This is a genomic window from Flagellimonas olearia (genome assembly GCF_009184425.1).
Taxonomy (GTDB): Bacteria; Bacteroidota; Bacteroidia; order Flavobacteriales; family Flavobacteriaceae; genus Flagellimonas; species Flagellimonas olearia.
Window position 1 is genome coordinate 173,014 of record NZ_WELG01000002.1, and the last position, 57,267, is coordinate 230,280.

Sequence of the window (57,267 nt, forward strand, 5' to 3'; positions counted from 1 at the left end):
AATAACCTAGGTCACCTCCTCTAGGTGCAGAAGGTCCATCTGAATGTTCCCTTGCCAAAGATGTGAAGATAGCGCCTTCTTTTTTGGCCTCTGCCAAAATTTCCTTGGCTTTGGCCTCCGCTTCTTCCTTGGTCCTTGTAATGCTTGGGTTGGCACGCTCGGCCCCTTCCCATGTAAATAGAATATGACTTGCCTTTACCGTTCCATTGGCCTTTCTGTCCATAACCTTGGAAACCTTAAAGAAATTCCCATCCTTGTAAGGACCATAGACCTCACCAACATTCATGGCCATAAGGGTATCTGCGGCAATAGCTGGCAGTTCGTTCTTCCTTTTATAAATCGTATCATATTTGGTATCGGAATTCCTATCCAAGAAAGCAGCCATATCCGTGGTGCTCCTAAACCCGGGAATAGTATCCGTGGTGTCGTTATCTTCGTTGTATTCAACCGTATCGCCAAGTAGTGAAGTAATGGCTTCTTTTACGGCATTTTCATCTTCAGCGGATGGTTTTTCCTCAAAATAGATGAAGCGCACATCCCGAGCCCTTTCTTGTTCGAACTCTTTTTGATGATTGCTGATGTATGCCTGAATCTCACTTTTGGAAACTTCAATGGTGCTGTCGGCAATGGAGGTATAAGGTACCCGAACATACTGGATATCCACCTTTTCGTTGGCCAATTTGTAATCGAATTCCCCTTCGGTAAGGGTGGCACCAACGCCCCCTTTGATCAGGTTAAAGTACAAACGCTCCTTGGCAGCTTCAATAATGGCTTGCTCATCTTGCAACCAAGCTTCGTAGCGTAGGGGATCGTTCACTTTCCAATCGGCAATGGCACTTTTAAAGACCTCCTCGTTGAAGATACCGTTCTCATCCAAGAAATCCGGAATCTGGGCATAGCCCGAAGTTTTTACAAACTCAATGATCTGGTCACTTTCCACATCAATCCCCAAATCCTCGAACTGTTGGTTCAGGATGGTTTTTCTCACTTCCCGGTCGTATACCGTGTTTACCAACTGGGTGGAGGAGAAATTGGGGCCAAACTGTCTAGAGGCGGTTTCCACCTGTCTTCTAAAATCATCAATGGAAATACTTTCTCCATTTACCTCAGCCACTGCGGAACCTACTTTGCCCCCTCCTGCAAAATTGTTGCTGGAAAAGACCCCAGATATTACAAAGGCGAACAACGCCAAACCAATGATCAAGATCAGTACGGTCGTCCGTTTTCTAATATTCTCTAATATTGCCATTTTACTGCTTGTTTTCTTTATTTACGGTGGGCGAAAATACCACTTTCTTTTCAAATAGGAAAGCTTAAAAAAGCGTGGAATTTATTAATCCTCAGTATGAACGCGCACCATGACCAAATCAATTTTGGTGTTGGACACCTCTAAAATGTGAAAAGTGAAATTTTCAATTTTCACCTCGGAGTCCTGTTCGGGAATCTCACCCGTCTCGTTCATGATCAATCCACCCAAGGTTTCGTACTCTTCTCCTTCCGGAAGTTCCAACTTATAATTCTCGTTGATGTAGTCCACTTCCAATCGCGCGGAAAACTTATAGACATTCTCACTGAGCTGCTCTTCGTGAAGGTCCGTACTATCATGTTCGTCCTCAATTTCACCGAACAATTCCTCTATAATATCCTCCACAGTCAAGATTCCGGCCGTACCGCCATATTCATCCAACACCACGGCCATACTCTTCCTTTTTTTGATGAGCACGTTCAAGATATCTTGGATGAGCATGGTCTCAGGGACAAACTCCACGGGCAACAGAATGCTCTTAATGGTCTTGGGCTTTTTAAAGAGTTCGTACGAATGCACATACCCTATGATCTCATCTATGTTTTCCTTGTAGACCAAAATCTTGGAATAGCCTGTTTCGGAGAACAATTTTGCAAGGTTCTTTGGGGTTTCACCCAACTCAACGGCCGTGATTTCCGTTCTTGGCACCATGACTTCCCTGGCCTTGACCGTTGAAAATTCCAATGCATTCTGAAATATCTGGATCTCCGAATCCACCTCGTCCTCTTCCTCCACGGTCTCCATTTGCTCGGTAATGTAGTCCCCCAATTCCAATTTCGTGAAGGACAACTGCACCTCATCACCATCGGTCTTAAAAAACACTTTTAGGATAATGTCCGAAATCTTGATCACAAAGCTCGAAATAAACGAGAACAGCACATAAAAGACATAGGCCGGTACCGCAAGGAACTTCAACAAGGTGTTGGAATAAATCTGAAAGAGCACCTTGGGCAAAAACTCTGCGGTGAGCAAAATGATCAAGGTGGAAATCACGGTCTGTGACAGCAGGCTGAAATCCGTCAACAAGGCATTTAAAAAGTCAGAGGACGTGGGCAACAGGCTTTGGAACCAGTTCATGAGCACATCACCCATAAAAAGTCCGTATACCACCAAGGCAATATTGTTTCCAATAAGCATGGTGGCAATAAACTTTGAAGGTTTTTGGGTAAGCAAGGTCAATACTTTGGCCAAAAAGCCTTCTTGCTTTTTCTCAATTTCAATATGGATTTTGTTTGCGGAAATGAAAGCAATCTCCATTCCCGAAAAGAATGCTGAAAATAACAGCGACAGGGCTATTATGGTAAAAGAGAAGTCCAAAGCTATTGCTGATTGTCCTTTTGTCGTTGTTCAAAACGTTTGCGATATCTCCTCCTGAACAAAAACATGGCTATGGAGACTACCGCAAAGAAGATAAAGATATAGGTTTCCTGTTGGGCTACGCTCCAAAGGGTAATGATCTTATAGATGGATACCACGGCCACGGCCAAGTAGAGGTATTCGGTGTATCGTAAAATTCTTATCATGTCTACTCTTCTATTTCTTTTTCCTTGATGGTCATGAGACCATATGTTTTGTGGGCCTTGAAGAAACTAAAATCCCGATTGAAATCCATCCCTTCGCCATCCATTACGGTACCATCCTCGGGGTTGGTATAGGTAAAGGCTTCCTCGGTAAAGATCCAATTATTTTTTCTATCAAAAAACAATTGTGGCGTTTCCAGCTTCTTCCCATCATGGGTTTCAATGACCACATTGCCCTGTAAATCGTACAAATTGGTCTGCAAATACACAATTCCGTAATCTGCTGTGACCACACTTTTTTGGTTTTTATCATCAAAAAACTCCACCTGAAGTCCCTCTGGAAAGGTCTGGAACTTAAAGTTTTGATTGTCAAAATCCTCGGACAATGGACTGGTCAGCACCGCAACGACTTTGGATCTGGCCGAATCCTGTGAGCTCATGGCTTCCACGGTCTCGGTATAGGTAAAGGTAAAGTTTTGTGCCACCCTTTGTGGGAAGACCGGCTTAATGGCCTCTTCCCCTACGCGTTCGTAGTTATCCTCACAGGACATAAAAAGGATTGCCACGGTAAAAACCGTGGCAAAACACTTTAAAATATTTTTGGATGTCTGTTTCACATTACAGATTAGGTACGGTAACACTACCTCCTACCCAGCAGCTGAACGTAATGGTCTTACCTGCCATTCCAGAACTAAAGATCATCTCTTTGGTTGGGGCTTTGGCATTGTAGCTGGCTGCGGTCTGACTAGCATGACCACTCAAAGAGGGATCTACCCTTCCAGCCTTTCTTGCCATATCAGCGGCCTTCCAATAGATGGCTCTTTTCTCGAATGCAGTGGTTCCACAATCGTTGGCACTACCTGCATATAGGTTGGCGATCAACAAATACGCTTTTCCATTGGCTGCATTGGCATCAATAGCTTTTAGGGCATAGCTCCTAGCTTGTGATTTACTGCTTCTGCGAACAATAGTGGCAATCTTGTATAGGATATTGGATTTTTTATATGAATCCGTTTCCAATTCCACCGCCTTGTTAAAGTCTGCGATAGCTCCTTTGTTGTCTCCCGACTTTTGCTTCAACACCCCACCATACATATAGGCATCGGCTGAAGGGTCAAGGGCCAACTGGGCCTCGAACAATTTTCGGAACATGGGGTCATCTGTACACTCTTTGGAGAACATTCTTCCCACGGCACGTTTCACCCATGTTACGTCTCCTTTCTTTTCCTCATAACTCTTTTCGTATAGAGGGATAAGGTTGTCACAGTCAGCCAAGGCTCCCAATTTGGAATCGATACTAGCTCCTACCTTTCCATAAGACTCTGAGTTTGTACTGGCCACTCTTAGCATTCTCTTCTCTTTGGAAGTAATGGTGTTTGCAGAATCCTTGGGAAGCAATTTGGTAACAACGTCTGTCAACTTTTTGTTTTCCTCTTCTACCTTTTCGGTTACATCATCATAGGTATCAAAAACATCCTGAAGGTCTTTTTTACCAGAATCATGCAAGTTCACCAAAGCTGAGAAATATAGATATAGGGCTTTGGGGTTCTTGAAATTGTCACGATCTTCCTTAAAGGCTTTGTCCAACATTTCGAACAATTGATCATCGGATGCCATTTTGTTATCGTACAGTAAAAGGGCCTTATCAATTTCAGTTACGGCTGTAGGATAGTTTTTTGGGAAATATTTTCCACTGTTATCATACAGGGACAACAATTCCTGGATGTACCCATCCTTATCGGCCCCGGTAGAGTTGTCAATTTTGTGTGCCAAGATTTTCTCACCATAGGAGAAATTGGCTTTGTTGATGTCTGGGCAGCTTTCGTAAACCATTTTCCATGGTTCGTAAGCGGCATCATAGTTTTTTACTTTAGCGTGTTCTGCGTAAATGGAAAGATTGGTCATGCACTCGGGATTTTGTGCTTGAGCCATACTTAATCCCGTCGTCATAATGACCGCTATCATCGTTAAGTAGTGTTTCTTCTTCATCTTACTAATTTTAAAGTGGTTAAAGTACAAATTTTCATTAAAAAATCCTGTTAAAGGGACTTATATGGGTGGTTATTTATGAATTCTCTAAAAAAATGGTATCAATTTATTTTTCTCTTAACAAACCATCGGTCATTTAAGGATAACCCAACATTGACCTTAAAATAACTTTCCTCGATAAGGTTCGCATCCGTGGTTCCTCTTCTTCCCAGCTCAAAACCGAGGTTAAGATTGGAGAAGGAATTGCCCAGCGGTAATCCAAGTCCAAAAGTTATGCCAAAGTTGTTTATCTCCTTATTGTTCACTACCAAGCCGCTTACATCGTATCGCAAACCTGCCCTATAGGTAACTCTTTTAAAATAGCTGGTGATGGAACGGTAGTCCGGAACAAAATACCCTCCGAAAGAATAGGTAGCGGCATCATTATAGGTTACATTTTCCAAGCCCAGGAAGGTGTTTTCAAAATCCCCGAACTGTTGAAAACTGTACTCTCCTCCCAAAAACCATTTTTTATCCTCGCCAAAACCCAGACCTACCGTGGCACGGGTCGGTATTTTCAATTCGGTGTTCCTAAGGTTGTCCGCATCCAAATTAACATCCAACACTTCTATCTCCTCCCCTGTGACCAACGAGAAAGACCCCAACTTGGCCGAGTTCTTGGAAACGAGGTTCCCTTGGGTGCTCACCAAGACCGAAGTATATAAGGTATATTTATCCTTTATGGTGGGGGTATAGTTCAGGGCATATTTAAAATCGTACCCATTGATGCGGGACTCACGATCCTCCAAGGTTCCAAATTGCACATCTTCCACGCTTTGGATCCTCCTGTACTCGAGTGTACCAAAATTGTAGCTCGCCGTGACCCCAAGACTCAAGTTTTTTATCAACTCAAACCCAACTGAGGCATATATTCGGTTAAGGCCTCCATCTCCGGAAAAAACATTGGTAACGGAAGCACCCCCTGTGGTAGTTCTTTCATCCCTTAGGCTATATCCCACGGAAGAAAGTGGCATCAATCCAAAACCCATACCCACATTTTTGGCCAATGGAAAACCAATGGACAAATAATCCAGGTTGGTCACAGAAGTGTTCTGTTGTTCGGACCAGTCCTTCAACCGGTACTCGGTATGGGAAATCCCGGCTGTATATGCTGTAAGTTTCAGCTTTGAATATGCTGCCGGATTGGTTAGGTTTATGTGGATACTGTCCCCATACATGCTAACTCCTCCCATCATTTGGTTATCTACCGTCCCATTGTTCCTTAGGTCACCTATTCCAAAGTATGAGTACGGTGATATTGTACCGTTTTGCGCAAAAATGCCATGGGCAACCACGCAAAAAAAAGCAATCAAAAATTTCCTAACCATCTAGCTTTTGTTGTATTCCAGCAAGTAATTTAGTCCCTCCAAGAGAAATTTAGGGTTCGCAAATATGGTGTTTTTTAGCCTTTTGGCAAAAAAATGGGAGTCACCGCCTGTTAAAATAACTGTTAAATGTTCAAAGCGGGCACCATACTGGTCTATTATGCCATCTACCTCCCGCGACACCCCGTTGATCACCCCACTGTGCATGGAAGTCTGGGTAGAATTGCCTATAAAGTCCAAAACTTCCTCCGGTTCCAGCAAGGGCAGTCCTGCCGTTTGCTCGTGCATGGCGCGGTAGCGCATCCGGACACCCGGCGAAATGGCCCCTCCCACATATTCCCCCGCATTGTTCACCATATCATAGGTAATGCAGGTTCCGGCATCGATCACCAAAGTATTGCCCCGAGGGTTGCGATAAAAGGCCGCAGTGGCCAAGGCCAACCTGTCCACGCCAAGGGTATGGGGCGTGGCGTAGCTGTTCTTAAAAGGCACCTTTGAGCTATTGGAGAGCACATGCACCTTGCAAAAAAGGGACAAAACATCATGTTCTTTTTTGTCCATTTTCCCTACCGAACTGATCAATGCTTGCCCAATTCTGGGGTATTGTTCAAAAAGCTCCTTGATCTGGGAAAGGAACAAGCCAGACTCCGAACTTTGGTCATGGAGCATCCTACCGTTTTCAAAAACAGCATATTTCACAAGGGTATTCCCTACATCGACGACCAAATTCATGACACAAAGATCGAGAATTGAAAAAAAACCACCGCCTTTTTCCAGATTTTGTTTGTAAATCCTAATTTTGAAATTATATTTGCACCCGCTTAACGGCATGGTACCTTAGCTCAGTTGGTAGAGCAACGGACTGAAAATCCGTGTGTCCCTGGTTCGATTCCTGGAGGTACCACTTAAGAAACTCGTAACATACTATAAACAGTAGCGTTGCGAGTTTTTTGTTTTTAGCAGGGTGCTCCAGAGGGTGCTTATAATGAACTTTGAAGAAAAAATGTCACTTTCCGACCTATTAAAAATACAAAGTTTTGCAGTAGGAAACAATTCAATTAGACCAACTACCAATTAAATTCTTCTTGTATTCTATGCTATATTCCCAAACAATTGAATTGATTTAAGTTGATCATTGTAAAGTGGTAGGGGACGTTCAAAAAATCGACCTTTTACAGAGCTGTGTTCTGATGGTTTATCTGAACACAATCACTCTTTTAAAAATTTGGTAAAAACCTACGTTTCACACATACGCAAGGAATTCTGAAAATCTCCTGAACCTACCACTATATCTAGCTATAACGTTTGTTTAGTAAAAACAAGGTTATCAATAAAAAACACCCATAATTTGGTTAAAACTGCGATTTTTTGGCAAATCGGGGGTTATCGATGCTTTTTTGTACTTTTTTTGGCTATTCTCAGTTTTCTCTTAAGACTACAAAAAACACATACGTGTGCGTAGCACATAATTTCCATCAAATAAAGTCCAATATTAATCAAGAAAAATAGTTAAAAAAGAGGGGGTAAAGGGAGCATCGTTGCAGAGACCCAAAAACGAAAATTATGTGCATATCAAAAGGCTTATGGAAGAAATTCAAAAATTATTAAAGGAGTTTGTTGAGAGATACCCTTTCAATTGGTTTAAAATCAATGAATTTATTAAGGATTTCGTCAAAAATGAAAGCAAAGACCCATTTGAATTCAAATCAAAGTATTTAAAACCGCACTTGTACCTAACTACTGATGGTAAAATCAATTACATCCCACGAGAAAATGCTAATTCAAATCAAAAAGAGAAAAGTAGCGAGATCTTTGATTTACAATTATTTGATTGCGAACAATTAGCAGTAGATTTTGACAAGGAGAATTTTGAAATTGATGAGTGGGCTCAAAAACGTCTGGATTACGACATAAATATTGTGAGGGAATTTTTATTTCGTTGCACTGTTTTTAAAGGGCATTATTTTTTAGAACGGTTCCATGAGGAAATTGACGAGTTGGAAAAAAACATGGCCTTAATTTCGGAACAATTTATATTGAATTGGCTTCATAAGGAAATAATGAATGAATTAAAAGAAAATCTTAGATACCTAAAAGAAACCATTAGAGAAGATTTCGAAAAAGTCTACTCCATAAATACAACTAAAGCTAAATCTACCTCAAAATCTGAGTTGAGAAATTGGTGCCAGATTGCCAAATTAATGGCCAATGGAACCATTATTATCGATAAAAATGGCCGATATTATTTCAAAGGCAACTTGATAAAAGTCGAAAAAGTAATGAGCGAACTTGTCGCTGAAGAACTTAACCACGAAATCAAACCACAAACCATTAAACCTTATTTGAGCCGCACAAAAACTGAAAGTGATGATGACAAGAATATTTTTAGAGAATTTCGGATCAATGAACTTATCATAATTGCGACTGAGGCACAGAACAAAGGGGTTTTAAGCGATTTTTATAAGACCAGACTGGAAAATTTAAAACAAAGCATTATTTGAGTACGCCAAAAGTACGGTACTTCCAAAGGTTTCAAAACCATTGAAATTATTTTTACATCATTAATAATAGCAAGTAAAATGTAAAATTAGATTTCAATGACATTACAGACAGTTCAGTTAATCGGGATTGATATGGAACGGTTCCAATCACTCATCGGGAAAGCAGTTGCCAAAGTACTGCAAGAACACAAAGAACTCCTAAATGACTCACGGAATGAGTCTGGAGATAAATATTTAAGCAGAAAAGAAGCTGCGGAATTTCTTCGAATATCCGAAACCACACTTTGGAATTTGGATAAAACCCAAGTTTTACCCGCAAAGCGTTTAAATGGTAAAGTTCTTTACCTCAAAAGCGATTTGCTCAATTTCTCAAAAACTAACGCTTAGCATTCTCTAAGCAAACTTTCAACAATTTTTAATCTAAAGCCGAGACGGTATCAACATACCGCCAGGAATCGTCTTGGCTTACTTTATCTAAAATATTATGAGATACAAAAACACATATATAACTATTGAAAAATCCCTTTTTGAGGACTTAGAAAAGTCTATAAACAAACACAATTTGCATTATTCCAAAGATGACCCCAACAAAATAATGATGGACAAAGCGGTTTTCTTTATTGACTACATCCGCTACCAACGAAGTTTCAGAAAAGATGAAATCACTAATGGCGGATATATCAGAATACCTTCAAAGTTTTTAAACATTTATCTGCAAAAGGAGCTTAGAAAGTACAAGGATTTTCTTATTGGACATAACTATATCAAAACGATTCCCTATAGCAAGGACGAGTCCAAGTCTTATGGTTACTTGGTTTCATTTTCGGGAACAAAGAAATCAAATGAAGAATCCTTAGAAGAATATTCAGCTTATGAATTTTTGAGTCAAACCTATGAAACGTTTCTATCGAAGTCTTTGGAAAAACATGCTAAAATTGAACATAAAAAATCGGTTGCAGATAAAAGCACCAAACATTTAACAAAATGGTTGAATGCGGAAAGTATCCAAATCAATAGGGAACGTGCCATTACTTTTATAGACCACTCAAAAGATTTGTCAATGGAACAGAAAACTTCATATTCATACAGTGTAAACAAAATATGGTTTGGATGTTGGTATTACCTTAGAAGCACTAATGACAATAGGCTCCACAGTAATCTTACTAATCTTCCTTCGGAATTACGGAAATTTGTATCCCACAAAACACAGAATTTGGTATCCCTTGATATTAAGTCCTCCCAACCATTCCTTTTAGCAGGAGTCTTTAATCTAATCCTCTTGGAAGAAACTGAGAAAGTGGCGTATCTGAAATCAGGGTTGAGAAGTCAAGATGTAAAGAATCAATTCTCCTCTGTAATGAATTCTATATCTCTTGAACCCTCTGTAATAGCTGGGCTACAGCACTACATAAATTTGGTTTGCAATCAAGACATCTACAACTATATTGCATCAAACCTTAACTCGAATTTTATAGAAAAATTAAAAGATGAAAAAGGTTATGTCGATAAGGTATATAGTCCGACCACTAATCGGAAGGAAGAGAAGCATTTTAAAGACCTTAGAGGCTATTGCAAGGTTTTGACCTTGGAATATATGTACTCATCCGCAGAAAACACAGAGAAACGCTTAAATGAAATAAATCAAGTCCTTCCCGATGCTGTCAACAAGTTTATTTATGAATTCAAATACTGTAAGGAATTGGAAATCCCAAAACGTCAAGGCAAAAAAAGAAGAACTAAAAGACAGCGAGAAAAAATCCAAAAAACTAAAAAACTATTTGCCAAGTTTCTACAGCAACTGGAAGCATTCATAATGTTAGACATAATCACAAAAGAGTTGTCAAAACAAAACCTCAAAATGTTTATGGCAACTATACATGATAGCATTATAGTAACCAGCGGCAATGAAAAAGAAGTGGAGTTGTTTATGAAAAAAAAGGTGTTCGAAATTTTGGGGCTGGAGCCAGAAATAAAATGGGAATACTGGTAGCCCTAGTTTTATCGGGATGGTTTCTCAATTAATAATCGAAAAGTTCACTTACCTCCACCCCCAAGGCATCAGCAATTCTTCCTAACGTAACAAGGCTGGTATTTATCTCACCCCTTTCCACTCTTCCTATCTGATTTTTTGGAATCTCCGCAATAATTGAAAGTTGGAACTGTGATTTTTCAGCTTTTTCACGTAGAAACCTTACCCTTTCACCAACTTTTTTGATGAGTTTTCTATCCCCAGATGTATATTCTTTAAACACATCCCAAAATCCAAATACTACAATAAACAATCGGACACATCGTTGTGTTTATATGTATAAATCAAAATCAAAAAAGATGAAATTATTGGCAAAAAATGTACTTGTCTTTATGTTGTTGATGTGTTTGGTAGGTTGTAGTTCGGATAATGAGGACAACTCCTCAGACAATGATGGCACATCCAGAGAACTCCTGATAGGAACATGGACCATTGACGAAACTGATATTATATTCAATGAGGACGGAACAGGGGAGTCACAAGTTTATGTTTATGATGACAGTGATGAAGACTTGCAATGGCACCGCCTGTCATGGCGTTTGGATTCAGATGTTCTCACCATCAATTTCTCTGTTACTGGCACATCTATTTTTCAGATCATAGAGATCGATAATAAAAGTATGGTGCTACAAGATTCAAATGGAATAAGAAGAAACTACACGAAAAAACAAGGATAAAATGGTCAATTTTTTATGCACAATAGCATTGCAAGCAAGTGTACTGGGAGATTTAAAAGCTGAACGAGGCGGCGAATCCATGTGGTCAACACCGTTGGGAATCGTTATAGGGATTGTCTTCCTGTATTTTTTGATAAAGGGCATGAACAAAAGTGATGATTAACCAAAACATATATCACGAAGAATCTCTATTGTAGTGACCAAATCGGCTTGTACGTGGCAAAAACCCCCTAAGTAATCGATTAGTATAGGTATTTTTTTGCTGATAACCATATATTTACGCTCCCCCAATAAATCAGACCGACTATGAAAATAAGGAACAGCAGTTACAGACTGTCCGACAAACGATTTTGGGAAAAAATACAGAAACAATACGGCAACGGTGGTGGCACATACGAACTATACTGCATGTTACCAAAAACGAATATAGTGCCAGTACAGAGAATGCTAAAAGCAGATAAGAGCGGTACACTATACATTGGAAGGGCAACGAGTTTCTTGGATCGGGTAATAGAGCTTAAGAAGTCCATATCCCCCAATCATACCTCTTCAAACCATGAGTGCGGTGTTAGGTACAAAGATTCTGAAATCTTACAGGAGAAGTACCCTTATGAGCATCTGTACATCGAACTCCATGGGACGGACAAGAGCGTGGAGCTTGAACGGGAAAAACTGAAGTCTTACGTCAGGGAATTTGGTGAGCTCCCCCCCTTAAATAGAATGGCTTAATGGATTGATTTATTTATTCAATCACTTATCATCAATAGAATAGGTTAGGTAGATTAGTAGGATGGATTGGAAGGATTATGAAAAAATAACAAAGGACATCTATGAAACCCTTGGCAAGGAATCGGGGGTGAAAATAGAATGTTATGGAAATAGCTGTAAAGTCATAGGGAATTCGGGAGTAGAGCATCAGATTGATGTATTGGCAAGCCATTCAGATGGAATTCATACTTATAAAACAGCCATTGAATGTAAGTACTGGAAAAATACGATTAGTAAGGATACAGTGATGAAAATACATTCAATTATCAATGAAACCAATATTGACAAAGGCATAGTTATTTCAAAAAAAGGGTTTACTCCTGATGCCATTGCTTATGCCAAAAGCAAAAACATCGGACTAGCATTGTTAAGAGAGGTCGAAAAAGAAGATTATGGCAGAGATTTACCAATATTTGAAATCATTTCTTCAAAAGTTCGCAGCCCTAAAATTATACAGTTCCAAATGATTAGTAAAGAGGGAGCAAATAGAGGTGATGAAAATGTAGAAATAAGTAAGATTGAACTTATAGATTCAAAAGGAAGAAGAAGCCCCTTAAAGGAATGGATAGACCATTTCTATGCCCAGCTTCACAAAGAAAATGCAATCGAACCCCTAACCATCGAATATAAATTTGAAGATATTTCACTGAACAACATTGAAACAAGTGAGTCCACTCCGATTCAAAGTATAGTCATTACTGGGGTCATTGAGGAAAAAGACCTTCGCTGGACACAAACCGATAAGACATGGCTTATAATGAAATCAGTTTTTGAGGATAAAATCATCACGGTCTCAGAAAAAGGGGTAATCAAAGAAAGTAAATTTAGGTTCCTGAATTAACCGAATCGGATTCATAGGCTTCCAACATCATTTCTGCCTTGTACAACTCATCCTTTAGCTCCCCATTTTCCCTTTCCAACTGTTCTGCCCTTGATTTGTCCTCTATGACCTTGACATCGTATGGTGGTACGGGGGATTTGCTAAAAGCCGCCAAATCAATAATGACACTGAATATCCCCACGGCTGCACTGACTATAATTGCCCAAATAGCAAGCCTTATGGATTTAGCAGCTTTTTCATTTGCCTCCCTTGAAGCTTCACGGGCATCTTGGGCAGTTTGCCTTGACTCCTGTAACTCCAAATAGTCGACATATTGTTTTGATGCCTCCCCATTGAGGAACCACTTCAAACTATCTAATTGCCTGTACAGTGATTCTCCACTTTCGGTCAAGTTGCCTTTAGGTTTAGTGATACCGTGTTTGAAATAATAGTAGTATTGAAAACTTGTTTTCCATCCTGTATAAAGCTTTGCTTCAATGTTGGTTGCCGAGAAATTTTCCACGAACCAATAATAAAAGGTAGATTCCGCATATATGGTCATCTTACCTGAATCCTTTTGTATTTTATCAATCAAATTGTTGTAGGTAATACCGATATTCTCATGGGCCATCCCAATTTCCATTGCCTTGATATATCTATTCATATTAATTATTTTACTTGTGGAATCACCGCAAATTTATCAAAGGGAAGTACCCGTTTTCTCAACAATTGTTTATTATCAAAATGTCTGGAAATAGCCATGTTCTTTTTAACATGTTCCTCAATTGTTCCACGATGAAAGATTTTAATAGACAAACAATCTCTATGCTCAAATATTGATTTCAACAAAGTCCGATCTGACAGACCACAGGAATGGCCAACTATATAAACCTCAAATGGTCCCGATTCCATAAAGCCAAGCATTTCATGATAATCAGTCGTGCGATTGTAATAAAATGACTTGATAAATTCCAAAGGCACATTAGAACGCTCTTCCTCTATCTTGGCATAATAAGGATGGGTATCGTCCCCATATCCGAAAATAATTGGATTACTTATACTTCCAGCAACACCATGTATATTAATTGATTGATGCAATTTGTTCAATCCATTCCCTATAAATAATTTGTCAATTGAATTCGTATAGTTAAAATTTAAAAACAATAATTTTTCTGGATCGCCTAATTGCTTGTAACCCACTTCATGGTTTAAACAGGTGTCTTCATTGATTTGTTTCTTATAACTCTTTTGAAGAAAATCATAGTATTTCAGACTTAAATTTTGTGATAAGGGTGCTTGGTTTATCCCAAAAATATATTCGCCCAGCCTGTCCGACATTTCCTGAAAAGAACTATTCAAAGCCTCTTTAATAACTTCAAAATCCCTATAACTCGGTGGATTTTTCTTTATCTCATCCATTAAAGGTATAAGAGTATCAAAATATAATGATTCAATGTCAACCCAATTTTCAAGCTGCAAATGATCCAAAATAAAAACTAGAAAACCTCTATAAGTCATTCGTAAATGCCCGATACTCTTACACCTATCAATCAGCTTTTCAAAAGTTTCACATTCATTAAGCATTTGAAGGTTGACATTTGCTATTCTATCAACCTGAACCATTTTATCAGAATACTTTGAATCCCTTGCTTTTTCAAGGCAAGCCAAAATGTACCATCTTAAAAAATCTGTATATGTGGTTTTTAATCCTAATGCCAAATCCAAACCATTTCCGACAATAACCATCCTGTTATATTGGTATTCACTCATTTTAAATGATTTTATTTCAGCAATATATCTCCATATCACAATTTTGTGAAATTTTTCCCACTTCGGTTCTTAACAGAATTATCAACATTACAGGCATAAAACCTAAGACAATCAATAACTTATCTCTAAATTACCTTGCTTTTTTCAGTATATTGTAAGAAAAATACTAGATATGGATGCGCAGCAAATGTTTTTAAAATTAGAGGAAAGAGCACTAAGCGGGGAATTGATTAGAACTTCTAGTGGTGGGAACCACATTCTAAAATATTCCAACAATGCCGAAAATATACATAACGGAAAATGTAAGAGATGGATAGTTCACTTTGTTAAAGATGGTGAGCTAGTCGCCATGTGTGATTACACGAAAGGAATTGAACCAAAATTTGAGTCTTGGGATGTATTTGATAAAGAAAACGGAATAATGGAACACAAATTTACGTGGGTCAATTAATGTTCAATATGAAACATCTTAAAAACATACCACGCAACAGAAAACCCACCAAACAAGAGTATTTGGCCATAATAGACCATGCCCGAATAGATGCAAAATATGGGATGCTACTGTACCTTTTATGTCGGTGCCTTCAGACCAAAAAACCAATGTGGAGAACCTGGATGAACCTATTGAACCAAACCATTGACCGTATCAACTCACTTGAAGAGATTGAGACCCCACCAGAGGGCGAACTCAACCTTATTGATATCTTCCTTACCAAATATGATAAAACAACAGCTAAAAACACTGTAACCTGAACTATTAATAAATTTTTAAACTATAGATATGGGGACATGGGATGAATACAGTAAGCTTTTAAAGGCTTATGAAAAAGAAGATTTGGAATTTAAGGTTTTCCAAAAGAATGAGGACTATACTTTCGATTTTAACGGATTGGATTTAGTTGGGGTAAAGACAATAGAGCATTACTTTAAGGATGGGGAATTAATTCATTTGGTCACTAAAATTGAATCTCCCAATTATAGTTACATCCATATTGAAAGTGGTGACAATAAAAATAATTCTGAAACAATTGTGGACATTAGCATTCACAAAACCACTTCTGGGGCTGAAGCTATAGAATTATATGACAATATCAAACTTTCAGTTGCATCAAATCAACTTACGTATTCAGAAGAAAAGACAACCGAAACCAATAAGGCAATAACTACTAAAGATGGAAAGAACCTTAACGCTAAGGAAATCAAGGAGCAATACTTCAATTCCAATGGAAAATTTGCCTATCTGGTCATAAAACATCAAGGAGAGGACATGGATGACATGTACATAAACGAGTACAATGGTGGAAGATTGAATTTTGTAGATTGAATTTTGTAACCATTAGGAATACATTAGAGGGCCAAATCAAAACATTTGATTTTTTTTTCCAAAATTGGTATATCCCCTATATTGGTTTTTACAGCATGAATAATTTCTTTCCTGTTGTTCCCAGAGATTTTATCCCCCAATATTATTTCTTTAAAAGCCTCCTTTGGAAGTATTACCTTCCTATCCTCAATAGAAGCTGGTTGTTCCCAAAACTTTACTGTTCGATATTCCCTTTCAAATTTCCACTTAAGTTCCTTACAATAGAGCTTATAATAAGTAATTTGATGGTACGGCATAAATGGTCTTGGTAAAATTGCAGGCAATTTATCAAAATACTCTACTGCTGCTCCGCCACCCAGATATTCAAACATGATTCTCGAATTATAACCTATACAAAAACCTTCTCCATCCTTTGCATATTTTTTCCACATCTCATCTAAGCAACATTCAGCCGTCAGGCTTAAGACCCCTTGTCTTTTATCCATTTCCTTGTTATAATGCTGCTCATATTCCTTTTGATAATTTTTGTCTTTTAGAAATCCTTTTCTTGCCCATTTTCTGGCTTCATTTCGGTGCTGGTACCTTGTTCTGGACGGATGTTCTCTACGAGAAACAGTTTCATATAACTCAATAGTTTGTTTAGCATCCAAAAGATCATATCTTATAGGGTTTCTGCAATCCTTTTCATCTTCGAATGATTCAGGCGAAGCCAAAAAAACTTCACGATTTTTTATAAACTTATCATGATGTTCAAATTCCCAATGTCGATACTTATAAACCACTTTAGGGATTTCAATATCATCTAATGTTCCTTGATATTCTTTGGTCCAGCTCATTTATTTCAGATTTCAATTTAAAACAGGATAGCAGTTTCATTTGTTATCTTCATTTCTGCCATTAGTTTTCACCTTTTGAATTCATCCCTATATTTCACAAATTCAATTGGAAATACATGACTTGATATGTGTTTCCTTTTTTCTTCTAAATTAATCCCCAGAGATAAATAAATCATACTAGCTCTTATCAGTTTAACTAGCTTTAATGTTTTTTTCTCAAACTCCTCTCGATGTACCACCAGTGTTAACCCATCATCATAAAGCCCACTTTCACCATGTTCAATTATTTTAAAGGATTTATGCTCAATAAAGTTTCTGATTTGGGCCAATTCTTTGGCTTCAGGCTCGATGGGATAAGAGAATTCAGGGTTTTTTTCATAAAGATCCCTACTTAACCAGTATAAACCACGAAATGCCCAATTCTGGGTTTTAATTATTTTATCATTCAATTGGAGCTTATTTGATTTTTTATCATGCACATTCCATATTCCCCTAAAACTTACACGGTCAGATTTGAAACCTAAATTCAGATAATCATTGATTAAATAACCTATTTTATCTAAGATTGAATAACACATTCTAAAGGCTGTTTTAATTTTTTCAGTATTAAATGAATAGATAGCACTATCTAGTATGTCAAGTTGTAGGTTGTCCTTATCTGAATAATGTAATTCTTTATGATTTACACTTTCAAACAAAAAATGCCTGGCGGTAACAAATTCTTGTTTTATTTGGTTAAAAATTGTCTGATAAATTGGAGGCTTGTCAAATTTTAAAGTCATGGTCGGCAGAAGTAAACAATCGCTCCCAGCGATATTATCTGTGATAACGTCATTAAGTGGATTAAGAAAAAGTCGGTTTTGAAGGCTCCAAATCCTATATTCCCGTTCAAGTTCTGTATCTCCTATTGAAAAATCAGTTAAGTTTTGAATTTTCTTCAAGTCTTTTTTGTGGAATCTTGACTCCAGTAAATCAACAATGCCCTGAAAACCAATTTTTGCCTCATCATAAATATCTGAAACAATTGCTTTATTCAAGTATTTGTATGCAAATTGAAAAAACAAAAACTTATGACCATCGTCGTATAAAATTTTAGCATAATGAAATAGTCCAAAACCGATATTTCCCTTTGCCATAGAAAAGGACGAATCAATCTCTAATGCTGATTGCCAATATAACTGGGCTTCTGAAAACCTACCAATATGACTAAAAAGATTGCCAAGATTTGTCAAAACCTCACACTTTTTAAAATTATCTTGGGCATTCTTGGAAAAAACAAGTGACTGCCTTAAGTTAATTATCTGCTGGTCTAGTTCTACTAAATCAAAATTCCAAAAATCGTCCGAATTCAAGTTTTGAGTCAAGCCTTGAAGATATGACCAACCATTTGCTAAATTGTAATGAAAAGTCATTTTATCATCATCTGAAAAATTTCTAAGATTTTGTTTTTCAGAGAATTTTAATCCAATCTTAATATCCCCTACTCTTCCATATTCCCTGCCAGTCTCAAAAATCAATCCAAGCAAATACACGGCCTGATTTGGCTCAAAGCAGTTTAAATCTTCAAGGGTTAATATTTCTTCATAAGTTAGGCTCACAATACATAATATGGTTTGATATAGATTAATGTAACTTAATTACTTTATTCGGCATTTGCTATTCCTTTCGTATCAAGCATTCTTATTAGGTTTTCTTTGGTTTGAAGTCGGCTATTATTTGCCAATAATTGTAAAATTACTTCAACAACATTGATCTGAAAATGACTAAGAATTATTGGTTCAATGTATATTCTGGTTGATTTATGAATCATTTTGTGACGAACTTGATACATATTTGATAAACTGTCCATTAGTTTTTGATGTGTTTCACCTCCTTTTGGTTTTAATAATTCACACATTCTGCGTTTACATTTTTTCTCCATTTTATGATTCTCTTCCGCTAATAAAAAGATACTTTCAATCACTATAATCAATAAAGAAATTCTTAGATGTAAATCAGTTTCACGAATTGCTCTAGCCACCATTTTTACAGTTTCAACAATAAGGAAATCAATTTCACACCTCTGATTACCATTTAAAATTTTTCCAAATAAAAACAGCATGTTATTTTCAATACTTGAAACCATCTCCTTTGAAATGTGAAAAGTTTCCCTATTTGCAGAAACTGTAATTGACAAATCATATTCTTTACCCGATTCAATTGATAGAAATTCTGACTCCCAAGGCATTCTTCTTTCTAAATCAATAAGGCAGTTTTCATCTGGATGTACTATTGTCGGTGACAATAAAACAACAATATCAGAAGTAAGGGAAGCAAGTTCATAAGAAATCTCTTCCCCTTTTTCTGATTCAGCAAAAGCCTCTGTTTCAACAAATACCCTGCCTTGGTATTTTCTATATGTCAAATCAAATACTTCCTCATTTTCAATAAATAGTTCCCTATTGCATTCCCAATACTTATCAAAGTACTCCTTAGTGAAATAGGTGATTTTTATATTTCCTATACTAAAAGGTTCCTCTATTGTTAAATTTAATATAGGGTAATAGTACCTGACTTTCTTGATTTCCTTTTCCAATTTTTCATACAAATAGTGCAGTAAATCCTGCCTTGCTCTATTATTTTGAAAAACATCAATTATCCAAATAAGTGTTTGAGTTCTGAGGAACTTTATTGAAACTTTCGATTTTAAATTATTAAACTGGGATAATTCATAAATAAATTTATAGAAAGGCGGGTAATCTTTAATCTCAAATCCATAGGTCTTTCTATCTAAAGAAATTTGAAGAACTTCATCATTAATTTCTGATGCTTTTTGCCTTTGAATTACTGGCCCTTCAGCCAGTTTGTCTGACCAGTCAACAAATTGCAAGTGCTCTAATGAACCTTTTAGTTTTTGCTCTTTTTCAACTGATGGAAAATCACCTGTAATTATTAGTTTTTCTACAAACTTGTAAGCATTGATTTTAATTTCACTTTCTGTCACAGTGTTTATAGCTTAAAAAATTATTTACTCATAATTCAAAAAGTTTGATTAGATCTTCTTCGGTTTTGCAATCTTTTCGATAAAGCAGGAGTTTATCCAACAGGATAATGGGAATATGCTGAAACTCAAAAAGTCTGTCCCTATTTACTCTAAGCTCTATTCTATTATGAATGTACTTATCCCTTATGTTATAATGTTCTATAAATAATGAGATACCTCTTTCTAAATCAATTTCTGAAATAATTCTGGGCAATACTTTTTGTTTCATTATGGACAATCCTTTTCCTTTACCCTTCTTTTTAGGCAGAAAAACACTTTCGAAAACAGAAACAATTTTTACTATTCGTTCGTGAATATTTGTCTCAGAGGTATAACTACCTATGCGTAATATGGTATTGTTTATAATTCCGTCAAAATCCGTTTGCATCGAATTTTTCAAATAGTGTGATAACTTTGGAAACCCTCTTGCATAGATTCTTTGCAAAATTTCCGATGTAATTTCTACTGGTTGAACTCCCTCGTTAGATCGTATTCCTGATCCTAAATCAAAATGAGGATTAGATGTCTGATAAAATAGACTATATTTAGGCAAAGTGATGGATTTATACTCCAGTTCACAGATTGTGGTATATGGGTTAACAGACTCGTCTATTAAAAAGGATTTGAATAGACTCAACGCTAAATCAGCTTTATATTTTGCTTCTTTTTCTGCTCTTTCCAGAATGCCTGTTGCGCACGCAATTAGGACTATCCGATTTTCCAGCCGAGAGATAACATAATTAAAATCTTCCTCCGTAAATTCCGATGTTCCTCTTTCAAATTTTTCATGTTCATTTTGTTTAAAATATTCATCAAAGCAAACTAAATGGCAATTTCCAATTTCAAAATTTTTCTCTATTTCAATTGCAACTAAAGGAAAATAGAATATGTATTCTTCGATTTTATCATCAAGATGTCTTCTGAAATAAGTTAATGGCTGCTCATTAAATGCGTCATCTCCATTTTTCTGGACAACCCACTCAAATATTGCCTCCTCAATGAAATCCAAAGAAGCATATTTATTGAACTCAGGTATTTCAAAAACCTTTTCTGCCGCACTAATCACATGTTCGTAATCCATTTCATTAAAACCTATTTGCTGAGACTTATTTATAGGTTTGAAACGATCGGTTTTCTTTCCAACCAAATCTATATGAGAGTATCTTAGATTTTTAACTTCTCCTAATTTAATAATAGGATGTGCGCCTTGTAAAATCTTAGGTTCGGATTTTATTTCACGGTCATACTTCTTGAAATAATTCAAGAGATTTCGAATAGCATCATTTATTTGTTCGTCAAAATTAATCACCTGATTTCTTCTTAAAAAAGGGGGGAGAGGCAGTTATTTTGCTGAATTAAAACCTCTCTTAGAGATCAACATCCATTGCAACTGGAACTACATCCTAAATATAGGCAATTCATTTTCTATTAAACTATCACCCAATATGCAACTTGAATTAAAAAATACTAGGAGCTTCAAAAGAGCTAAAATGTTCTAGCAAGTTCCATTCTTTGAGCAAAGTTTGTAAGTTTATGGAATAACAGGGTTTTTTATGCCATTGAACAATAGTGAGAAAAGATTTTAAAAAGCCTGCGTTCAAAAATATTCAATTCAACTAATAAATTACATTTCGCTATGAAACACAGATATATCAAAGTTTATGAAATGAAAGAAAATTTCAACAACGTGGAAGGCTTGGGAAACTATAGAAGTCTGAGTTTAGAGGAAGATTCAGATTCGGATGGTGTAAAAATAATAGAGCATAACACTTTTACCATTGGTGATAAGGTTTATGTTAGTTGTTTGATCGAATTGGAATAGCTTGGTTAAAAAAATATATCATTGCCTAAAATTAAGAGATTGGATTCTTAAATAGGAAATTAAGTTTTAAGAAAAAACGAAAGTATATATTAGTTTATAGTTCTTTAAATGCTCTTATTGCCATTTTCTTGAACTGTCCAATAATTGCTCGGTCTAAATCATCAAAACCAAATTCTTTTTGATTTTCCAACTTATATAAATCACAGTCTCTAACGGTACCGACCCTCTTTAATTCTTCAATTGCAATAGAACAAATATTTTGCTTTGTCACTAATATCAAAATCCCAGAATCATATTTATATTCTTCCCCGAGTTTTGAATAGGAGAATTGCCCACTTTTTCTATATTTAACCTCGACGTAGTATGTTTTTTCTTCTCGGTTGGTAACTACAAAATCAGGCATTGAAGTAATCTCCTTAGCAGTTTTATCTTTGTAATCGTATAATGAATCTAGGAACATTGGAACAGAGTGCTCCATACCGTACTTATGCACGTCGAAGTCCATTGTAATGAACAACCTTTCAATGATCACCTCGGCTATTTTACCTTTTATCAGTTGATAATTGAAGTTAAGATCTTTACGCCATTGCTCTGAGTTTAAATCGTCATCTTCTTCATCCATTAGATGCCAGCAGTCATAGCAGACACTATCTTCATACTTAGTGTACTCCCCGCACTCAATACACTTTGCCATTTCTTCTTTTAATTTTTAAGATAAATACAAAACTTTATAAACTCTTGACAAGTCTTGTACTCTAAGCACTTTTCTCAAGGCCAAGTTTTCAAATCAATTAATACTATTGAATATAGATTACTTCTTGCTCACTCCGATCTAAAAAAACTGCAATAATGTCTTTTTTCGGTATCTCCAGTTTCGTTATGGTCATCTGAGAGTCATAATTCATTTTATTGCGTTCTTCAAATTTTTCAGCCACCTTCATATCAAGAGTCCAAGACAATCTATATTTACCACTTTTAGCTTCTTCAATACTCATTGCTCTATAAACAGTCACTAATTCAGGAAGTGAATCGAGTAATTTTTTCTCATCCTTATCCATTATGTTCTCTTTAAAGCTTCTCTCAGCTAAGAACATATATTCAAGTTCTTCGTATGGTATGCTTACATAGTCTTGTGTAGTATAGGACTCCTTTAATTGTTTCCAGTACTCCTCATCCGTCAATCTATCCATATAACGGAGCAGCATTAACATTCTTTCATCATTCGGACACCAATTTAATATCTGGTATAATTCCAGTTCTTTTGTAAAGTGAAAATTTGAGAGTTGACCAATAATACCTGTTCCTTTAATTGCAGCCAATTTTTTATCATTGTTTTTCACGATTGAATTTAATTGGTCTATCAAATCTGAAGTATATTCTGCGAATGGATAACTATTTTTATTTTCATTATCCCAAAAATCTTTAATTTTTGGATATTCGATGCAACACTCGTTTAGAGCATCGAACTCACCCTTCGGAAACCTATAGGTATATATTTGTTTTCCCATAACCAAAAAACGGCTTTAAACGAATCGATATTGTATTAATATTATATTCCACTTAAGTTAGCTGGCGAGCATGTCCATTCATTAATTCTTTGAGTCCTATATTCAATCAAAAAATCCACTCTTCATAGCTGCCAAAGCCTCTTGTTTCTTCTCAACTCTGATATATTTATAGAATTCTCGCTCGGTCTTATGGCCAGAGAAAATCATTATATTTTGTACTGATTTTCCAGCAACATAATGATTAGTGCAAAAACTCCTTCTTGCCGTATGTGTCTTTACAAGTAAAAACTTAGGCACTTTACCCTGGACTAATTTTCCTCCCTTTGTACATGAAACCTTTACTAGTTCTTTAAAGTCTACGGCACTACAGGCAGTCTTAATATTTTTTCTAAGAATGGGCTCACTCATTTTAGGCGGGAATTTGTTGTCATATCTTTTCATGACCTCCATAATCTCCTTAATAACAGGGATATAAACTATATTGTCAGTTTTTTTCTGCTTTATCTTAATTAATTTGTGACCGTTATCATCTTCAATATTTTCATCGTTGAGGCCATTATAATCACTGACCCTTTGACCTGTATAACAACCTATAAGGAAGATATCTCTTGCCTGTTCCACAAGTGGCCTCTTTGAAAAATCCTTCTTGGCAAGTACTTTAATTTCTTCATTGGTTAAATAAATATCCGTTGTTATTTCCTTTGGAGATTTGAATTCCCGATTCTTAAAGATGATATTGTTACTTACCCCATTTACCAAAGCATCATTTAAAAAGGTTTTTAAATTTTTAATGTGTTTACCTATGGTGTTTAAGCTAAAACCTTCGTCTTCCAACATATCCACAAAGCTTCTGTAGAAATTAAGATCTATTTCATCAAAGGTCAAAGTAGTCTTATATTGTTTCTCATAAAGTTTCAATAGCTTCAATGTTTGGTTGTATGATCTATAGGTAGTAGCACCTATGCGCTTCTTTTTGGATTCAAGTAAATTTTCAGAATAGTGAACCAATCTTTCATTTTCATTTACGGCTTCCTCTTTTTCAGTCCCATTTATTCTATGCCCTATCAATTCAGACAAATTATTTACATTTATTGAATTGTCATTTTTAACCATACTTGACAATTCCTCCTCTGCAAATGTCTGAATATCATTAAGGAAAGCATTTATCTTATACGCATTTGTCATCATTCCCTTTCCCGTCTTAATACGCTGTTTAGTAGAGTCCCAATTTTGTAATGAGCTTTTAAAGCCTATACTCTTTTTGAACCTTTTCCCTTTGGATGCAAAATGCAACATGATAAGACTTTCTTTTTTTGGGCTTTCCTTTAAGCTTTTTACTGAATCCTTTAATCCGAATCTAAATACTCCGTGTGTACTGGTCAATGTTGTTTTCATACTCATAATTGTTTATTCTTAGCTATATAGAGCCAATAACATGCCAAAGCAGGGTGCTTGAGAGGGTGCTTGACATTTGAATTATTTCGAAAAATTTTAAAATTTATTTAATGACAGAAAGTCAAATTTTCCTTGTCAGTACGCATTATGAGCGATTGTCATTAAATATGTTTCAGAATGAAACAACAACTTAGTACTGGAGGTACCACAAAGTGGCAACTACAAAAAGCCCATCCAAATTGGATGGGCTTTTGTATTTTCAGTAAAGTTCCACGGACCATAAGCCCCACCTCTTCCATTGGATAACCTATTTCTTGACCCGGTCAAAATATTCTTCTTGCAGCTTCAAGGTGTTTACATCGTTTTTGACTTCCTTGATGGCCGATACCAATGAAGAAATGGCATTCTCGGTAATCACCTTGCCCAACTCCACGGTGGCCACACTGGCATCGCCCGCATAGTGGTTGGGATAAGCGGCATACCACCAAATGGCCGTGTAGATATTGCTTGAAAGGTTCAATCTACCTTGATTGGCCCCGGACTCTTGGGTGCTCCGTTCCTGCTTCATCAAATCTGGCCTTAGGTACAATATGGCCGATGCTTCATTTTCCCCTCCGTGTTGGTCCGTGACCGGGTCGGATTTTCTAATGGACGCCATTTTATCGGCCACCTCCTTTGGAACATTGGGCTCAAAGAAATACACCGCATAGTCCCTTCTCTTTTCCAGTTGGTTCTGAATAAAATATCGGATCATTTGCGGATTCCCGCCATGCCCGTTGATAATGATTATCCGCTTAAAACCGTTTCTGGCAATTTCCTTTGTGGTCTCCTCCAACAATTCCATGGCCAATTGGCTTGGCAGGGAAAAGGTCCCGTACTGCTGTTTGGCCTCATTGACCTGTCCGTAAAAATAATCCGGGAACACAACGGCATATTCTTGTTTGGTGGCCCTGGCCGACCACTCCCGCACACGGATCAGATCCGAACCAATGGGAACGCCCGGCCCGTGCTTTTCCAAAATTCCAATGGGCAATATGCACGTATAGTTCGACTTTACAAGTGCATTTTCCCAGTCCGAAGCGGTCAATTCGTCCCACCGGGAAGGGAGCTCTTGAGCCCTTACCACGGAACAAACCAAAACCAATGCGCAAATAAGATATTTCATAAGTAATGTATTGTTTTGATGTACAAACAAAAATATGGAAATCCTCACCTTGCAGGGAGCGGTCCTCGGCGTATCACATTAATTGCTGCTTTTGTTATTTATATGAATTTCAACACCTTGCACCCCTATCTGTGGTGTTGGCTCCTTTCGTTTCCTTTTAAGGGTGTGTCGGTGGCACCAGACCACAAGATGCCATTTTGCTGGGGCGGGGCAATGAATTATAGCCAGTGTTGTAGCACGTTTTTATTCCTCCGTTTTGTTCAATGGTGAGTGATGTTCATGAACACATTTCCATCCATCTGCCGTCTTAACTAAAAGTAATGTCATTTGGTCCTTTACAATAGCATCAGTTTCTCCAAACTTGAAATGAAAATCGGTATGAAGGGTTACATTGGCCACATCACCAAATACTGCTATTTTCATATCATCATATTCAAATTTTACCACTTCGGTCACATTACTAAAAATTCCACGCTCATACTCTTCGTTTTCCTTATCACCATTTCTGCGCTCCCCATCTTTGAATTCAGTGAATTTTGGTCCGTAACCATGTCCAGCAATCAATTTGTCCACATTTCCATCCTTTATGGTTTGTTTAAGCTCCTCCATCAAAGCCATAACTTCCGCTTTAGCTTCTGGGAATTCGTCATTCAATAGGTCTATTTTTACTTCCTCAACTTCAATCTTTGCTTCTTCTTTTTGTTTGCAACCAGTAATTATGGTTCCAAAAATCATAATCAACAGAAACGTCAATCTTGTTTTCATAATACTATATTTAATTGGTTAACAGTTGATTATGAAGTTAAGGATTTTTTTGGATGATGTGCGACAATGCACCACAACTTGTTTATATGGAACACACCCCCACACCCACACCCCCACACACCCCCAAAATAGAAATAAAACCGATCATTGCATAGCAATGCCCAGAGGCACCAGACCACAAAGTGGCAACTACAAAAAGCCCATCCAATTTGGATGGGCTTTTGTTTTGGAACAAAACGGAATCGAAGTTCATGCTGGAAAAAACATAGTTTTTTGGAGAAACAATAACCTAGAGCTTCTACCACAAAATCTCAACTTCATAATGGCGCCCAGGGTTTTGTTTATTGGTCGATAATCCAGTTATCAGCTAAATCGGTTTACTATCAAAGCAAAAAGGAGAAGAAAAAGACCATTGACACACTTTCGAGGTCCGGTTAAGTTAAATAAATGACATTTAAGGATTTATTTCAGATTAAAATGTGTTCCTTTACTGCACGTTACAGACTTTGGACGAAGATAATGCCAGTCCTTAAATAAAAAAGACAGCCCTCCTAACTTATATTCTCCATTACCCCCGAGGCCACTTCTTAATTATTTTTTACTAGTACCAATGTTTGGGTTTTGACGGCCTTTTTAGGCCAAAACCAAAGATTGCAATTGTCATCAGTTTCATTTCAAAATTCACGGTGGTCATTGTGGATACTTCCCCTCAAATGTCTGTATGGAATAGATAAAAACTTAATATATGTTGAAAATAAAAATAGTTCCAGGAGAGAATATAGAAAGAGCCCTGAAAAGGTACAAGCGCAAAGTAAAGAACACCCGACAGTTACAGCGGATAAGAGACAATCAAGAATTCACAAAGAAGTCCAAAATGAACAGGGAAAAGATTGCCAAGGCCAAATATCGGAACGAATACTTGAAAAAGATGGAGGAGTAATTTTATGGACAAAGATTTAAACCTTGCCGTTTTGATAGACGGCGACAATATACCTTCCAAGTATGTAAAGGAAATGTTGGAAGAAATTGCAAAGTACGGAAACCCGAGTGTCAAGAGAATATACGGTGATTGGACAAAGCCAAGTTTGGCAAAATGGAAAGATGTACTGCTTAAATACGCCATTACCCCCGTACAACAGTATGGTTATACCACAGGTAAAAATGCAACGGACAGTGCAATGATCATAGATGCCATGGATATTCTTTATTCAGGAAAGGTAGATGGGTTTTCATTGGTTTCAAGTGATAGCGACTTTACAAGATTGGCAATACGATTGAGGGAAGCGGGAATGACCGTCTTTGGAATAGGGGAAAGAAAGACCCCCAATCCATTCATTGTAGCTTGTGACAAGTTCATATACTTGGAGATTTTACAAAAGACCGATGCTGGAGCATCAGCCTCTTCATCAAAAGAAACCAAAACCAAAATCGATAGAGTTACCCCAAAGGTCATAAACCTGATCCTTGCCACCATTGCCGATGTCGAGGACGAGGACGGATGGGCATTTCTGGGGGAAGTTGGCGCTCTTTTACAGAAAAAGCAGCCCAATTTCGATGCAAGGAACTATGGTTTCAGAAAATTGATGCCATTGGTCAAATCCATAGATAAAATAGAGATAGGCCAAAGGAACAACCCAAAAGGCAATGGAAATCTTGTTTACGTGAGGGCCCTGTCCTAAGTCAAAGATAAACACATATGAGACCACTTACCATATCCAAGCAGTTGACAGACCGGGAAAGCCCGGCTCTATCCCGATATTTAAAAGATGTGAGCCGTATTCCCATGATCACTGAGGATGAGGAAGTAGGTTTGGCAATCCGTATCAGGAATGGGGATTCCCAGGCATTGGAAAAATTGGTGACGGCCAACCTTCGGTTTGTCATATCCGTGGCAAAACAATATCAACAAAGGGGAATGAGCCTACATGATCTCATCAATGAAGGCAACGTTGGATTGGTAAGGGCGGCAATGAAATTTGATGAGACCAGGGGATTCAAATTTATTTCTTATGCCGTATGGTGGATTCGTCAAGGGATATTACAGGCTTTGTCGGAAAACTCAAGAATGGTACGGTTGCCCCTGAACAAAATAAATGTGATCAATAAAATAAAAACGGTCACGGCTTATTTTGAACAGGTTCACCAAAGACCTCCCTTCGCCGAAGAAGTTTCCGAGATGACCGATATTACCTTGTCCGAAATCAAAGTCTGTATGAAACATTCGTCTTGGCCACTATCTATGGATCAGACCCTTAGACCAGAAGAAGGAAGCGCAACTCTTTATGACAGATTGACGTCGAGTGACCAGAACAATCCCGAGTCAAATCTAATTGAGGATTCTTTAAAGGAAGAAATAAGTGAATTATTGGAAATTCTCACACTCCGTGAGGCTTATATCATTAGGATGCTATTTGGAATTGGAACGGAAGAAGCCCTTTCAGTGCATCAGATTGCCTATGACCTGGACCTCACAACGGAAAGGGTGAGACAAATTAAAATAAGGGCACTGACCCGTTTAAAAAAATCTTCAAAATGTGATCTCCTGAAAGAGTATCTACAATAATCATAGCCCTACAAGCTATGGCTCCCTTCACTAACCACTTAACAAAGGCATTCTCAACTTATCGTTTATTTCAAGATGCCATATTGCTGGGGCGGGGCAATGAATTATAGCCAGTGTTGTAGCACGTTTTTATTCCTCCGTTTTGTTCAATGGTGAGTGATGTTCATGAACACACTTCCATCCATCTGCCGTCTTAACTAAAAGTAATGTCATTTGGTCCTTTACAATCGCATCAGTTTCTCCAAACTTGAAATGAAAATCGGTATGAAGGGTTACATTGGCCACATCACCAAATACTGCTATTTTCATATCATCATATTCAAATTTTACCACTTCGGTCACATTACTAAAAATTCCACGCTCATACTCTTCGTTTTCTTTATCACCATTTCTGCGCTCCCCATCTTTGAATTCAGTGAATTTTGGTCCGTAACCATGCCCGGCAATCAATTTGTCCACATTTCCATCCTTTATAGTCTGTTTTAATTCCTCCATCAAAGCCATGACTTCCGCTTTAGCTTCTGGGAATTCGTCATTCAATAGGTCTATTTTTACTTCCTTAACTTCGATCTTTGCTTCTTCTTTTTGTTTGCAACCAGTAATTATGGTTCCAAAAATCATAATCAATAGAAATGTCAATTTTGTTTTCATAATACTATATTTAATTGGTTAACAGTTGATTATGAAGTTAAGGATTTTTTTGGATGATGTGCGACAATGTGCTACAACGGTGAGTATATGAAGCGTAGCATCCCAAAGGCTGCTATGATTTAATATACAGCGTTAGGTGCTTTTTTTATAATTTTTACTTAAGTATTCTATCAAGGTAGGTATTGTATTAATTCCTTTTTCAATTAGAATTTTCACAATATCCTTTCCACTTAAAAAGATTATTGGGTGACCATCAGTTCTAACTTCCTCATAAGCTTGTTTAGCTACAGCAGATGTAGTCACCAAAACTCCAAATTGTCTATTTCGTATCCTTGAAACAAGCCTTGAAACTTCCTTAACACCGACAGTATTTATTTTTTTGTCTAATACTCCCGGATTATAGCACTTAGCTTCAACTGCGAACTCGGCAAAAATCGGGTCGTCATTAAGTCCTAGCTTTATTCTACCAATAGCGTCTCTTCCTCCATCAATTGTTCCTCTTGTGACTTCATCAATTATTATTTTAGAATCGGTCATCCTATATATTTCTGCTGCTAAATATTCAAATAGAGCGGGGTCGCTTGAAAAATACTCATATATGAATTTTAGTAAGTCCCATTCAATCTTGTTATCTGGAAGCTGTTCATTGATTGTTCTAATACTAATTGTTCTTTGAGAAGTTAATGGGGTGTATTTACCATTTTTTATCCATTTATTGAAAGAAACAGGCTCTTCCTTTGAGTCAATAACTCTATTATTCAGACTATCTAACCATGCTCGAGAAATTTTTGCGATGTTAAGAATGGTAAAGAATGCCAAGTAGTTTTGAAATCTTAAACCATCAGTTGTTTTCCAAATCGCTACCAAATCTTCTAGTTGATTTTTATCAATCGTACCAGGCACGCATAAACCTTTAAATTGAACAGATCTATTACTGTTTTTAGTAGGGTGTTTTTTAAAAATAAAAATTGGAGGAATATTAGTTCTAGGTGATTCTTGCGAATGAAGTGATTCAAATAAATTTTTCAGAATTGTATTCCCATTTTTCTTTGTGTCGTGTAATTCGTGACCTGGTTTTTTGTTGTCTCCATAATACTGAAATATACCAGTTTCAGTATCTATTGTATCAGGCCAGTCTATATTTTCTCCTGAAGTATATAAGATTATATATTTTAAATTACTCAGACTACCTGCATACCTGAAACCTCCTTGGTTTCCAACTGGCAATATTTTGTTAATAGGGTCATCACCAACGTTCCCATTATTACCGCCTTCATAAACAGCATCAATGATTAAATCGCAGTTTGAGAGTTTATCAAATGGGTATATTTTCATTCTTTATTTTTATTGCACCTAACTTGTTTATATAGATGTATTTTACATCTATATACCCCCAAAATAGGAATAAATACCCTGATAATCAGACTAGCTTATTATCCAAATCAATCCTTAAACTCAAAAAGCTGGGAAATATCAACCTCCATTGCCAGAGCTAAAGTCACCAATGTTTTTAAAGTTATATTGGTTCTTCCATTCTCTATTCTTGATATGGTAGTCTTATCATAATCACAAATAGAAGCTACATCCAATTGAGATAATTCCTTACCCTCTCTGACCTCTTTAATGCGTTGACCTAATTTCTTTTGGTAGGCGATTAATATTTCGTCGGTTATTGACATAGATGTCAATATTAGTTTCTATATTCGCTGAAAGGGTAAACATGTATGTCAACTTTATAATCATGGAACATTCAGAATTTTTATCTAAAAACTGGCGGAAGCCAAATCCTAGCCCCCTACAAACCATTAATGATTTTCTTCACCAAAACTCCCACGCCCCCTTGCACCTTGGCTTTGCCAGCTTGGAGATCCAAAACCACCAAAACGGGCAGTTGCTGCAACGGGTGCATAGGCCGCAGGGCCATCTGATCCTCCAGAAAACCCCACAAGAGGGCATGGCCCAAATAACGGTGCTGGACTATATGGTGTTTCCCTTCTCCTTCCAATTTGCCATGCCCCGTGCCCAAGGGCCCCATGAGGGCCACATGCTGCAGCTGCCCCGCCCCCTGCACCAAGGCAGTTGGTATGTGGACCATGATAAACTGCAGCTCTCCTTTTACATAGACCCCCCGGACCCCTTTCTACGGCTACAGGTAACCCACGTGTACCAAGGCATACTGGTGCGCAACCACTGCTGTGCCCCTTGTTGCGGGTAAGCCGTGGAGCCAACATTGGGTATTAGTTTCTTTCGTTTCCTTTCAAGTCGTATCTTAGCGGCCCATACCAAACCTTAATACCCAAATGAAATACGTTACAACCCGTTTTATCCAGATCTTAGGCTGTATATTGTTGATGCTGCCTGTTTCCCTACACGCCCAAGAAGAAGTCCTTAACCTGAACAAACCGGAAAGGGAAGCTTGGTTTTCCGAGCAAGGTTTTGGCATGTTCATCCATTGGAGTGTGGATGTGGAACTGGGCTCCGTGATCAGCCACTCCCTTGTTGGGGCATCGGAAGATTACACCAAACGCTATTTTGAGGAGCTACCAAAGACCTTCAACCCCAAGGCATTTGACCCCGAAAATTGGGCCAAACTGGCCAAACTGGCCGGGATGCGGTACGTAATGTTCACCACCAAGCACCACAACGGCTTCTGTATGTACGATACCAAGACCACGGACTACAACATCATGAACACGCCCTTTGGGCGGGACGCCACCCGAGAGGTCTTTGATGCGTTCCGAAAAGAAGGCATTGCAATTGGCGTATACTTTTCCCCGGACGATTTTCATTTTTTATATGAGCAGGGCGTTACCATCAGTAGGGTAGATCCCAAGGCCAAGGCTTCCGGCAACCCACAACTCAACGCTTTTGCCAAAAAGCAGTTGCGCGAACTGTTGAAGAACTACGGTAAGGTAGACCTGATCTTTCTGGACGGCATGGAGCAATATGCCGAGACCGAACTGGCCAAAGTGGCCTGGTCCATGGACCCGGACATTGTGGTGACCCGCGGCGTAATGCACACCCCGGAACAGAACACCCCCAACGAACCCATGCCCGCCCCTTGGGAGGCTTGCTACACCATGGGTACCCAATGGCAGTACAAACCCACCAACGAGACCTATAAAAGCGGCAAGGATATTATTGAGCAACTTATTGAGATCAGGGCAAAAGGCGGCAACTGGTTGCTGAACGTGGGCCCAAAACCGGATGGCTCATTGCCCATTGAACAGGAAGAGCGCCTTCGCGAAGTGGCCCTTTGGCAGTTTGTGAACGGGGAGTCCATCCATGAGGTGGAATCTTGGGGCGTGATCCGCGAAGGGAACATCTGGTTCACCAAAAAGAAGAACCAGAATACCGTTTATGCCTTTATCACCAAAGAGGCCATGCCCTTTGGGAAACGAAAGGCGTTTACCCTAAATTCCGTAAAAGCGGGCCCCAATACCAAGATCAGTGTTTTGGGACAGAATGGAAAGGTGTTGGAGTACGCCCCGAACACGGACCCATCACCCAAGATCTTGTCCACGGAAGGGGGCCTTACCATAAGCGTGATGCGATCGCAACGCCTCTACAACGACCAGACGTGGCCCAATCCCGTGGTGGTGAAAATAGAAGGGGTGCAGTTCCAAAATCCGTAGGGAGCAGGAGCGCTTAGCGCCTACCCAAACTCGGGCCAAGTGACTTTAAAGGGCTGTTTTTCACCCGTCCACGTTTTTGAAACTTAGAAAAAAAAGTTAAAACGACTTTTTTCTCTTAAGGTTTTCATAAATACAAAAATCGAATGGCATTATAAGCATAAACTATAAAACAAACCCTTATATTTAGCCAATTCAGATTAATTTTAAACAAAAATGACTCAAGAGTTACTTACAAAGGCCCAAGAGTTTGAAAACAGACCTCTGAGCCACATGTCTACCAGCGATAGGGTTGAAGCTTCAAGGGAAGCCAAACAACTGATACTTTCCATTAATGAGATCTATAAGAAAACAAAGGATTCCAAATTGATGGATGTCATGAAAAATTTGACCCTGAAAAAGCAGAAGATTGAAAAACGCCTTAAAGGGACCCCTCTAGTGTAGAGCAAGGTTTCCGCAAAGGAAGGAATGGGGCCGTGAGCACGTATGCTTATGGCCCCATTCCTTTTTTATATGGGGCCTTCCCCGCCACAAAACCACATCAACTATTTGATTTTTAGTTACATAAATACAAAATAAGGTCCATTCCCTTCTACGGACGCACATTTATAAAATGTGGTTTTTTCCATTTACAAAACAATTTGTACCAATTATATCCCATTTACTGCCATAAATAAAATTGTGGATTGACAGGACCATGCTTTTAGTAATTTCGGTGACAGAACATCACAACCGAACACAAACACTATTGTAAAATGAACACTGTAGAAGTAAAACTGGGTTACCTTTTCTGGTATGTTGTCATTGCCATTTCCGTAGTTTCCTTTATCAGCAGTCTGTACAATTATATCAGCTAAGCTATACTAAACACCATTCACGAAAATTCCCAATTAGTAATACCGTAGTCTCTCCAAAGGGTGTCTTTTTTTAGGACGCCCTTTTTTATTGTATCGAGGTCGATTACCTTCTTGACGTTTATCGCTTCGCTATGAATCAACATTAGAAAGGAGTATCTTTGATTACATCCAAAATCCATGAAGCGACACCTACATCTTCTCCTTTTTTTGGTCCTCGGCGTGGTTTCTTGTGCACAGTCCATTCCCGATGTGCTTGAAAAGTACAACGACCATACGGTTGAATACATAACGGTGGCCTCCTTGGATACCCTGAACACTCCCTTGCTACTGGATGCCCGGGAACGGGAAGAGTTTGAGGTAAGCCATTTGGACCATGCCCTATGGGTGGGTTATTCGGATTTCGATGTGGAAACCGTCCAAGAAATGGTCCCTGACAAGGAAACGCCCCTTGTGGTCTACTGTTCCCTGGGAGTTCGGTCCGAAGAGATTGGGGAGCAACTGGAAAAGGTTGGATACACCAACGTGAAAAACTTATACGGGGGCATATTTGAATGGAAAAACCAAGGCCATCCCGTTTATGACCAAAATCAACAGCAGACCGAAAAAGTACATGCCTTTAGTAAGTATTGGGGACGCTTTTTGACCAATGCCGACAAAGTATACACCTCCAAAACCAAGACCAATGGGCAATAGCCTCCTATTGATTTTTACCCGAAACCCGGAACTGGGCAAGTGCAAGACCCGTTTGGCAGCCAAGGTGGGGGATACGGCCGCACTGGACATTTACAAATTCCTGCTCCAACATACCGTTTCGTTCACCAAAAACTTGGCTGTTGAAAAATGGGTTTTCTATTCCGAGGACATTTGGGAAAACGATATTTGGGACAACTACACCTACACAAAAAAGGTACAGCAAGGTCCTAATCTGGGAATGCGAATGTTGAATGCTTTTGAACAAGGGTTCAAGGCAGGCTTTGAAAAAATCATTATTATTGGGAGTGATATGTACCAACTATCCCAAACCGATATGGAAGAGGCTTTCTCAAGATTGGACGACCATGACATTGTTTTGGGGCCGGCAGAAGACGGGGGGTACTATCTTCTGGGGATGACGACCTTGAAAAAGGAAGTCTTCCAGGACAAAACATGGGGAACGGACACGGTGCTGTCCAACACCCTGCAGGATCTAAGATCCGAATCGGTTTTTATGCTCCCCGAAAAGAATGATGTGGATCACTACGAAGACATTAAGGATATAGAGGCGTTTCAGCCTTTTTTAAAACATATGAAAGAATGACCCAAACACAACTTGACGAATCCGTCGATTACCTCAACAAACGGGGATTTGAAGCCCCAGAAATTGGCATTGTCCTGGGCACCGGCCTTGGACAATTGGTAGACAACATAGAAGACCCTGTGGAGGCCCATTACAACCACATTCCCCATTTTCCATTGGCCACCGTGGAGTTCCATTCAGGAAAACTGATCTACGGGACCATCTCCGGAAAAAAAGTGGTGGTCATGCAAGGGCGGTTCCACCTCTACGAAGGGTATGATTTTGTGGATGTCACCTATCCCATCCGCGTCATGCATCAACTGGGTATAAAAAAACTGTTCGTGTCCAACGCGGCAGGGGCCATCAACCTCAACTTCAAAAAAGGGGATATGATGCTCATTGAAGACCACATCAACCTGCAAGGAGGATCTCCCCTGGCCTTTAAAGGGGTTTCCGGATTTGGGGAACGCTTTGTGGATATGAGCGAGCCTTACGATGCGGACATGCGCAAAAAAATTGAGCACATCGCCCAGAAAAATGGAATATCACTTCAGAAAGGGGTCTATGCCTCCGTGGTAGGCCCGCAATTGGAAACCAAGGCCGAATACCGCATGTTGAAGATATTGGGGGCCGATGCCGTTGGAATGAGCACCGTACCCGAAGTAATTGTTGCCAATCATTTACGACTACCCATTGTAGCGGTTTCCGTCTTGACCGATGAATGCGACCCTGACAATCTGCAACCTGTTGATATTCAGGAAATCATAGCCATTGCCAATAAGACCGAACCCAAAATGATACAACTGTTTAAAGAATTGATACTGGAAATATGAGTTACTTAGATGCCACCCAAGACCTCTACAAAGAGGCTGCACTGACCCCGGATGTTGGACTTTGTTGTACCACCAACCCCATTTGGCAGTTCCCCGGACTGTCCATTCCCAAGATCATGCAAGAGATGAACTACGGATGCGGAAGTACCGTTTCCGCACAAGATTTGGTGAACAACCCCAAGATTCTCTACGTAGGCGTAGGGGGTGGAATGGAACTGCTGCAGTTCTCCTATTTTTCCAGACAAAAAGGCGGCGTCATTGGAGTGGATTCCGTGGACGAAATGCTGGAAGCCTCCCGAAAAAACTTCAAGGTGGCCGAAACGGAAAATGATTGGTTCAAAAGTGAGTTTGTGGATCTCGTAAAAGGTGATGCATTAAACTTGCACGTTGCCGACGAAAGTATCGACGTTGCAGCGCAAAACTGTCTGTTCAACATCTTTAAAATGGAGGACCTGAAAAAGGCCGTGGCCGAAATGTACCGGGTCCTTAAACCCCATGGTCGTTTGGTCATGAGCGACCCTATCTGCGAACAGCCCATGAACGACGACTTACGGAACGATGACAGGCTTCGTGCGCAATGCCTCAGTGGCAGCATCCCCTTGAAGGATTATGTAAAAGTCTTGACCGATGCCGGTTTTGGCACCATTGAAATTAGGGGGCGTAGGTCGTACAGGGTACTCTCTCCCAACCACTACCCCACTGATGAACTCATCCATATTGAGTCCATTGAAATAGCGGCCATAAAAGACCCCATGCCAGAAGATGGGCCTTGCATGTTCACTGGAAAAACGGCCATTTATTATGGGGACCAAGAATATTTTGACGATGGCAAAGGGCATGTGCTCCTCCAGAACCAACCCTTGGCCGTATGTGATAAAACCGCAGCCGCCCTGGGCAGCGCATCGGATGAAATCCATATCAGTGAAAGCACCTGGCACTATAACGGTGGCGGATGCTGTTAAGATGATTGTAGGCCATGAACAGTGTTTTGCACATCGTTTTAGGGTTGATTCTGATTTGTTGCGGCGGAAAGAACGTAAAGATTGAGCATCAACAAGCCTCAACCCCTCCATCACACAACCAATGGAACACTTTGGTGCAACAGTATGTGGATGCAAATGGAAATGTGGATTACAGCGGATTGAAAAAAGAGGTGTCCCGTTTGGATGCGTATTTGGAAGGACTTTCAGAAAATCCACCCGCCACATCCTGGTCCAAGAACCAAAAATTGGCCTATTACATCAATCTGTACAATGCGGGTACGGTTAAACTGATCGTGGACCATTACCCAGTGGAAAGCATCAAGGACATTCCCAACCGCTGGGACAAGGAATGGGTCAAGGTGGGAAGCGATGTTCTATCTTTAAATGATATTGAGCATAAGATCCTTCGGAAAATGCACGAAGCCCGCATCCATTTTGCCATCAATTGCGCATCTTACTCCTGCCCAAAGTTGCTCAATTCCGCCTTTACCGCTGAGGACATGGAAGCCCAACTGCACCAAGCGGCTTTGGATTTCATCAATGACCCCAAACGGAACCGCTTTGAAGGCAATACCGCTTACTTATCCAAAATTTTCAAGTGGTACAAGGGCGATTTCACGGAAAAAGGATCGCTTCGGGAGTACATCAACCCTTATGTAAATCGTTCACTTCCCGAAGATGTTAAAATAGACTACTTGGACTATGATTGGAGCTTGAACGATGCCCGTTAAGCCCCTGTCCATAAGCATCATTATCCCTGTGCTCAATGAAGAGCGCCATCTTGGAGCTTTGCTCCCATATATCCTGCAGTCATCCTCACCCGATCTTGTTCGTGAAATTATCTGCGTGGATGGAGGCAGCTCGGACCACACCGTGGACATTGCAAAAAAACATGGTGCAAGGGTAGTCCATTCGGAAAAAGGGAGGGCCAAACAGATGAACCTTGGGGGCCAACATGCGCAAAGTGATGTGCTTTACTTTTTGCATGCGGATACCTTTCCTCCCAAGGACTTCGACCAATTGATCTTGAACGCGATTAAAAACGGCCATAAAACTGGGTGTTTTCGGATGAAATTTGACACCCAAAATCCATTTTTACAATGCTGTGCCTGGTTTTCCCGCATCAACCATATCCTATGCAGGGGCGGAGATCAATCCCTTTTTATAAAATCGAGTCTTTTTGAAAAGATGGGTGGATTCAATGAAACCTATACAATTTATGAAGATACCGAGTTCATTCAACGGTTGTACCGCAATACCCGTTTCCAGGTATTGCCCCATGACGTAGTTACCTCTGCAAGAAAATACAATGAAGTAGGATGGCTGCGGCTGCAGTTTCATTTTGCCATGATCCATCTAAAGCATTTCACTGGGGCAGGGCCCGAAGAATTATATCGCTACTATACCGAACACATCACGGCCAAGGTTCATTCCTCAATCTCCAAGTCGGCATAATCGTTCATAATACCATTGGTAAGGAGGTTGGCAAACCGTTTTCGGTCCAACTGCACCGCAATTTTTTCGTTTGATTTTTTCGTCGTGTTCTCCAAAGTGATAAGGCTAATCGCAGGAAGAATGTTTCGTGCCAAATAGAGACTGCTTTTATCATCAAAGATCATATCCACATCCTTGTAGGTATGATTGGACACACTGTTTTCCTTAAAAACATTTTGGATATTATTGGCAAAACGTTGTCCCAACTCACTTTTGTTGTAATGGTATACCGCCACATCCATGTTGTTCCCTGAGTTGACGCCCGTTGTCCGTATCACCAACACTCTTTGGTACTTTCCAGTATTCTGAATGTATCTTTTGTTTATGGCCGCAATGTAATTCCCCATCTTCTCCATTTGGGTCAGAGGTTTGTCTGAACCAATGGCGTCAGTGGTTTCTTGTCCCAAAACATAGACTTGGGCACCGTGAACCATCAAATCAGCCGCCAAATTTTCCGTAACTTCCTTAGCGTAGGTATCCGTATGCTCCACATTTTCGACAATCAGGTAATACACTGCATTTTTCAAGGTCTCGCTCTTCAGGGACATCTGACCCAACTCAGCATCAAAAATTGGGGCCTCCACGCCATCTTGGGTCTGTACCGTAACCCCTGTGTTCTTAAAGGAATCCTTGGCCCTAGGCACTTCATAACCAACCCCTACCTGCAACTGGGTTCCATTTTTTATTTTTTCAGAATTCAATTCAAGGAACTCGCCATAGTGCTTCACGGGGTCCAACCCCTGCTTTCTCAAAAGCGAGAAAATCCCGTCACCCTGTTCGGCAACTACCGTATAATGGTCCTCTTGCGCCAAAATAACAGAGCAAGCAAAGACCCCTAAAAAAAGGGTTTGCAGTAATCTCATTTTTGTATTCTTTTTTGGGGAGGGTGCTCTACAAATATGGCAAAAAAATAGCTATGCTCGTGCCTGATTATGGGAAAATTCTTAACAATTCCTTTCCTTAACCTTGGGGCCTCAATTTCTTAATCCGGGCGTAGTGTTTTCGTATCACCGATTCTGCAGGTTTGTTCTGGGGTGTAAATCTGTTGTCGGCATGCCCCCCTGCCCTCTCATGATGTATGAACCATTTCCAGACAAATCCTCCGGCAAACCAATCCTCATCCCAAAACTCATCAAAAATCATTTGGGTGGCCGCTGCTTGGGCTTCTAGATTCACCTCCATTTGGTTGCGGTCCACCAGCCAGGGTTTTTTTCCAGTGTAATCCATGCTCCGATATCCAAACTCCGTGAAAAGGATGGGTTTTTCCAGCTCTTCGGACAGCGTCTTCAATTGCTGTTTCCATGGTTGCCAACCATTTCGCAATTGCTCCTGTGAAGGCTCCCGATCCTCGGACAATGGAAAATACGCATCTACCCCAATAAAATCCAACTGGTCCCAAAACGGGGTTCGCATATATTCGTCCCAATTGGCCGCATAGGTTAGTTTGCCCTTATAGATCTTTTTCACTTTTAGAATCAAATCCTGCCAAAACTCGGGCCGGTTCTTTACAAACTCCTCCAGTTCGGTACCAATACAATACATATCACATTGTGCTTCCTGGGCCAGTTGGGCATACGCCAGAATGAATTTGGCATACGCATTCTCCAAAGCCTGCCAGTCCTCCTCGGACTGCATGACCATACTTCCCGTGAACGCTCCACGCCAAATCCATATTTGGGGCTTCAACATTACCTTGATCCCATTATGGTGCAACATATCTATGTATTGCTTGGCCCCTCGTTTGGTCTCTCCATACCATTGGCGCTCCGTATCGAACACCAAATCGGGAGATTGCACATCCCTTATAAAACCAAAGGGCATTACCGCTGCATAATTGGCATGGATATCCAGAACAGGGTTCACATGGGCCTGCAATACTTCTTCGCGAGATCCCACAAAACTAATCCCATTGATTTTCTCCTGCTTTTGCCCACTACAGGAAAAGAGGATAAGGCACCATAAAAATGTAAATCGCACCATAATTTTGAAATGTACTTCCCTAAAATAATCCATTATTGGTTAGGTTCCTGTTAATTAAAACCTTTCTAAATTAACCCAAAGGGTTAAGTTCCTATCTTTAAAAACGACACAATAGCCACAATCAATCTAATCCTATGGAGAACATTGTCATTATTGGGAATGGGATAGCCGGCGTCACGGCAGCGCGGCATATCCGCAAACTGTCCAATAAGCGCATCATCATCATTTCTGCGGAAACCGACCATTTCTTTTCCAGAACTGCCCTCATGTATGTGTATATGGGCCATATGAAGTTCGAGCACATTCAACCCTTTGAAGATTGGTTTTGGGAAAAGAATCGGATAGAATTGGTACGTGGCTACGTTACCCAAGTCAATCCAAAAGAAAAGAAACTCACCATAGACAACGTAAGCTCGCTTCATTACGATAAGCTCATCATTGCCACAGGCTCCAAACCCAATAAATTTGGTTGGCCCGGACAGGACCTTCACGGAGTCCAGGGCCTGTATTCCAAGCAAGACTTAGATCTTTTGGAAGTGAATGCACCCAACAAGGAAGCTTGTAAAAGGGCTGTGATCGTGGGCGGGGGATTGATCGGTATTGAATTGGCAGAAATGCTCCGAAGCAGGGATATTCCCGTTACCTTTTTGGTACGCGAGACCAGTTTTTGGAACGGGGTGCTCCCTTCCGGCGAATCCCAAATGATCAACGAACATATCTTGGAGCATCATATTGATTTACGATTGGGCACCAACCTCAAAGAAATTGTCTCGGATGAAAATGGACGGGTAAAGTCCGTGATCATTGCCGACACCAATGAAGAAATCCCATGCAATTTGGTGGGCCTTACCGCGGGGGTCACCCCCAATATTGATTTCCTAAAAGACTCCGGCATTGAACTGGGACGCGGTGTGAAAGTGAACCGTTTCCTCGAAACCAATATCAAGGATATTTATGCCATCGGCGATTGTGCCGAACAGCATCAGGCCATTGGCAACCGAAGACCCATCGAGGCAGTTTGGTATACTGGCCGCATGATGGGCGAAACCTTGGCCCAGACCATTTGCGGGAACCGGATTGCCTATAATCCCGGACATTGGTTCAACTCCGCCAAGTTTTTGGACATTGAGTACCAAACTTATGGTTGGGTATTTTCCGAGCGAAGAAAAGCAGCCCATGAGATGCATTTCCACTGGCGACATCCAGAAGAAAAAATCTGCATAACGATTGCCTTTCACCAAGATTCCAGACAGTTTTTGGGCATCAATACCTTTGGTATCCGGATGCGTCATGAGGTATTTGACCGCTGGCTCAGCGAGGAACGCACTGTGGATTTTGTCCTGGAACACTTGGCAGATGCCAATTTTGACCCGGAATTCTATAAAAAACATGAGTCGGGTATTGTTTCCAAGTACAATGCTGATTATGGAACCTCCATTAAACCCAAAAAGAAAAGTTTAAAACGCATATTCCAAATTGCCTAAGCCCATAGTATGAGCACGTACGACAGAAGCATGGCCCTTACCGGCCAACCGCCTAAAACTATTACCAGGAACCAAAAACTGGCCACCTTGGTGGGGATGTTCGGTTTGGCCGTGATGCTATTGGCCGCCTTTAATGTCTCCTTCCCCAACAAGACACTGTGGTTGACCATTTCGTTATCCGCGCTGTTCTCGGGTATTCTCTGGTTTTCATGGGAAGCCTATTCCCAAAAACTTCCTGGTATTAAGAATGATGGGGTTTGGTTCAAATCCATTTCCAGTAAAGGGCTTTGGGGCTGGATGGCTGGAATTGCCCTCACCGGATTTTATATCATACTTTATTTTTATCCCGAATATTTGGGATTGGCCAGCAAGGGAGGCAACAAAGGGGTCATTGCCCTGTTTGACCCACTCAGCAAAGCCTTGAGCGGAAACCCGGCCAGCCAATGGTTTGTGTATGGAACCCTATACACGGTGGCCATTTTGGCCTTTGGGGTAAAATTTTTGTGGAAATATCGTCACAATCGATATGAGCGATTACGAACGTTCAGCGTGATGTTCTTTCAAACCGCCTTTGCCTTTATCATTCCGGAATTGATGGCCCGTTTGAACGGTGACAAACTATTAAATGGCGGTAGTCTGCCCTACTACGATCTTAAAAATGTCTGGCCCCTCAATTACTATAATTTTGAAGGGTATCGCATCAAAGGATTTTTAAGTTCTGGGGATATTGGATTTGCCCTGTTGATTTTTGGCATTCTTTCCATTTTTGTAATCACACCCATCCTCACCTACAAATACGGGAAACGTTGGTACTGTTCCTGGGTCTGCGGATGTGGTGGATTGGCCGAAACTGCCGGGGATTCCTTCCGACAACTCAGCGACAAATCTGTAAAGGCATGGCGAATTGAACGATGGGTGGTACACAGCGTAGTGGTTTTTGTGACCCTCATGACCACTGCAGTCATCTACTCCTATTTGGGAACGGACACAAGCAAATATTGGCTTACCAAAAGCACCTTTTTAATTGGTGTAGCTACCTTATTGACCTTGGTCTTTGGTTGGGTAATGCTCTTCAAAAGGGAGCAGCTTCAAAAAGATGCACAATATGGGGCCATTGGTTATTTTGTCATTATTATGGCCTTGATCGGATTCCATTTTTTTAGTGGGGAGGGGCATGTGTTCCTATTCAAATCCGAAACCCTTCGTAAATCCTATTCTTTTTTGATCGGTAGTATTTTTTCCGGAGTGATCGGAACCGGGTTTTACCCCATTTTTGGAAACCGGGTCTGGTGTAGATTTGGCTGTCCCATGGCCGCCATACTTGGTTTTCAACAACGCTTGTTCTCCCGTTTCCGCATCACCACCAACGGAGGCCAATGCATATCCTGCGGAAACTGCTCCACCTATTGCGAAATGGGAATTGATGTCCGTGCCTATGCCCAGAAAGGGGAGAACATTGTCCGTTCCAGCTGTGTGGGATGTGGCATCTGCTCAGCGGTCTGCCCAAGAGGGGTATTGAAATTGGAAAATGGTCCACAGAAAGGGCGTATTGACAGCAACCAAGTGTTGTTGGGGAACGACGTTGACCTCATGGACTTGGTGAACCAAAAATAATTTCCATTGGATTATATCCATCAAGTCAAAAATCGGTGGAATAATGTAGTTTTGGCAACCTCAAGATAAATTCCAAGAAAGCCTATGGCCAACATCAAGGTAATCATTCCCGCAATCAATGAAGGAGATTCCATAGGCAAGGTGGTTTCCGAATTGCCGAAACATGTTTCTGAAATCATTGTGGTGGACAATGGATCTATCGACAATACCATAGTAAATGCCCAAAAAGCAGGGGCTACCGTAATCACGGAAACTCGCAAAGGATATGGCTCTGCATGCCTAAAAGGAATAGATTACATATCCAAACAATCCAAAGCACCCGATATCATCGTATTTATTGATGGAGACTACTCTGATTATCCGGAAGAGCTGGATATCGTAGTCGCCCCAATTTTGGAGAATAATATTGATTTTGTGGTAGGTGCGCGAAAAAAAGCGCTTCGGGAACCAGGTTCCATGACCCCGCAACAGGTTTTTGGCAATGGGTTGGCCACTTTTTTAATGCGATTGTTATTTAAGTCCAGATTTACGGATTTGGGTCCTTTTAGGGCAATTAAATACGAAAAACTCAAAGAATTGGGGATGCAGGACACGACTTATGGATGGACCGTGGAAATGCAGCTAAAAATTTTGAGAAAAAAAATGACATATATCGAAGTACCAGTACGTTACAAACAACGAATAGGCGTGTCAAAAGTTTCAGGAACGGTAAAAGGTACTATATTTGCAGGCATAAAAATCTTGGGTTGGATCTTTAAATACAGCATAAAATAACATGGGACTTACTATCGCTCTTATCATCATTGCCATTTATAGTACCGCCTTGATTTTGATTTTCTTCTACAGCTTGGCCCAATTGAATCTCTTGATCAATTACCTCGGCTACAAAAAAAGAAACGAAGAGGCCCCAAAGTTCAACCTGCTAGATCCAAAGGAAATTCCCTTTGTTACCATACAGCTACCCATCTACAACGAAGAATACGTAATGGAGCGCTTGTTGGACAACATTGCCAAAATAGAATACCCCAAAAGCAAGCTGGAAATTCAAGTCTTGGACGATTCCACCGATGACTCGGTCATTGAAACCGCAAAACGCATCGAGGAACTCCAAAAAACGGGACTGGACATCCAACACATCCGAAGGGAAAACCGAAAAGGCTTTAAGGCCGGTGCCTTGAAAGAAGGTTTGGCCATAGCCAAAGGAGAGTTCATTGCCATTTTTGATGCGGACTTCCTTCCAGAAAGCGATTGGCTCAAAAAGACCGTTCCCTATTTTAAGGATGAGGAAATCGGTGTGGTACAGACCCGTTGGGGGCACATCAACCGTGATTATTCTACCCTTACCCGTATCCAGGCATTTGCCTTGGATGCACATTTTACCTTGGAACAAGTGGGACGAAACTCCAAAGGACATTTCATCAATTTTAATGGTACCGCCGGCATCTGGAGAAAACAGTGCATTTTGGACGCTGGCAACTGGGAAGGCGACACCTTGACCGAGGATTTGGATCTTAGCTACCGTGCCCAATTGAAAAACTGGAAGTTCAAATATTTGGAGGATGTTGAGACCCCTGCCGAGCTTCCCGTTGTGATCAGTGCCGCACGTTCCCAACAGTTCCGTTGGAACAAAGGTGGCGCGGAAAACTTCAGAAAAACAGTCTGGAGCGTGATCACCGCCAAAAATATTTCTTTTAAAACCAAATTCCATGGGGTCATGCACCTGTTGAACAGTTCCATGTTCCTCTGCGTGTTCATCGTTGCCCTTTTGAGCATTCCCATGCTGTACATCAAAAACATGTACGGTCATTTGGGCTGGATCTTTGAGGTGACCAGTTTCTTTATCGTCAGTACCATTATCCTGTTTGTCTGCTATTGGTTTACCTACAAGAGTATCCAAGGCAGTAGTTTTGACAATTTTGTGGACTACATCAAACTCTTTTTTACCTTCTTTTCGGTGGCATTGGGCTTCTCTTTGCACAATACCGTTGCCGTTTTGGAGGGGCATTTGGGCAAGCGCAGTGAATTTGTGCGTACGCCCAAGTTCAACATCAACAACCTTACCGATACGTGGAAAGGCAACAAATATTTGGCCAAGAAACTATCGCCCAACATGATTTTGGAATTTGCCTTGATGGTCTATTTCCTGTTTGGTATGTACAGCGCCATCCCATTGAATGATTATGGACTTTTCCCATTCCATTTGATGTTGTTCCTAGGCTTTGGCTTTGTATTCTTCAAATCATTGACCTCCAAGGCATAGACCATGCTATCTTACTGGCGCCTGCATAAATACCCGATACTCCTTGTCATCGGGAGTATGTTGTTCTATGCCAGTTTCGCCTATGACCTGCACCGTACCGACTATATAAAACTGCTGACCCTCTTCTGCGGGCTGTTCTTTTTCTGCTACAAAATCATCCAATTTGAAAAATGGAACTTTAAGTTCCTTTTGGTGGCGGGAATTCTTTTTAGGTTGATTTTCCTTATTGCCGAACCCAATCTTTCCCAAGATTTCTACCGGTTCATTTGGGATGGGGAGCTTATCAAAAATGGCATTAACCCCTATTTGCATACCCCGGACCAGCTTATGGAGCAATCCAACTTCAGCATTGCAAATGCAGATGAACTTTATGCTGGCATGGGAGAATTACATGGCAAGCACTATAGCAACTACCCCCCGGTAAACCAATTTTTCTTTGCCTTGGCATCCATTTTGGGCGGTGGCAGCATGCTCGGCTCCATCATTGTCCTTCGCTTGATTTGTATTTTGGGGGATTTGGGCGTCCTCTATTTTGGGAGAAAGTTGCTCCAAAAGCTCAACAGGCCCGGTCACATGGCATTTTGGTATTTTCTGAATCCATTGGTCATTATTGAGCTTACTGGAAACCTTCACTTTGAAGGCACCATGCTCTTCTTCTTTCTGTGGGCCCTATACCTGTTTTCTTGCAACAAATGGTGGTGGGCAGCTCCGCTGTACGCCATCTCCATAATGGTGAAATTGGTCCCAATACTCTTCTTGCCCATTTTGTTGAAATACTTGGGGTTCAAAAAAAGTGTGGCCTTCTATGTTTTGGTGGGGTTGGGTTGCATAGTATTGCTCCTTCCCTTTTACTCCCCATCTTTTCTAGAAAATTATTCCGATACTGTTGGACTATGGTTTTCCAATTTTGAATTCAATGCCGGAATCTACAACGGAATCAAAAAAATAGCGGTGCATTTTTATGAGGCAAAACCTTGGGAGTTAATCAAATCATACGGTACAGTGGTTATCAAAATAATGACCATTGTTATCCTTCTGCTCACGTTCCTTCGGAAAAACCAAAACCTACAGACCCTAATAACCTCCATACTACTTGCACTTTCCTTGTATTACTTTATGTCCAACACCGTGCATCCTTGGTATATTGTATTTCTTTTGGGCATTGCCGTACTTACCGAATACCGCTTTCCTTTGGTGTGGTCCTTTGCCATTGTACTCAGCTATCAAGCCTATTCCAATCCGGATTACAAGGAGAATCTTTGGTTGTTGGCCTTTGAATACATTTTGGTCATGGGCATTTTTATTTATGAAATGATAACCAAAGGTTCAAAAAAGTTATATTTCCCTAAAAATTAAATCGGTTTTTAGGTCAATTGGAATTAATTCGTACTTTTAACCCCGAAATGAAAGGACAACAATACATAGCAAACACGTTGAGCATCCCTGCTCCAGTACGTCCATTTTCTCCCCGCCGTCGCCCGTAAGGGTGCAGCATGATTTATGGAAATAGGTGAGTCCATTTCCGCAAAAACAACCAACATCTTTCACTAATTTTTTTATCAGTATAAACGCTTGCAATGGAAATTGTAGTTGCTAACGAATCACATTTTAAATACGCTCCTATCATAAGTGATACCATTACGGAATCTGCCAAGGTCAGAGGTACCGGTATTGCCAGACGTACCCCAGAGTACATCATGAAGCGGTTACAAAATGGGAACGCGATAATTGCCCTTGACGGCGACAAGTTCGCAGGGTTCTGTTATATAGAGGTATGGGGTAACAAGGACTTTGTGGCCAACTCTGGATTGATCGTACATCCAGATTACCGAAACCAAGGATTGGCCAAGGAAATTAAAAAAGCCATTTTTGACCTGTCCCGAAAAAAATTCCCCGAAGCAAAAATATTTGGCATCACCACAGGGTTGGCCGTGATGAAAATGAATTATGAACTGGGTTATAAACCCGTTACATTTTCTGAACTGACCGATGACCCTGAATTCTGGAAAGGCTGTCAGACCTGTAAGAATTTTGACATTCTTACCCGCACAGAACAAAAAATGTGCCTGTGCACCGGCATGCTGTACGATCCAAATTCCAAAAAACCGGAAACCAAAAAATGGAACGAAAAAGCCTTTCAAAGATTGAAAAAAATCAAAGAAGCCCTCTTCCTAAAAAAGAAACAAAAATAAATGTCAGTTCGAGCGCAGTCGAGAATGGTATACTTTCCACTGTCTTCGTAAGATCAATTAATAGAAGAAATACAACATGAAAAAATTAGTTTTGGCCTATAGCGGTGGATTGGACACCTCATATTGCGCAAAATATCTTTCACAGGACCAAGGTTTTGAAGTACACGCCGTGAGTGTGAACACAGGAGGCTTCAGCAAGGAAGAAATCAAGGAAATCGAGGAGAAGGCCTTGGCCCTTGGCGCAAGTTCCTATACCTCAATCAATGCCATTGCCACATTTTATGAAAAAGTGGTCAAGTACCTCATCTTCGGAAATGTCCTTAAGAACAATACCTATCCCCTTTCGGTAAGTGCGGAACGGATTGTACAGGCCATCGAAATTGTAAACCATGCCAAAAAAATAGGAGCACAGTACATTGCCCATGGTAGTACCGGTGCCGGAAACGACCAAGTGCGATTTGATATGATCTTTCAAATTTTGGCCCCTGAAATTGAAATCATCACCCCGATCAGGGATAAAAAATTGGCCCGGGAAGAGGAAATCAACTACCTACAGCAAAACGGTATTGATTATTCTTGGCAAAAGGCAAAATACTCCATCAACCGAGGTTTATGGGGAACGTCCGTGGGCGGAGAGGAAACCTTGACATCCCATTTGCCCCTCCCGGATAGTGCCTACCCCAGTCAACTGGAAAAAGAGCTGCCCAAAGGACTAAAATTGACCTTCAACAAAGGAGAGCTTGTGGCTTTGGATGGAGAAAAAGATACCCCTGTGGCCAATATTGAAAAGCTTTCGGCCATCGCATCCAAATATGCCATTGGCAGGGATATCCACGTAGGTGATACCATTATCGGCATTAAGGGGCGGGTTGGGTTTGAGGCGGCCGCACCTTTGATCATCATCAAAGCGCACCATCTTTTGGAAAAACACACCTTGAGCAAATGGCAACAATACCAAAAAGAACAATTGGGCAATTTCTATGGCATGCTGTTGCACGAAGGAAACTATTTGGATGAAGTGATGCGAAACATCGAAGCGTTCTTGGCGGATACCCAAAAGAATGTTTCCGGCGACGTTTTTGTTACGCTTCATCCCTACCGATTTGAACTCAACGGAATTGCTTCAGACCATGACCTCATGAACGCTTCTTTTGGAAGCTATGGTGAAATGAACAAGGGCTGGACGGCTGAAGATGCCAAAGGATTCATTAAAATTCTATCCAATTCCGGTAAAATTGCGAACCACGTAAACCAGAACAATGATTAAAGCAGGCATCATAGGCGGGTCCGGATACACTGGTGGGGAACTTATCCGAATCCTATTGAACCATCCCCAAGCCGAAATTGATTTTGTGTTCAGCACTACTAGGGCTGGAAAACCCATTACCTCGGCCCATCAAGACCTATTGGGGTTGACAGATTTGGCCTTTACCGGCGAGGTGAATCCAGATGTGGATGTAGTTTTTCTATGCCTTGGACATGGCAATTCCACCTCCTTTTTACAGGAGAACACCTTTTCAAAGGGTACCAAGATCATAGACCTCAGCAACGACTTTAGACTAAAGGCCGATGCCCATTTTAATGGAAAAGAGTTTGTATATGGACTTCCCGAACTGAACAAGGAGGCCATAACCTCTGCTGACGCCATTGCCAATCCCGGATGTTTTGCCACTGCGATCCAATTGGGATTGTTACCCTTGGCCAAAGCAGGGCTATTAAAAAATGAGGTGCACATCAATGCCGTAACCGGAAGTACCGGCGCAGGGGTCGGGTTATCGTCCACCTCCCATTTTAGCTGGAGAAACAACAATGTGTCATGGTACAAACCCTTTTCGCACCAACATTTGGGAGAAATTGGAGAGAGCTTGGACTCCTACGGAAATCCTGTGGGTAAACTCTTGTTCTTGCCAAACCGCGGAAACTTTACAAGGGGAATATTGGCCACGGCCTATACCGCCTTTGAAGGAAGTTTGGAAGATGCCAATGCCCTGTTCAAAGAATTTTATGCAGATGCGGTTTTCACGCATGTTTCTGATGAACCCCTCCACCTAAAGCAAGTAGTGAATACCAATCAATGTCATATCCATCTGCACCAGCATGAGGATTTGATCTTGATCACCTCTGCCATCGACAATTTATTGAAAGGTGCGTCCGGTCAGGCAGTGCAGAATATGAACCTGATGTTCGGTTTCCCTGAGACCGAAGGTCTATTGTTAAAAGCGGGAGTATTTTAAAAATAATTCAGGTCGAGCTGTCATATCGAGCGTAATCGAGATACGAGACCCCTAATTAAGAAAAAATGAAAATAGCCATCATAGGAACAGGAAATTTGGGATTGTCCATTGCCAAGGGCATTTTGCACAGCAATGGGGCCACCACCATGTACCTCACCAAAAGAAATACCAAATCCATCCAAGAATTTGAAAAGTACGGAAACGTCACGGTGACTTCGGATAACCAAGAAGCGGTAAAAAATTCCGATATCTTGATTTTTGCCGTTCAGCCTGGGCATTTTGCTACCATTTTAAAGGATATCAAAGACCTACTTTCGGAAAAACATGTGTTGATCAGTACCATTACAGGATTTAGCATTCCTAAAATTGAAGAGATCATTGGTGCCGACAAATTCATCATCCGTAGCATGCCCAATACGGCCATTTCCGTGGGCAAATCCATGACCTGTATCTGCAGCAACGAATTGGGTAAAAAACGGGTTGATTTGGCAAAGGCCATCTTTAACCGTATGGGACACACCATGCAAATTCCCGAGGAACAAATGCAGGCCGCTACGGTTATTTGCGCAAGTGGTATTGCCTTTTGGATGCGCTTGATACGTGCTACCACCCAAGGGGCCATTCAGTTGGGGTTTGATGCCAAGGAAGCACAAGAGCTGGCCATGCACACCTGTAACGGTGCCGCAAGCCTTTTGATCGAGTCCGGAAGCCATCCCGAAGAAGAAATTGATAGGGTAACCACCCCAAAAGGGTGTACTATTGAGGGCTTGAATGAAATGGAACACCAAGGATTGAGTTCTTCCCTGATTCGCGGAATCGTGAGCTCTTATGAGAAGATAAGCCAAATTAAAAAAGGTTAAAAATAATATCAGGTCGTACGCAATCCGACCTTCAACCATAAAAAACCATCTCTCGAATCCATTCGAGGTGACCAGTAAAAAGATTATGAAATTATTTGACGTATATCCTCTTTATGATGTTACCCCTGTATCTGCCAAAGGCATTGAGGTATGGGACGATAAGGGGCAAAAATATTTGGATTTTTACGGGGGTCATGCCGTAATCTCCATTGGGCATACCCATCCACATTATGTGGCAAAAATCAAGGACCAACTTGATAAGATGGCGTTTTACAGCAATTCTGTACAAAACCCGCTTCAAGAAGAACTCGCAGAAAAATTGGGGAAATTGTCCGATTGCACGGATTATGACCTGTTCATGTGCAATTCGGGAGCCGAAGCCAATGAAAATGCATTGAAAATGGCCTCTTTCCATACTGGGAAAGCCAAAGTGATTTCGTTCAAGAACAGTTTTCACGGTAGGACCTCGGCGGCTGTGGCCACTACGGACAACCCAAGCATCAATGCACCCATCAACCAGCAACAGGAAGTGACCTTTCTTCCCTTGAATGATTTTGAGGCCTTTGAACAGGCCATTACCTCCGATGCCTATTGTGCGGTGATTCTGGAAGCCATTCAAGGGGTAGGTGGATTGGATGAACCTTCCACGGAATTCTATCAGTTCATTGCCCAAAAATGCAAGGAGAACCATGTGGTCCTGATTGCGGATGAAGTACAATCCGGGTATGGCCGAAGTGGGAAGTTCTTCGCCTTTCAACACCACAATATCCAACCTGATATCATAACCATTGCCAAGGGTATGGGAAATGGCTTTCCCGTGGGTGGCGTACTGCTCCATGAAACATTTAAACCTTCATATGGGCTTTTAGGCACTACCTTTGGAGGAAACCACTTGGCCTGTGCGGCCTGTTTGGCGGTCTTGGATGTCGTTGAAAATGAAGATTTGATTGCCAACGCAGCTAGCTTGGGCGCTTATTTTAAGGAAAAAGCGGCCGAAATCCCCCAGATAAAAAACATAAAAGGCCGAGGGTTGATGATTGGACTGGAATTTGACTTCGAAGTGGCCGAGTTACGCAAGAAAATGATCTACGACCAGCATGTTTTCACGGGAAGTGCCAAAAACAAGAAGCTACTTCGGTTTTTGCCGGCATTGAACATAACCAAAGAACACATCGACCTATTTTTTGAAGCCCTCAAAACTGTATTGAAATGAAACACTACCTTTCCATAAACGATATAGATTCTCTCCCCGTATGGGTAGATGAAGCGATTACTTTAAAGAAAGACCCATATCAATTTCAGGATTTGGGCAAGCAAAAGACCGTGTGTCTTCTTTTTTTCAACAACAGTCTACGTACGCGTTTAAGCACACAGAAAGCGGCCATGCAATTGGGAATGGAAGTGATGATCATGAATTTTGGCAATGAGAGCTGGGCCCTGGAGTATGGAGATGGAACCGTTATGGATCAAGGCACATCGGAACATATCAAGGAAGCTGCACGGGTGGTTTCCCAATATTGTGACATTGTGGCCATTAGGGCCTTTGCCGGATTGGTAGACAAAGCCAAGGATGAAGCCGAAGAGGTCATCAATGGATTTGCCCAGTACGCTTCCATTCCGGTGGTAAACATGGAAAGTTCCGTGGGACACCCTTTGCAGGCTTTGGCAGACGCCATTACCATGGCCGAGCACAATGCAAAACCAAAACCCAAAGTGGTTTTGTCGTGGGCTCCGCATCCAAAAGCATTGCCACATGCAGTGGCCAATTCATTTGTGGATATGATGAAACTCCAAGATGCCGATTTTGTAATCACACATCCAAAGGGATATGAACTCAATCCGGATATTACAAAAGGGTGTCAAATAGAATATGATCAGGACAAGGCATTGGAAGATGCCGATTTTGTCTATGTAAAGAACTGGAGCAGTTACTCGGATTATGGTCAAGTGTTGAGCAAGGACCTTGACTGGACCATGACAGAACAGAAATTGGGAAAGGCCAAGTTTATGCATTGCCTTCCCGTAAGAAGAAATATGGTTGTGGACGATGCCGTGCTGGATAGCGATCAGTCTTTGGTCGTGGAACAGGCCCATAACAGGGTGTTCGCTGTACAACTTGTATTCAAAAAACTATTGGAAACCCTATCATGAAACTAAAGGACAAGGTCTGTATTGTTACCGGAGCCACCAGTGGTATGGGAAAAGCCATAGCTCGAGCCTTCTCCATGGAGGGCGCCAAATTGGTGCTGTCCGGTCGTAATCAGGAACGTGGCCAAGCCTTGGAAAAAGAACTCGCGAAAGCAGTGTTCTTGGCTGGTGACATTACCAACCCATCCTATAACGAACAATTGGTGTCAACGGCAATGGACCGCTTCGGAAAATTGGATATGCTTTCCCTGAACGCAGGTATACTGGGTCTCGGGAATGTAAAGGAACTTCCCATTTCCGAATGGCACAAAACCATCAACACCAATTTGAGTTCAATTTTTTACCTATCGAAATATGCAGTGCCCCATTTGCAAAACGGGGAACAGGGCCATATTTTGATCAACGCATCCATAGCAGCATTCAAGAGTTTTCCCAACCACCCCGCCTATTGTGCTTCAAAGGCCGCAGCCTTGGCATTGATGAAGCAAATGGCCGTGGACTACGCCCCAAAAGTGAGGGTAAATGCCATTTGTCCAGGGCCGGTGGACACGCCTCTGCTATGGGATTCCGCAAAAGCTTTCAACAACCCGGAGACGGCCGTGGAAAAGGCAAAGGAAGCCACTTTGCTAAAACGGCTGGGAACTCCTGAAGATATAGCAAAACTTGCACTTTTTATGGTCTCAGAAGATAGTTCATGGATCACTGGTACCGCAATAACCATAGATGGAGGAATTTTAAATGTATAGTATGAAACAAGCACTTTCCATAGTAAAAGTAGGAAGCAATTTGATTGAGGACGAGAAAGGGTTTTACCACATTTTGGGACTATTTTCCAAAATGCCGGGAAACAAGATAATGGTACATGGAGGTGGCAAAAAGGCCACGGAAATGGGAGGTAAATTGGGGATCAAGACCAAAATGATCAACGGTAGACGAATCACGGATGCCGCCAGTCTGGACATCGCCATTATGGTGTATGGAGGTTTGGTCAGCAAAAACATCGTGGCCCAATTGCAGGCTTTTGGCACCAATGCCATTGGAATGAGTGGGGCCGATGCCGATGCCATAAGAGCGCATAAAAGACCCATAAAAAAGGTTGATTTTGGCTATGTGGGCGATGTGGACATTGTGAATTCCTATGGCATCTTTAAGCTGCTACAGGCAGGTTTCACCCCTATTTTCTGTGCGTTGACACATGATGGCAAAGGCCAATTGCTCAACACCAATGCAGATACCATCGCGGCAGAAATTGCCATTGCCATGTCCGATCAGTTTGATACCACGCTATATTACTGCTTCGAAAAGAAAGGTGTCCTACAAGACGTAGAGGATGAAAACTCCGTCATTCAACATATCGATACCAAAACGTATGATGAACTGTTGGCCTATGGCATCATCTCTGATGGAATGTTGCCCAAAATGCACAATTGCTTTTACGCCCTTCGCAACCAAGTATCCAAAGTCTGCATAGGGGATTCGGGCATGCTCGAAGAAGGCAATTCAAATTTTACCACACTAACGCTATGAAAATTTCCCAAGACCAATTGACCCAAAAAGCCATTGAACTGTTAAAGCAGTTGATTTCCATTCCTTCATTTTCTGGGGAGGAAGACAAAACGGGGGATGCCATTGCTGCATTCCTTGAAGGGTTTGGCATTGAGGTACACAGACAGTATAACAACATCTATGCCTTCAACAAATATTTTGATGAGTCCAAACCCACTCTGTTACTGAACTCACACCACGATACGGTAAAGCCCAACAATGCCTATACCAAAGACCCTTTCCACCCTCATATCGAAGATGGAAAACTGTTCGGTTTGGGCAGTAATGATGCCGGTGGATGTTTGGTTTCCCTTCTTGCTACCTTTGTTAATTTTTATGAAGCCGAAGGATTAAGTCACAATATCATCATGGCGGCAACCGGCGAAGAGGAGGATGCCGGGGAAAAGAGTATTCGTTCCCTATTGCCCATTCTTCCCACCATTGATGTTGCCGTTGTGGGAGAACCCACCTTGATGGATTTGGCCATTGCCGAAAAAGGATTGGTGGTCTTCGATGCGGTGGTCAAGGGAACCCCATCACACGCCGCCCACCCCAATAACAACAATGCCATATACAATACCATTGATGTATTGCAATGGTTCAAGGACTGTTCCTTTGATAAAGTTTCCGAAGCATTGGGCGAAGTAAAATTGACCGTGACCCAAATCAATGCGGGCAAACAGCACAATGTGGTGCCGGCCCAAGTTGATTTGGTCGTGGATGTCCGGGTGAACGATTGCTATTCCAATCAGGAAATTGCAGACCTTTTACAGAAAGAAGCCCCTTGTGAAATGACACCCCGTTCCCTACGCTTGAACTCCTCCTCCATTGATCCAGGACATGACCTGGTAAAAAGTGGATTGGCATTGGGCAGGGGCACTTATGGCTCCCCGACCCTATCCGACCAAGCGGCCCTGAGCTGCCAATCGGTAAAATTGGGGCCTGGGGACAGCACCCGTTCCCATTCGGCCGACGAATTTATTTATGTAGACGAAATTGTAGAGGGGATTGACCTTTACATAAAAATCCTTTCAGGATTTTTGCAATAAACAAATACAATAAGCAATTAGCAGTTTACAATCAACCATTGTTTATTGCATATTGACAACTGATAATTGAAATTATGAAACTCTGGGACAAAGGTTTTAGTACCGATAAAAAAATAGACCACTTTACTGTAGGCAACGACCGTGAACTCGATTTGGTTTTGGCCAAATACGATGTGATCGCTTCAACTGCGCATGCCAAGATGCTGGGAAAAGTGGGATTGATCACCGAAGAGGAAACCAAGGATTTGGTAAAGGCACTGGGAGATATCGCCAAGGATATCGAAAAAGGAAAATTTACCATTGAGAACGATTTTGAGGACATGCACTCCAAAATCGAATTCATGTTGACTGAAAAATTGGGTGATACCGGAAAAAAGATCCATACGGCCCGATCTAGGAACGACCAAGTTCTGGTGGCCATGCAATTGTATCTCAAGGATGAGTTAAGCGATATCAAGGCCCAAGTAAAAACATTTTTTGACCTATTGTTGAACCTTGCCGAAAAACACAAAAATGTTTTGTTGCCCGGGTATACACACCTACAGATTGCCATGCCCTCTTCCTTCGGGCTTTGGTTTTCGGCCTATGCCGAAAGTTTGGTGGATGACCTTTATTTTATAGAGGCCGCCCATAAGGTTGCCGATCAAAACCCTTTGGGAAGTGCCGCCGGATACGGAAGTTCTTTTCCCATAGACCGGAGCTTTACCACTTCGGAAATGGGCTTTGACACCCTAAAATACAATGTGGTGGCCGCCCAAATGGGCCGTGGAAAAGTGGAAAAAGCCACGGCTTTTGGAATTTCCAGTGTAGCCGCCACCCTTTCTAAAATGGCCATGGACATCTGTCTGTACATGAGCCAGAATTTTGATTTTATCTCTTTCCCCAATGAGTTGACCACGGGAAGCAGCATCATGCCGCACAAGAAAAACCCGGATGTGTTTGAACTGATCCGCGCCAAATGCAACAAGATCCAATCGGTGCCCAATCAGCTTATCTTGATCATGAACAATCTGCCCAGCGGCTATCACCGC

The 57,267-nt window shown here is 40.8% G+C and carries 62 protein-coding genes and 1 tRNA gene (2 of these 63 cut by a window edge); 39 read left to right on the top strand and 24 right to left on the bottom strand.

Annotated elements, in window-relative coordinates; all coding sequences use genetic code 11:
* From F8C76_RS10115 to F8C76_RS10145, 7 genes are all read right to left on the bottom strand, one after another.
* Positions 1-1,249 carry the 5' portion of a peptidylprolyl isomerase gene (locus F8C76_RS10115; protein WP_152131631.1) on the bottom strand. Its footprint begins 875 nt before the window's first position, so 1,249 of the gene's 2,124 nt are visible here — the first part of the coding sequence; its start codon is at positions 1,247-1,249; its stop codon lies beyond the left edge, outside the window.
* An 84-nt stretch (positions 1,250-1,333) separates the two neighbouring features.
* Entirely contained in the window at positions 1,334-2,623 is a 1,290-nt protein-coding gene (locus tag F8C76_RS10120) for a hemolysin family protein (protein ID WP_152131632.1), read from the bottom strand.
* Positions 2,624-2,625: 2 nt separating this feature from the next.
* A complete protein-coding gene (locus tag F8C76_RS10125; RefSeq protein WP_129653505.1) occupies positions 2,626-2,829 on the bottom strand; it encodes a hypothetical protein in 204 nt (67 codons plus the stop codon).
* A 2-nt stretch (positions 2,830-2,831) separates the two neighbouring features.
* The gene (lptC, locus tag F8C76_RS10130; protein ID WP_152131633.1) at positions 2,832-3,443 is read right to left on the bottom strand and encodes an LPS export ABC transporter periplasmic protein LptC; all 612 of its coding nucleotides are present in this window, start codon (positions 3,441-3,443) and stop codon (positions 2,832-2,834) included.
* Position 3,444: 1 nt separating this feature from the next.
* Entirely contained in the window at positions 3,445-4,815 is a 1,371-nt protein-coding gene (locus F8C76_RS10135) for a hypothetical protein (RefSeq protein ID WP_152131634.1), read from the bottom strand.
* A gap of 101 nt (positions 4,816-4,916) precedes the next feature.
* Entirely contained in the window at positions 4,917-6,182 is a 1,266-nt protein-coding gene (gene bamG, locus F8C76_RS10140; protein ID WP_152131635.1) for a BamG family beta-barrel-assembly machinery protein, read from the bottom strand.
* Positions 6,183-6,911 (bottom strand): type III pantothenate kinase, encoded by a 729-nt coding sequence (locus tag F8C76_RS10145; protein WP_152131636.1) that lies wholly within the window; start codon positions 6,909-6,911, stop codon positions 6,183-6,185.
* A gap of 99 nt (positions 6,912-7,010) precedes the next feature.
* On the opposite strand from F8C76_RS10145, the gene F8C76_RS10150 reads away from it, so the two are divergent.
* The 4 genes from F8C76_RS10150 (at position 7,011) to F8C76_RS10165 (ending at position 10,670) form a co-directional block, all read left to right on the top strand.
* Positions 7,011-7,083: transfer RNA gene (locus tag F8C76_RS10150), tRNA-Phe, on the top strand.
* Between the two features lie 679 nt (positions 7,084-7,762).
* Positions 7,763-8,680 carry a hypothetical protein gene (locus F8C76_RS10155; RefSeq protein ID WP_152131637.1) on the top strand — a complete coding sequence of 306 codons (918 nt, stop codon included), beginning with the start codon at positions 7,763-7,765 and terminating at the stop codon, positions 8,678-8,680.
* 96 nt (positions 8,681-8,776) lie between these two features.
* The gene (locus F8C76_RS10160; RefSeq protein ID WP_152131638.1) at positions 8,777-9,067 is read left to right on the top strand and encodes a helix-turn-helix domain-containing protein; all 291 of its coding nucleotides are present in this window, start codon (positions 8,777-8,779) and stop codon (positions 9,065-9,067) included.
* 97 nt (positions 9,068-9,164) lie between these two features.
* On the top strand, positions 9,165-10,670 hold the full coding sequence (locus F8C76_RS10165; protein WP_152131639.1) for a hypothetical protein: 1,506 nt from the start codon (positions 9,165-9,167) through the stop codon (positions 10,668-10,670).
* 28 nt (positions 10,671-10,698) lie between these two features.
* Here the strand turns inward: F8C76_RS10165 and F8C76_RS10170 are convergent, their stop codons facing one another.
* Positions 10,699-10,962 (bottom strand): helix-turn-helix domain-containing protein, encoded by a 264-nt coding sequence (locus tag F8C76_RS10170; RefSeq protein ID WP_249042398.1) that lies wholly within the window; start codon positions 10,960-10,962, stop codon positions 10,699-10,701.
* A gap of 46 nt (positions 10,963-11,008) precedes the next feature.
* Here F8C76_RS10170 and F8C76_RS10175 point away from each other — a divergent pair, with 46 nt between their 5' ends.
* The 3 genes from F8C76_RS10175 to F8C76_RS10185 all read left to right on the top strand — a co-directional run bounded on the left by F8C76_RS10175 (position 11,009) and on the right by F8C76_RS10185 (position 12,995).
* Entirely contained in the window at positions 11,009-11,386 is a 378-nt protein-coding gene (locus F8C76_RS10175) for a hypothetical protein (protein WP_152131640.1), read from the top strand.
* A gap of 306 nt (positions 11,387-11,692) precedes the next feature.
* Complete coding sequence (locus F8C76_RS10180; RefSeq protein WP_152131641.1) at positions 11,693-12,115, top strand: hypothetical protein; 423 nt, start codon at positions 11,693-11,695, stop codon at positions 12,113-12,115.
* Positions 12,116-12,176: 61 nt separating this feature from the next.
* Positions 12,177-12,995 carry a restriction endonuclease gene (locus F8C76_RS10185; RefSeq protein WP_152131642.1) on the top strand — a complete coding sequence of 273 codons (819 nt, stop codon included), beginning with the start codon at positions 12,177-12,179 and terminating at the stop codon, positions 12,993-12,995.
* On the opposite strand, the gene F8C76_RS10190 is transcribed toward F8C76_RS10185, so the two are convergent.
* Together F8C76_RS10190 and F8C76_RS10195 are read right to left on the bottom strand one after the other, a co-directional pair.
* On the bottom strand, positions 12,979-13,638 hold the full coding sequence (locus F8C76_RS10190) for a hypothetical protein (RefSeq protein ID WP_152131643.1): 660 nt from the start codon (positions 13,636-13,638) through the stop codon (positions 12,979-12,981). The two genes, F8C76_RS10185 and F8C76_RS10190, sit on opposite strands and share 17 nt — an antisense overlap.
* 5 nt (positions 13,639-13,643) lie before the next feature.
* Positions 13,644-14,744, bottom strand: a complete 1,101-nt coding sequence (locus F8C76_RS10195) for an AbiH family protein (RefSeq protein ID WP_152131644.1) — start codon at positions 14,742-14,744, stop codon at positions 13,644-13,646.
* A 172-nt stretch (positions 14,745-14,916) separates the two neighbouring features.
* Between F8C76_RS10195 and F8C76_RS10200 the strand changes: the two genes are divergently transcribed.
* The 3 genes from F8C76_RS10200 to F8C76_RS10210 are packed head-to-tail and all read left to right on the top strand — an operon-like array spanning position 14,917 to position 16,068.
* The gene (locus F8C76_RS10200) at positions 14,917-15,195 is read left to right on the top strand and encodes a hypothetical protein (RefSeq protein ID WP_152131645.1); all 279 of its coding nucleotides are present in this window, start codon (positions 14,917-14,919) and stop codon (positions 15,193-15,195) included.
* An 8-nt stretch (positions 15,196-15,203) separates the two neighbouring features.
* On the top strand, positions 15,204-15,497 hold the full coding sequence (locus tag F8C76_RS10205) for a hypothetical protein (protein ID WP_152131646.1): 294 nt from the start codon (positions 15,204-15,206) through the stop codon (positions 15,495-15,497).
* A 28-nt stretch (positions 15,498-15,525) separates the two neighbouring features.
* Entirely contained in the window at positions 15,526-16,068 is a 543-nt protein-coding gene (locus F8C76_RS10210; RefSeq protein WP_152131647.1) for a hypothetical protein, read from the top strand.
* Between the two features lie 23 nt (positions 16,069-16,091).
* Here the strand turns inward: F8C76_RS10210 and F8C76_RS10215 are convergent, their stop codons facing one another.
* The 4 genes from F8C76_RS10215 to F8C76_RS10230 all read right to left on the bottom strand — a co-directional run bounded on the left by F8C76_RS10215 (position 16,092) and on the right by F8C76_RS10230 (position 21,235).
* Positions 16,092-16,904: a DUF2971 domain-containing protein gene (locus tag F8C76_RS10215; RefSeq protein WP_152131648.1), complete on the bottom strand. Its 813-nt coding sequence runs from the start codon at positions 16,902-16,904 to the stop codon at positions 16,092-16,094.
* 68 nt (positions 16,905-16,972) lie between these two features.
* Positions 16,973-18,502, bottom strand: a complete 1,530-nt coding sequence (locus F8C76_RS10220) for an LA2681 family HEPN domain-containing protein (protein WP_152131649.1) — start codon at positions 18,500-18,502, stop codon at positions 16,973-16,975.
* Positions 18,503-18,546: 44 nt separating this feature from the next.
* Positions 18,547-19,887 carry a hypothetical protein gene (locus tag F8C76_RS10225; protein WP_152131650.1) on the bottom strand — a complete coding sequence of 447 codons (1,341 nt, stop codon included), beginning with the start codon at positions 19,885-19,887 and terminating at the stop codon, positions 18,547-18,549.
* A 28-nt stretch (positions 19,888-19,915) separates the two neighbouring features.
* Positions 19,916-21,235 carry a hypothetical protein gene (locus F8C76_RS10230; RefSeq protein ID WP_152131651.1) on the bottom strand — a complete coding sequence of 440 codons (1,320 nt, stop codon included), beginning with the start codon at positions 21,233-21,235 and terminating at the stop codon, positions 19,916-19,918.
* A gap of 327 nt (positions 21,236-21,562) precedes the next feature.
* Between F8C76_RS10230 and F8C76_RS10235 the strand changes: the two genes are divergently transcribed.
* Positions 21,563-21,748 carry a hypothetical protein gene (locus tag F8C76_RS10235; RefSeq protein WP_152131652.1) on the top strand — a complete coding sequence of 62 codons (186 nt, stop codon included), beginning with the start codon at positions 21,563-21,565 and terminating at the stop codon, positions 21,746-21,748.
* Positions 21,749-21,842: 94 nt separating this feature from the next.
* Here F8C76_RS10235 and F8C76_RS10240 read toward each other — a convergent pair whose 3' ends face one another.
* The 3 genes from F8C76_RS10240 to F8C76_RS10250 form a co-directional block, all read right to left on the bottom strand.
* Positions 21,843-22,442, bottom strand: a complete 600-nt coding sequence (locus tag F8C76_RS10240) for a hypothetical protein (RefSeq protein WP_152131653.1) — start codon at positions 22,440-22,442, stop codon at positions 21,843-21,845.
* A 103-nt stretch (positions 22,443-22,545) separates the two neighbouring features.
* Entirely contained in the window at positions 22,546-23,256 is a 711-nt protein-coding gene (locus tag F8C76_RS10245; protein ID WP_152131654.1) for a hypothetical protein, read from the bottom strand.
* A 102-nt stretch (positions 23,257-23,358) separates the two neighbouring features.
* Positions 23,359-24,651 carry a tyrosine-type recombinase/integrase gene (locus F8C76_RS10250; protein ID WP_170284018.1) on the bottom strand — a complete coding sequence of 431 codons (1,293 nt, stop codon included), beginning with the start codon at positions 24,649-24,651 and terminating at the stop codon, positions 23,359-23,361.
* 177 nt (positions 24,652-24,828) lie between these two features.
* On the opposite strand from F8C76_RS10250, the gene F8C76_RS19010 reads away from it, so the two are divergent.
* A complete protein-coding gene (locus tag F8C76_RS19010) occupies positions 24,829-24,957 on the top strand; it encodes a hypothetical protein (protein ID WP_283016256.1) in 129 nt (42 codons plus the stop codon).
* A gap of 1 nt (position 24,958) precedes the next feature.
* On the opposite strand, the gene F8C76_RS10255 is transcribed toward F8C76_RS19010, so the two are convergent.
* Together F8C76_RS10255 and F8C76_RS10260 are read right to left on the bottom strand one after the other, a co-directional pair.
* The gene (locus tag F8C76_RS10255) at positions 24,959-25,816 is read right to left on the bottom strand and encodes a creatininase family protein (protein ID WP_152131656.1); all 858 of its coding nucleotides are present in this window, start codon (positions 25,814-25,816) and stop codon (positions 24,959-24,961) included.
* Positions 25,817-26,059: 243 nt separating this feature from the next.
* The gene (locus F8C76_RS10260) at positions 26,060-26,581 is read right to left on the bottom strand and encodes a nuclear transport factor 2 family protein (RefSeq protein WP_152131657.1); all 522 of its coding nucleotides are present in this window, start codon (positions 26,579-26,581) and stop codon (positions 26,060-26,062) included.
* Positions 26,582-27,326: 745 nt separating this feature from the next.
* On the opposite strand from F8C76_RS10260, the gene F8C76_RS10265 reads away from it, so the two are divergent.
* From F8C76_RS10265 to F8C76_RS10275, 3 genes are read left to right on the top strand one after another with little or no spacing between them, the layout of a single operon-like run.
* On the top strand, positions 27,327-27,521 hold the full coding sequence (locus tag F8C76_RS10265) for a small ribosomal subunit protein bS21 (RefSeq protein WP_129653510.1): 195 nt from the start codon (positions 27,327-27,329) through the stop codon (positions 27,519-27,521).
* A 4-nt stretch (positions 27,522-27,525) separates the two neighbouring features.
* Positions 27,526-28,260, top strand: a complete 735-nt coding sequence (locus F8C76_RS10270) for an NYN domain-containing protein (protein ID WP_129653511.1) — start codon at positions 27,526-27,528, stop codon at positions 28,258-28,260.
* A 17-nt stretch (positions 28,261-28,277) separates the two neighbouring features.
* On the top strand, positions 28,278-29,144 hold the full coding sequence (locus F8C76_RS10275; RefSeq protein ID WP_129653512.1) for a sigma-70 family RNA polymerase sigma factor: 867 nt from the start codon (positions 28,278-28,280) through the stop codon (positions 29,142-29,144).
* Positions 29,145-29,273: 129 nt separating this feature from the next.
* Here F8C76_RS10275 and F8C76_RS10280 read toward each other — a convergent pair whose 3' ends face one another.
* The 3 genes from F8C76_RS10280 to F8C76_RS10290 all read right to left on the bottom strand — a co-directional run bounded on the left by F8C76_RS10280 (position 29,274) and on the right by F8C76_RS10290 (position 31,474).
* Positions 29,274-29,795, bottom strand: coding sequence for a nuclear transport factor 2 family protein (locus tag F8C76_RS10280; protein ID WP_152131658.1), 522 nt, complete (start codon positions 29,793-29,795; stop codon positions 29,274-29,276).
* Between the two features lie 132 nt (positions 29,796-29,927).
* On the bottom strand, positions 29,928-31,130 hold the full coding sequence (locus F8C76_RS10285; protein WP_152131659.1) for a restriction endonuclease: 1,203 nt from the start codon (positions 31,128-31,130) through the stop codon (positions 29,928-29,930).
* Between the two features lie 107 nt (positions 31,131-31,237).
* Positions 31,238-31,474, bottom strand: a complete 237-nt coding sequence (locus F8C76_RS10290; RefSeq protein ID WP_152131660.1) for a helix-turn-helix domain-containing protein — start codon at positions 31,472-31,474, stop codon at positions 31,238-31,240.
* 62 nt (positions 31,475-31,536) lie between these two features.
* On the opposite strand from F8C76_RS10290, the gene F8C76_RS10295 reads away from it, so the two are divergent.
* From F8C76_RS10295 to F8C76_RS10335, 9 genes are all read left to right on the top strand, one after another.
* Positions 31,537-32,010: a hypothetical protein gene (locus F8C76_RS10295; protein WP_152131661.1), complete on the top strand. Its 474-nt coding sequence runs from the start codon at positions 31,537-31,539 to the stop codon at positions 32,008-32,010.
* A gap of 85 nt (positions 32,011-32,095) precedes the next feature.
* Positions 32,096-33,430 (top strand): alpha-L-fucosidase, encoded by a 1,335-nt coding sequence (locus F8C76_RS10300; protein WP_152131662.1) that lies wholly within the window; start codon positions 32,096-32,098, stop codon positions 33,428-33,430.
* Between the two features lie 213 nt (positions 33,431-33,643).
* On the top strand, positions 33,644-33,871 hold the full coding sequence (locus tag F8C76_RS10305; RefSeq protein WP_152131663.1) for a hypothetical protein: 228 nt from the start codon (positions 33,644-33,646) through the stop codon (positions 33,869-33,871).
* 590 nt (positions 33,872-34,461) lie between these two features.
* Positions 34,462-34,977, top strand: a complete 516-nt coding sequence (locus F8C76_RS10310) for a rhodanese-like domain-containing protein (protein ID WP_152131664.1) — start codon at positions 34,462-34,464, stop codon at positions 34,975-34,977.
* On the top strand, positions 34,967-35,581 hold the full coding sequence (locus F8C76_RS10315; RefSeq protein ID WP_152131665.1) for a TIGR04282 family arsenosugar biosynthesis glycosyltransferase: 615 nt from the start codon (positions 34,967-34,969) through the stop codon (positions 35,579-35,581). Before F8C76_RS10310 ends, F8C76_RS10315 begins: the two co-directional genes overlap by 11 nt.
* Entirely contained in the window at positions 35,578-36,393 is an 816-nt protein-coding gene (locus F8C76_RS10320) for a purine-nucleoside phosphorylase (protein ID WP_152131666.1), read from the top strand. The genes F8C76_RS10315 and F8C76_RS10320 overlap by 4 nt, the downstream gene beginning before the upstream one ends.
* Positions 36,390-37,355, top strand: coding sequence for an arsenosugar biosynthesis arsenite methyltransferase ArsM (arsM, locus tag F8C76_RS10325; protein WP_152131667.1), 966 nt, complete (start codon positions 36,390-36,392; stop codon positions 37,353-37,355). Before F8C76_RS10320 ends, arsM begins: the two co-directional genes overlap by 4 nt.
* A 14-nt stretch (positions 37,356-37,369) precedes the next feature.
* Positions 37,370-38,107, top strand: a complete 738-nt coding sequence (locus tag F8C76_RS10330; RefSeq protein ID WP_152131668.1) for a DUF547 domain-containing protein — start codon at positions 37,370-37,372, stop codon at positions 38,105-38,107.
* Positions 38,097-38,831: a TIGR04283 family arsenosugar biosynthesis glycosyltransferase gene (locus tag F8C76_RS10335; protein ID WP_152131669.1), complete on the top strand. Its 735-nt coding sequence runs from the start codon at positions 38,097-38,099 to the stop codon at positions 38,829-38,831. Before F8C76_RS10330 ends, F8C76_RS10335 begins: the two co-directional genes overlap by 11 nt.
* Here the strand turns inward: F8C76_RS10335 and F8C76_RS10340 are convergent.
* On the bottom strand, positions 38,804-39,733 hold the full coding sequence (locus F8C76_RS10340) for an N-acetylmuramoyl-L-alanine amidase (RefSeq protein ID WP_152131670.1): 930 nt from the start codon (positions 39,731-39,733) through the stop codon (positions 38,804-38,806). The genes F8C76_RS10335 and F8C76_RS10340 overlap by 28 nt on opposite strands.
* A 97-nt stretch (positions 39,734-39,830) precedes the next feature.
* Positions 39,831-40,850: a glycoside hydrolase family 113 gene (locus tag F8C76_RS10345; protein ID WP_152131671.1), complete on the bottom strand. Its 1,020-nt coding sequence runs from the start codon at positions 40,848-40,850 to the stop codon at positions 39,831-39,833.
* A 134-nt stretch (positions 40,851-40,984) separates the two neighbouring features.
* On the opposite strand from F8C76_RS10345, the gene F8C76_RS10350 reads away from it, so the two are divergent.
* The 15 genes from F8C76_RS10350 to argH form a co-directional block, all read left to right on the top strand.
* The gene (locus F8C76_RS10350) at positions 40,985-42,334 is read left to right on the top strand and encodes an NAD(P)/FAD-dependent oxidoreductase (RefSeq protein ID WP_152131672.1); all 1,350 of its coding nucleotides are present in this window, start codon (positions 40,985-40,987) and stop codon (positions 42,332-42,334) included.
* Positions 42,335-42,343: 9 nt separating this feature from the next.
* Positions 42,344-43,948, top strand: coding sequence for a 4Fe-4S binding protein (locus F8C76_RS10355; RefSeq protein WP_152131673.1), 1,605 nt, complete (start codon positions 42,344-42,346; stop codon positions 43,946-43,948).
* 84 nt (positions 43,949-44,032) lie between these two features.
* Entirely contained in the window at positions 44,033-44,722 is a 690-nt protein-coding gene (locus tag F8C76_RS10360) for a glycosyltransferase family 2 protein (protein ID WP_129653528.1), read from the top strand.
* A gap of 1 nt (position 44,723) precedes the next feature.
* Positions 44,724-46,208 carry a cellulose synthase family protein gene (locus tag F8C76_RS10365; protein WP_152131674.1) on the top strand — a complete coding sequence of 495 codons (1,485 nt, stop codon included), beginning with the start codon at positions 44,724-44,726 and terminating at the stop codon, positions 46,206-46,208.
* A gap of 3 nt (positions 46,209-46,211) precedes the next feature.
* Positions 46,212-47,564, top strand: a complete 1,353-nt coding sequence (gene mptB / locus F8C76_RS10370) for a polyprenol phosphomannose-dependent alpha 1,6 mannosyltransferase MptB (RefSeq protein ID WP_152131675.1) — start codon at positions 46,212-46,214, stop codon at positions 47,562-47,564.
* A gap of 221 nt (positions 47,565-47,785) precedes the next feature.
* On the top strand, positions 47,786-48,400 hold the full coding sequence (locus F8C76_RS10375) for a GNAT family N-acetyltransferase (RefSeq protein ID WP_116216291.1): 615 nt from the start codon (positions 47,786-47,788) through the stop codon (positions 48,398-48,400).
* A gap of 76 nt (positions 48,401-48,476) precedes the next feature.
* Positions 48,477-49,667, top strand: coding sequence for an argininosuccinate synthase (locus F8C76_RS10380; RefSeq protein ID WP_152131676.1), 1,191 nt, complete (start codon positions 48,477-48,479; stop codon positions 49,665-49,667).
* The gene (gene argC, locus F8C76_RS10385; RefSeq protein WP_152131677.1) at positions 49,660-50,634 is read left to right on the top strand and encodes an N-acetyl-gamma-glutamyl-phosphate reductase; all 975 of its coding nucleotides are present in this window, start codon (positions 49,660-49,662) and stop codon (positions 50,632-50,634) included. The genes F8C76_RS10380 and argC overlap by 8 nt, the downstream gene beginning before the upstream one ends.
* A 65-nt stretch (positions 50,635-50,699) precedes the next feature.
* Positions 50,700-51,494, top strand: coding sequence for a pyrroline-5-carboxylate reductase (gene proC / locus F8C76_RS10390; RefSeq protein ID WP_152131678.1), 795 nt, complete (start codon positions 50,700-50,702; stop codon positions 51,492-51,494).
* A gap of 85 nt (positions 51,495-51,579) precedes the next feature.
* Positions 51,580-52,707, top strand: a complete 1,128-nt coding sequence (locus tag F8C76_RS10395) for an aspartate aminotransferase family protein (protein ID WP_152131679.1) — start codon at positions 51,580-51,582, stop codon at positions 52,705-52,707.
* A complete protein-coding gene (locus tag F8C76_RS10400) occupies positions 52,704-53,645 on the top strand; it encodes a Rossmann-fold NAD(P)-binding domain-containing protein (RefSeq protein ID WP_152131680.1) in 942 nt (313 codons plus the stop codon). Before F8C76_RS10395 ends, F8C76_RS10400 begins: the two co-directional genes overlap by 4 nt.
* On the top strand, positions 53,642-54,388 hold the full coding sequence (locus F8C76_RS10405; protein ID WP_152131681.1) for an SDR family NAD(P)-dependent oxidoreductase: 747 nt from the start codon (positions 53,642-53,644) through the stop codon (positions 54,386-54,388). The genes F8C76_RS10400 and F8C76_RS10405 overlap by 4 nt, the downstream gene beginning before the upstream one ends.
* A gap of 1 nt (position 54,389) precedes the next feature.
* Positions 54,390-55,169, top strand: a complete 780-nt coding sequence (gene argB / locus F8C76_RS10410; protein ID WP_129653537.1) for an acetylglutamate kinase — start codon at positions 54,390-54,392, stop codon at positions 55,167-55,169.
* On the top strand, positions 55,166-56,236 hold the full coding sequence (locus tag F8C76_RS10415) for a M20 family metallo-hydrolase (RefSeq protein WP_152131682.1): 1,071 nt from the start codon (positions 55,166-55,168) through the stop codon (positions 56,234-56,236). The genes argB and F8C76_RS10415 overlap by 4 nt, the downstream gene beginning before the upstream one ends.
* Before the next feature lie 74 nt (positions 56,237-56,310).
* On the top strand, positions 56,311-57,267 hold the 5' portion of the coding sequence (gene argH, locus F8C76_RS10420) for an argininosuccinate lyase (protein WP_152131683.1). Its footprint extends 327 nt past the window's final position; 957 of the gene's 1,284 nt are visible here — the first part of the coding sequence; its start codon is at positions 56,311-56,313; its stop codon lies off the right edge, out of view.

Excerpts from the sequence above, each read along its gene's own strand:
- F8C76_RS10330 (WP_152131668.1), top strand. The coding sequence starts at position 37,370 with ATGAACAGTGTTTTGCACATCGTTTTAGGGTTGATTCTGATTTGTTGC.
- F8C76_RS10290 (WP_152131660.1), bottom strand. The coding sequence starts at position 31,474 with ATGTCAATAACCGACGAAATATTAATCGCCTACCAAAAGAAATTAGGT.
- F8C76_RS10360 (WP_129653528.1), top strand. The coding sequence starts at position 44,033 with ATGGCCAACATCAAGGTAATCATTCCCGCAATCAATGAAGGAGATTCC.
- F8C76_RS10320 (WP_152131666.1), top strand. The coding sequence starts at position 35,578 with ATGACCCAAACACAACTTGACGAATCCGTCGATTACCTCAACAAACGG.
- F8C76_RS10245 (WP_152131654.1), bottom strand. The coding sequence starts at position 23,256 with ATGGGAAAACAAATATATACCTATAGGTTTCCGAAGGGTGAGTTCGAT.
- F8C76_RS10345 (WP_152131671.1), bottom strand. The coding sequence starts at position 40,850 with ATGGTGCGATTTACATTTTTATGGTGCCTTATCCTCTTTTCCTGTAGT.
- F8C76_RS10305 (WP_152131663.1), top strand. The coding sequence starts at position 33,644 with ATGACTCAAGAGTTACTTACAAAGGCCCAAGAGTTTGAAAACAGACCT.
- mptB (WP_152131675.1), top strand. The coding sequence starts at position 46,212 with ATGCTATCTTACTGGCGCCTGCATAAATACCCGATACTCCTTGTCATC.
- F8C76_RS10215 (WP_152131648.1), bottom strand. The coding sequence starts at position 16,904 with ATGAGCTGGACCAAAGAATATCAAGGAACATTAGATGATATTGAAATC.
- F8C76_RS10255 (WP_152131656.1), bottom strand. The coding sequence starts at position 25,816 with ATGAAATATCTTATTTGCGCATTGGTTTTGGTTTGTTCCGTGGTAAGG.
- F8C76_RS10260 (WP_152131657.1), bottom strand. The coding sequence starts at position 26,581 with ATGAAAACAAGATTGACGTTTCTGTTGATTATGATTTTTGGAACCATA.
- argC (WP_152131677.1), top strand. The coding sequence starts at position 49,660 with ATGATTAAAGCAGGCATCATAGGCGGGTCCGGATACACTGGTGGGGAA.
- F8C76_RS10335 (WP_152131669.1), top strand. The coding sequence starts at position 38,097 with ATGCCCGTTAAGCCCCTGTCCATAAGCATCATTATCCCTGTGCTCAAT.
- F8C76_RS10250 (WP_170284018.1), bottom strand. The coding sequence starts at position 24,651 with ATGAAAACAACATTGACCAGTACACACGGAGTATTTAGATTCGGATTA.
- proC (WP_152131678.1), top strand. The coding sequence starts at position 50,700 with ATGAAAATAGCCATCATAGGAACAGGAAATTTGGGATTGTCCATTGCC.
- F8C76_RS10210 (WP_152131647.1), top strand. The coding sequence starts at position 15,526 with ATGGGGACATGGGATGAATACAGTAAGCTTTTAAAGGCTTATGAAAAA.
- F8C76_RS10190 (WP_152131643.1), bottom strand. The coding sequence starts at position 13,638 with ATGAATAGATATATCAAGGCAATGGAAATTGGGATGGCCCATGAGAAT.
- arsM (WP_152131667.1), top strand. The coding sequence starts at position 36,390 with ATGAGTTACTTAGATGCCACCCAAGACCTCTACAAAGAGGCTGCACTG.
- F8C76_RS10165 (WP_152131639.1), top strand. The coding sequence starts at position 9,165 with ATGAGATACAAAAACACATATATAACTATTGAAAAATCCCTTTTTGAG.
- F8C76_RS10315 (WP_152131665.1), top strand. The coding sequence starts at position 34,967 with ATGGGCAATAGCCTCCTATTGATTTTTACCCGAAACCCGGAACTGGGC.
- argB (WP_129653537.1), top strand. The coding sequence starts at position 54,390 with ATGAAACAAGCACTTTCCATAGTAAAAGTAGGAAGCAATTTGATTGAG.
- F8C76_RS10155 (WP_152131637.1), top strand. The coding sequence starts at position 7,763 with ATGGAAGAAATTCAAAAATTATTAAAGGAGTTTGTTGAGAGATACCCT.
- F8C76_RS10395 (WP_152131679.1), top strand. The coding sequence starts at position 51,580 with ATGAAATTATTTGACGTATATCCTCTTTATGATGTTACCCCTGTATCT.
- F8C76_RS10340 (WP_152131670.1), bottom strand. The coding sequence starts at position 39,733 with ATGAGATTACTGCAAACCCTTTTTTTAGGGGTCTTTGCTTGCTCTGTT.
- F8C76_RS10300 (WP_152131662.1), top strand. The coding sequence starts at position 32,096 with ATGAAATACGTTACAACCCGTTTTATCCAGATCTTAGGCTGTATATTG.
- F8C76_RS10145 (WP_152131636.1), bottom strand. The coding sequence starts at position 6,911 with ATGAATTTGGTCGTCGATGTAGGGAATACCCTTGTGAAATATGCTGTT.
- F8C76_RS10185 (WP_152131642.1), top strand. The coding sequence starts at position 12,177 with ATGGATTGGAAGGATTATGAAAAAATAACAAAGGACATCTATGAAACC.
- F8C76_RS10175 (WP_152131640.1), top strand. The coding sequence starts at position 11,009 with ATGAAATTATTGGCAAAAAATGTACTTGTCTTTATGTTGTTGATGTGT.
- F8C76_RS10125 (WP_129653505.1), bottom strand. The coding sequence starts at position 2,829 with ATGATAAGAATTTTACGATACACCGAATACCTCTACTTGGCCGTGGCC.
- F8C76_RS10265 (WP_129653510.1), top strand. The coding sequence starts at position 27,327 with ATGTTGAAAATAAAAATAGTTCCAGGAGAGAATATAGAAAGAGCCCTG.
- F8C76_RS10200 (WP_152131645.1), top strand. The coding sequence starts at position 14,917 with ATGGATGCGCAGCAAATGTTTTTAAAATTAGAGGAAAGAGCACTAAGC.
- F8C76_RS10365 (WP_152131674.1), top strand. The coding sequence starts at position 44,724 with ATGGGACTTACTATCGCTCTTATCATCATTGCCATTTATAGTACCGCC.
- F8C76_RS10380 (WP_152131676.1), top strand. The coding sequence starts at position 48,477 with ATGAAAAAATTAGTTTTGGCCTATAGCGGTGGATTGGACACCTCATAT.
- F8C76_RS10235 (WP_152131652.1), top strand. The coding sequence starts at position 21,563 with ATGAAACACAGATATATCAAAGTTTATGAAATGAAAGAAAATTTCAAC.
- F8C76_RS10355 (WP_152131673.1), top strand. The coding sequence starts at position 42,344 with ATGAGCACGTACGACAGAAGCATGGCCCTTACCGGCCAACCGCCTAAA.
- F8C76_RS10160 (WP_152131638.1), top strand. The coding sequence starts at position 8,777 with ATGACATTACAGACAGTTCAGTTAATCGGGATTGATATGGAACGGTTC.
- F8C76_RS10180 (WP_152131641.1), top strand. The coding sequence starts at position 11,693 with ATGAAAATAAGGAACAGCAGTTACAGACTGTCCGACAAACGATTTTGG.
- F8C76_RS10415 (WP_152131682.1), top strand. The coding sequence starts at position 55,166 with ATGAAAATTTCCCAAGACCAATTGACCCAAAAAGCCATTGAACTGTTA.
- F8C76_RS10270 (WP_129653511.1), top strand. The coding sequence starts at position 27,526 with ATGGACAAAGATTTAAACCTTGCCGTTTTGATAGACGGCGACAATATA.
- F8C76_RS10280 (WP_152131658.1), bottom strand. The coding sequence starts at position 29,795 with ATGAAAACAAAATTGACATTTCTATTGATTATGATTTTTGGAACCATA.
- F8C76_RS10135 (WP_152131634.1), bottom strand. The coding sequence starts at position 4,815 with ATGAAGAAGAAACACTACTTAACGATGATAGCGGTCATTATGACGACG.
- F8C76_RS10285 (WP_152131659.1), bottom strand. The coding sequence starts at position 31,130 with ATGAAAATATACCCATTTGATAAACTCTCAAACTGCGATTTAATCATT.
- F8C76_RS10350 (WP_152131672.1), top strand. The coding sequence starts at position 40,985 with ATGGAGAACATTGTCATTATTGGGAATGGGATAGCCGGCGTCACGGCA.
- F8C76_RS10400 (WP_152131680.1), top strand. The coding sequence starts at position 52,704 with ATGAAACACTACCTTTCCATAAACGATATAGATTCTCTCCCCGTATGG.
- F8C76_RS10195 (WP_152131644.1), bottom strand. The coding sequence starts at position 14,744 with ATGAGTGAATACCAATATAACAGGATGGTTATTGTCGGAAATGGTTTG.
- F8C76_RS10310 (WP_152131664.1), top strand. The coding sequence starts at position 34,462 with ATGAAGCGACACCTACATCTTCTCCTTTTTTTGGTCCTCGGCGTGGTT.
- F8C76_RS10275 (WP_129653512.1), top strand. The coding sequence starts at position 28,278 with ATGAGACCACTTACCATATCCAAGCAGTTGACAGACCGGGAAAGCCCG.
- bamG (WP_152131635.1), bottom strand. The coding sequence starts at position 6,182 with ATGGTTAGGAAATTTTTGATTGCTTTTTTTTGCGTGGTTGCCCATGGC.
- F8C76_RS10240 (WP_152131653.1), bottom strand. The coding sequence starts at position 22,442 with ATGGCAAAGTGTATTGAGTGCGGGGAGTACACTAAGTATGAAGATAGT.
- F8C76_RS10205 (WP_152131646.1), top strand. The coding sequence starts at position 15,204 with ATGAAACATCTTAAAAACATACCACGCAACAGAAAACCCACCAAACAA.
- F8C76_RS10295 (WP_152131661.1), top strand. The coding sequence starts at position 31,537 with ATGGAACATTCAGAATTTTTATCTAAAAACTGGCGGAAGCCAAATCCT.
- F8C76_RS10375 (WP_116216291.1), top strand. The coding sequence starts at position 47,786 with ATGGAAATTGTAGTTGCTAACGAATCACATTTTAAATACGCTCCTATC.
- F8C76_RS10405 (WP_152131681.1), top strand. The coding sequence starts at position 53,642 with ATGAAACTAAAGGACAAGGTCTGTATTGTTACCGGAGCCACCAGTGGT.
- F8C76_RS19010 (WP_283016256.1), top strand. The coding sequence starts at position 24,829 with ATGAAACAACAACTTAGTACTGGAGGTACCACAAAGTGGCAACTACAA.